Origin of the sequence: Bacillus sp. V26, assembly GCF_034296245.1 — a bacterium.
Lineage (GTDB): Bacteria > Bacillota > Bacilli > Bacillales > Bacillaceae > Bacillus > Bacillus halotolerans.
This window is the reverse complement of sequence record NZ_JAXKQF010000002.1, coordinates 511,013-568,683: the sequence shown is the minus strand read 5'-3', so window position 1 is coordinate 568,683 and position 57,671 is coordinate 511,013. Positions and strand designations below refer to the sequence as shown.

At 40.1% G+C, this 57,671-nt stretch carries 60 protein-coding genes and 2 pseudogenes (2 of these 62 running past the window's edge); 15 read left to right on the top strand and 47 right to left on the bottom strand.

Features of this window, described 5'->3' with window-relative positions; genetic code table 11:
• Window positions 1-1,073, bottom strand: partial view of an EAL-associated domain-containing protein gene (locus UJ203_RS10325; RefSeq protein ID WP_024121218.1) — the 5' portion only. It extends 151 nt beyond the left edge of the window; 1,073 of the gene's 1,224 nt are visible here — the first part of the coding sequence; it begins with the start codon at window positions 1,071-1,073; the stop codon falls past the left edge of the window.
• Window positions 1,074-1,136: 63 nt separating this feature from the next.
• Window positions 1,137-1,901, bottom strand: a complete 765-nt coding sequence (gene fadH / locus UJ203_RS10320; protein ID WP_202853414.1) for a 2,4-dienoyl-CoA reductase — start codon at window positions 1,899-1,901, stop codon at window positions 1,137-1,139.
• 144 nt (window positions 1,902-2,045) lie between these two features.
• Between fadH and UJ203_RS10315 the strand changes: the two genes are divergently transcribed.
• From UJ203_RS10315 to UJ203_RS10300, 4 genes are all read left to right on the top strand, one after another.
• Entirely contained in the window at window positions 2,046-2,906 is an 861-nt protein-coding gene (locus UJ203_RS10315) for a metallophosphoesterase (RefSeq protein WP_268510769.1), read from the top strand.
• Window positions 2,907-2,963: 57 nt separating this feature from the next.
• Window positions 2,964-3,458 (top strand): L,D-transpeptidase family protein, encoded by a 495-nt coding sequence (locus UJ203_RS10310; protein WP_081638296.1) that lies wholly within the window; start codon window positions 2,964-2,966, stop codon window positions 3,456-3,458.
• 75 nt (window positions 3,459-3,533) lie between these two features.
• Window positions 3,534-4,826: an MFS transporter gene (locus UJ203_RS10305; RefSeq protein ID WP_044156081.1), complete on the top strand. Its 1,293-nt coding sequence runs from the start codon at window positions 3,534-3,536 to the stop codon at window positions 4,824-4,826.
• A 125-nt stretch (window positions 4,827-4,951) separates the two neighbouring features.
• Window positions 4,952-5,416, top strand: a complete 465-nt coding sequence (locus UJ203_RS10300; protein WP_044156084.1) for a YkyB family protein — start codon at window positions 4,952-4,954, stop codon at window positions 5,414-5,416.
• Between the two features lie 41 nt (window positions 5,417-5,457).
• Here UJ203_RS10300 and cheV read toward each other — a convergent pair whose 3' ends face one another.
• The gene (gene cheV / locus UJ203_RS10295) at window positions 5,458-6,369 is read right to left on the bottom strand and encodes a chemotaxis protein CheV (protein ID WP_024121210.1); all 912 of its coding nucleotides are present in this window, start codon (window positions 6,367-6,369) and stop codon (window positions 5,458-5,460) included.
• Between the two features lie 207 nt (window positions 6,370-6,576).
• Between cheV and UJ203_RS10290 the strand changes: the two genes are divergently transcribed.
• Both UJ203_RS10290 and UJ203_RS10285 read left to right on the top strand, forming a co-directional pair.
• Window positions 6,577-6,738 (top strand): hypothetical protein, encoded by a 162-nt coding sequence (locus UJ203_RS10290; RefSeq protein WP_003238943.1) that lies wholly within the window; start codon window positions 6,577-6,579, stop codon window positions 6,736-6,738.
• Between the two features lie 201 nt (window positions 6,739-6,939).
• Window positions 6,940-8,123, top strand: a pseudogene (locus UJ203_RS10285) (aminotransferase A).
• A 9-nt stretch (window positions 8,124-8,132) separates the two neighbouring features.
• Here UJ203_RS10285 and kinA read toward each other — a convergent pair.
• Both kinA and UJ203_RS10275 read right to left on the bottom strand, forming a co-directional pair.
• A complete protein-coding gene (gene kinA, locus UJ203_RS10280) occupies window positions 8,133-9,953 on the bottom strand; it encodes a sporulation histidine kinase KinA (RefSeq protein ID WP_202853416.1) in 1,821 nt (606 codons plus the stop codon).
• 162 nt (window positions 9,954-10,115) lie between these two features.
• On the bottom strand, window positions 10,116-12,230 hold the full coding sequence (locus tag UJ203_RS10275) for a penicillin-binding protein 2 (RefSeq protein ID WP_322010458.1): 2,115 nt from the start codon (window positions 12,228-12,230) through the stop codon (window positions 10,116-10,118).
• Between the two features lie 338 nt (window positions 12,231-12,568).
• Between UJ203_RS10275 and UJ203_RS10270 the strand changes: the two genes are divergently transcribed.
• On the top strand, window positions 12,569-13,348 hold the full coding sequence (locus UJ203_RS10270) for a CAP domain-containing protein (protein WP_059292873.1): 780 nt from the start codon (window positions 12,569-12,571) through the stop codon (window positions 13,346-13,348).
• 39 nt (window positions 13,349-13,387) lie between these two features.
• Here UJ203_RS10270 and UJ203_RS10265 read toward each other — a convergent pair whose 3' ends face one another.
• On the bottom strand, window positions 13,388-14,254 hold the full coding sequence (locus UJ203_RS10265; protein WP_127695347.1) for an NAD(P)-dependent oxidoreductase: 867 nt from the start codon (window positions 14,252-14,254) through the stop codon (window positions 13,388-13,390).
• 136 nt (window positions 14,255-14,390) lie between these two features.
• The gene (locus UJ203_RS10260; protein WP_322010454.1) at window positions 14,391-16,358 is read right to left on the bottom strand and encodes a methyl-accepting chemotaxis protein; all 1,968 of its coding nucleotides are present in this window, start codon (window positions 16,356-16,358) and stop codon (window positions 14,391-14,393) included.
• A gap of 157 nt (window positions 16,359-16,515) precedes the next feature.
• Between UJ203_RS10260 and UJ203_RS10255 the strand changes: the two genes are divergently transcribed.
• Window positions 16,516-17,217, top strand: coding sequence for a GNAT family N-acetyltransferase (locus tag UJ203_RS10255; protein ID WP_322010649.1), 702 nt, complete (start codon window positions 16,516-16,518; stop codon window positions 17,215-17,217).
• On the opposite strand, the gene splB is transcribed toward UJ203_RS10255, so the two are convergent.
• The 7 genes from splB to UJ203_RS10220 form a co-directional block, all read right to left on the bottom strand.
• On the bottom strand, window positions 17,210-18,238 hold the full coding sequence (gene splB, locus UJ203_RS10250; RefSeq protein WP_322010452.1) for a spore photoproduct lyase: 1,029 nt from the start codon (window positions 18,236-18,238) through the stop codon (window positions 17,210-17,212). The two genes, UJ203_RS10255 and splB, sit on opposite strands and share 8 nt — an antisense overlap.
• A 77-nt stretch (window positions 18,239-18,315) precedes the next feature.
• Entirely contained in the window at window positions 18,316-18,555 is a 240-nt protein-coding gene (gene splA / locus UJ203_RS10245) for a splAB operon transcriptional regulator SplA (protein WP_044156104.1), read from the bottom strand.
• A 90-nt stretch (window positions 18,556-18,645) separates the two neighbouring features.
• Entirely contained in the window at window positions 18,646-20,358 is a 1,713-nt protein-coding gene (gene ptsP, locus UJ203_RS10240; RefSeq protein WP_059292877.1) for a phosphoenolpyruvate--protein phosphotransferase, read from the bottom strand.
• Window positions 20,358-20,624 (bottom strand): phosphocarrier protein HPr, encoded by a 267-nt coding sequence (locus UJ203_RS10235; protein WP_010334034.1) that lies wholly within the window; start codon window positions 20,622-20,624, stop codon window positions 20,358-20,360. Before UJ203_RS10235 ends, ptsP begins: the two co-directional genes overlap by 1 nt.
• A 98-nt stretch (window positions 20,625-20,722) precedes the next feature.
• Window positions 20,723-22,822: a PTS glucose transporter subunit IIABC gene (gene ptsG / locus UJ203_RS10230; protein ID WP_322010445.1), complete on the bottom strand. Its 2,100-nt coding sequence runs from the start codon at window positions 22,820-22,822 to the stop codon at window positions 20,723-20,725.
• A gap of 231 nt (window positions 22,823-23,053) precedes the next feature.
• On the bottom strand, window positions 23,054-23,920 hold the full coding sequence (glcT, locus tag UJ203_RS10225; protein WP_322010443.1) for a glucose PTS transporter transcription antiterminator GlcT: 867 nt from the start codon (window positions 23,918-23,920) through the stop codon (window positions 23,054-23,056).
• A gap of 61 nt (window positions 23,921-23,981) precedes the next feature.
• Window positions 23,982-24,947 carry a LacI family DNA-binding transcriptional regulator gene (locus UJ203_RS10220; protein ID WP_322010441.1) on the bottom strand — a complete coding sequence of 322 codons (966 nt, stop codon included), beginning with the start codon at window positions 24,945-24,947 and terminating at the stop codon, window positions 23,982-23,984.
• 106 nt (window positions 24,948-25,053) lie between these two features.
• Here UJ203_RS10220 and UJ203_RS10215 point away from each other — a divergent pair, with 106 nt between their 5' ends.
• Entirely contained in the window at window positions 25,054-25,179 is a 126-nt protein-coding gene (locus UJ203_RS10215) for a hypothetical protein (RefSeq protein WP_010334030.1), read from the top strand.
• Between the two features lie 53 nt (window positions 25,180-25,232).
• On the opposite strand, the gene papB is transcribed toward UJ203_RS10215, so the two are convergent.
• On the bottom strand, window positions 25,233-26,327 hold the full coding sequence (papB, locus tag UJ203_RS10210) for a di/tri-peptidase (RefSeq protein ID WP_305933989.1): 1,095 nt from the start codon (window positions 26,325-26,327) through the stop codon (window positions 25,233-25,235).
• Window positions 26,328-26,490: 163 nt separating this feature from the next.
• Here papB and UJ203_RS10205 point away from each other — a divergent pair, with 163 nt between their 5' ends.
• Window positions 26,491-26,706: a hypothetical protein gene (locus UJ203_RS10205; RefSeq protein WP_044156111.1), complete on the top strand. Its 216-nt coding sequence runs from the start codon at window positions 26,491-26,493 to the stop codon at window positions 26,704-26,706.
• 31 nt (window positions 26,707-26,737) lie between these two features.
• On the opposite strand, the gene UJ203_RS10200 is transcribed toward UJ203_RS10205, so the two are convergent.
• The 5 genes from UJ203_RS10200 to UJ203_RS10180 form a co-directional block, all read right to left on the bottom strand.
• A complete protein-coding gene (locus UJ203_RS10200) occupies window positions 26,738-28,651 on the bottom strand; it encodes a heavy metal translocating P-type ATPase (protein ID WP_322010438.1) in 1,914 nt (637 codons plus the stop codon).
• 238 nt (window positions 28,652-28,889) lie between these two features.
• Complete coding sequence (stoA, locus tag UJ203_RS10195) at window positions 28,890-29,390, bottom strand: endospore biogenesis thiol-disulfide oxidoreductase StoA (protein ID WP_277852065.1); 501 nt, start codon at window positions 29,388-29,390, stop codon at window positions 28,890-28,892.
• 49 nt (window positions 29,391-29,439) lie between these two features.
• Window positions 29,440-30,777, bottom strand: a complete 1,338-nt coding sequence (gene ykvU, locus UJ203_RS10190) for a sporulation protein YkvU (RefSeq protein WP_322010433.1) — start codon at window positions 30,775-30,777, stop codon at window positions 29,440-29,442.
• A 117-nt stretch (window positions 30,778-30,894) separates the two neighbouring features.
• Entirely contained in the window at window positions 30,895-31,524 is a 630-nt protein-coding gene (locus tag UJ203_RS10185) for a cell wall hydrolase (protein WP_322010431.1), read from the bottom strand.
• A gap of 297 nt (window positions 31,525-31,821) precedes the next feature.
• Window positions 31,822-32,016, bottom strand: coding sequence for a hypothetical protein (locus tag UJ203_RS10180; protein ID WP_010334023.1), 195 nt, complete (start codon window positions 32,014-32,016; stop codon window positions 31,822-31,824).
• Window positions 32,017-32,180: 164 nt separating this feature from the next.
• Between UJ203_RS10180 and UJ203_RS10175 the strand changes: the two genes are divergently transcribed.
• Complete coding sequence (locus UJ203_RS10175) at window positions 32,181-32,366, top strand: YkvS family protein (RefSeq protein ID WP_003232446.1); 186 nt, start codon at window positions 32,181-32,183, stop codon at window positions 32,364-32,366.
• Between the two features lie 121 nt (window positions 32,367-32,487).
• Here UJ203_RS10175 and UJ203_RS10170 read toward each other — a convergent pair whose 3' ends face one another.
• The 3 genes and pseudogenes from UJ203_RS10170 to UJ203_RS10160 form a co-directional block, all read right to left on the bottom strand.
• Complete coding sequence (locus UJ203_RS10170) at window positions 32,488-32,778, bottom strand: DUF3219 family protein (RefSeq protein ID WP_322010428.1); 291 nt, start codon at window positions 32,776-32,778, stop codon at window positions 32,488-32,490.
• A gap of 637 nt (window positions 32,779-33,415) precedes the next feature.
• Window positions 33,416-33,628: pseudogene (locus UJ203_RS10165) on the bottom strand (NADPH-dependent 7-cyano-7-deazaguanine reductase QueF); the annotation flags it as partial.
• Between the two features lie 69 nt (window positions 33,629-33,697).
• On the bottom strand, window positions 33,698-34,855 hold the full coding sequence (locus tag UJ203_RS10160) for a tyrosine-type recombinase/integrase (protein WP_415859187.1): 1,158 nt from the start codon (window positions 34,853-34,855) through the stop codon (window positions 33,698-33,700).
• Between the two features lie 234 nt (window positions 34,856-35,089).
• On the opposite strand from UJ203_RS10160, the gene UJ203_RS10155 reads away from it, so the two are divergent.
• A complete protein-coding gene (locus UJ203_RS10155) occupies window positions 35,090-35,221 on the top strand; it encodes a putative holin-like toxin (RefSeq protein ID WP_286364563.1) in 132 nt (43 codons plus the stop codon).
• A 1,208-nt stretch (window positions 35,222-36,429) separates the two neighbouring features.
• Here UJ203_RS10155 and UJ203_RS10150 read toward each other — a convergent pair.
• The 3 genes from UJ203_RS10150 to UJ203_RS10140 form a co-directional block, all read right to left on the bottom strand.
• Window positions 36,430-36,675: a hypothetical protein gene (locus tag UJ203_RS10150; protein WP_322010423.1), complete on the bottom strand. Its 246-nt coding sequence runs from the start codon at window positions 36,673-36,675 to the stop codon at window positions 36,430-36,432.
• 198 nt (window positions 36,676-36,873) lie between these two features.
• Window positions 36,874-37,266 (bottom strand): hypothetical protein, encoded by a 393-nt coding sequence (locus UJ203_RS10145; RefSeq protein ID WP_322010421.1) that lies wholly within the window; start codon window positions 37,264-37,266, stop codon window positions 36,874-36,876.
• 14 nt (window positions 37,267-37,280) lie between these two features.
• Window positions 37,281-37,595 (bottom strand): hypothetical protein, encoded by a 315-nt coding sequence (locus tag UJ203_RS10140; RefSeq protein WP_151262131.1) that lies wholly within the window; start codon window positions 37,593-37,595, stop codon window positions 37,281-37,283.
• 135 nt (window positions 37,596-37,730) lie between these two features.
• On the opposite strand from UJ203_RS10140, the gene UJ203_RS10135 reads away from it, so the two are divergent.
• Both UJ203_RS10135 and UJ203_RS10130 read left to right on the top strand, forming a co-directional pair.
• Window positions 37,731-37,970 carry a helix-turn-helix domain-containing protein gene (locus tag UJ203_RS10135; protein ID WP_033881587.1) on the top strand — a complete coding sequence of 80 codons (240 nt, stop codon included), beginning with the start codon at window positions 37,731-37,733 and terminating at the stop codon, window positions 37,968-37,970.
• Window positions 37,971-38,085: 115 nt separating this feature from the next.
• Window positions 38,086-38,325, top strand: a complete 240-nt coding sequence (locus tag UJ203_RS10130; RefSeq protein ID WP_049832642.1) for a hypothetical protein — start codon at window positions 38,086-38,088, stop codon at window positions 38,323-38,325.
• A 215-nt stretch (window positions 38,326-38,540) separates the two neighbouring features.
• Here the strand turns inward: UJ203_RS10130 and UJ203_RS10125 are convergent, their stop codons facing one another.
• Both UJ203_RS10125 and UJ203_RS10120 read right to left on the bottom strand, forming a co-directional pair.
• On the bottom strand, window positions 38,541-38,846 hold the full coding sequence (locus UJ203_RS10125) for a hypothetical protein (protein WP_116316622.1): 306 nt from the start codon (window positions 38,844-38,846) through the stop codon (window positions 38,541-38,543).
• 12 nt (window positions 38,847-38,858) lie between these two features.
• Window positions 38,859-40,274 carry a lipase gene (locus tag UJ203_RS10120; protein WP_322010416.1) on the bottom strand — a complete coding sequence of 472 codons (1,416 nt, stop codon included), beginning with the start codon at window positions 40,272-40,274 and terminating at the stop codon, window positions 38,859-38,861.
• Window positions 40,275-40,324: 50 nt separating this feature from the next.
• Between UJ203_RS10120 and UJ203_RS10115 the strand changes: the two genes are divergently transcribed.
• Window positions 40,325-40,690 (top strand): DUF1433 domain-containing protein, encoded by a 366-nt coding sequence (locus UJ203_RS10115; protein WP_136654548.1) that lies wholly within the window; start codon window positions 40,325-40,327, stop codon window positions 40,688-40,690.
• A gap of 69 nt (window positions 40,691-40,759) precedes the next feature.
• Here the strand turns inward: UJ203_RS10115 and UJ203_RS10110 are convergent, their stop codons facing one another.
• The 19 genes from UJ203_RS10110 to UJ203_RS10020 all read right to left on the bottom strand — a co-directional run.
• Window positions 40,760-41,419 carry a M15 family metallopeptidase gene (locus UJ203_RS10110; RefSeq protein WP_415859186.1) on the bottom strand — a complete coding sequence of 220 codons (660 nt, stop codon included), beginning with the start codon at window positions 41,417-41,419 and terminating at the stop codon, window positions 40,760-40,762.
• Window positions 41,420-41,439: 20 nt separating this feature from the next.
• Window positions 41,440-41,706 carry a phage holin gene (locus UJ203_RS10105; protein WP_322010415.1) on the bottom strand — a complete coding sequence of 89 codons (267 nt, stop codon included), beginning with the start codon at window positions 41,704-41,706 and terminating at the stop codon, window positions 41,440-41,442.
• A gap of 11 nt (window positions 41,707-41,717) precedes the next feature.
• Complete coding sequence (locus tag UJ203_RS10100) at window positions 41,718-41,930, bottom strand: BhlA/UviB family holin-like peptide (RefSeq protein ID WP_268311043.1); 213 nt, start codon at window positions 41,928-41,930, stop codon at window positions 41,718-41,720.
• A gap of 36 nt (window positions 41,931-41,966) precedes the next feature.
• A complete protein-coding gene (locus UJ203_RS10095; protein WP_322010413.1) occupies window positions 41,967-42,206 on the bottom strand; it encodes an XkdX family protein in 240 nt (79 codons plus the stop codon).
• Window positions 42,207-42,208: 2 nt separating this feature from the next.
• Window positions 42,209-42,490 (bottom strand): hypothetical protein, encoded by a 282-nt coding sequence (locus tag UJ203_RS10090; RefSeq protein WP_322010411.1) that lies wholly within the window; start codon window positions 42,488-42,490, stop codon window positions 42,209-42,211.
• On the bottom strand, window positions 42,487-43,953 hold the full coding sequence (locus tag UJ203_RS10085) for a BppU family phage baseplate upper protein (RefSeq protein ID WP_322010645.1): 1,467 nt from the start codon (window positions 43,951-43,953) through the stop codon (window positions 42,487-42,489). Before UJ203_RS10085 ends, UJ203_RS10090 begins: the two co-directional genes overlap by 4 nt.
• A 12-nt stretch (window positions 43,954-43,965) precedes the next feature.
• Window positions 43,966-46,530, bottom strand: a complete 2,565-nt coding sequence (locus UJ203_RS10080) for a peptidase G2 autoproteolytic cleavage domain-containing protein (protein ID WP_322010409.1) — start codon at window positions 46,528-46,530, stop codon at window positions 43,966-43,968.
• Between the two features lie 14 nt (window positions 46,531-46,544).
• Entirely contained in the window at window positions 46,545-48,425 is a 1,881-nt protein-coding gene (locus tag UJ203_RS10075) for a prophage endopeptidase tail family protein (protein ID WP_322010407.1), read from the bottom strand.
• A gap of 5 nt (window positions 48,426-48,430) precedes the next feature.
• Complete coding sequence (locus UJ203_RS10070; RefSeq protein ID WP_322010405.1) at window positions 48,431-49,264, bottom strand: phage tail domain-containing protein; 834 nt, start codon at window positions 49,262-49,264, stop codon at window positions 48,431-48,433.
• Between the two features lie 13 nt (window positions 49,265-49,277).
• Window positions 49,278-53,048, bottom strand: a complete 3,771-nt coding sequence (locus UJ203_RS10065; protein WP_322010404.1) for a phage tail tape measure protein — start codon at window positions 53,046-53,048, stop codon at window positions 49,278-49,280.
• 55 nt (window positions 53,049-53,103) lie between these two features.
• Window positions 53,104-53,286: a hypothetical protein gene (locus tag UJ203_RS10060; protein WP_322010403.1), complete on the bottom strand. Its 183-nt coding sequence runs from the start codon at window positions 53,284-53,286 to the stop codon at window positions 53,104-53,106.
• Window positions 53,287-53,297: 11 nt separating this feature from the next.
• Complete coding sequence (gpG, locus tag UJ203_RS10055) at window positions 53,298-53,651, bottom strand: phage tail assembly chaperone G (RefSeq protein ID WP_268559356.1); 354 nt, start codon at window positions 53,649-53,651, stop codon at window positions 53,298-53,300.
• Window positions 53,652-53,732: 81 nt separating this feature from the next.
• Window positions 53,733-54,314: a major tail protein gene (locus UJ203_RS10050; protein WP_322010399.1), complete on the bottom strand. Its 582-nt coding sequence runs from the start codon at window positions 54,312-54,314 to the stop codon at window positions 53,733-53,735.
• A gap of 27 nt (window positions 54,315-54,341) precedes the next feature.
• Window positions 54,342-54,737, bottom strand: coding sequence for a hypothetical protein (locus UJ203_RS10045; RefSeq protein ID WP_322010643.1), 396 nt, complete (start codon window positions 54,735-54,737; stop codon window positions 54,342-54,344).
• 86 nt (window positions 54,738-54,823) lie between these two features.
• Window positions 54,824-55,207, bottom strand: a complete 384-nt coding sequence (locus tag UJ203_RS10040) for an HK97-gp10 family putative phage morphogenesis protein (RefSeq protein WP_322010397.1) — start codon at window positions 55,205-55,207, stop codon at window positions 54,824-54,826.
• Complete coding sequence (locus UJ203_RS10035) at window positions 55,207-55,530, bottom strand: phage head closure protein (RefSeq protein WP_322010394.1); 324 nt, start codon at window positions 55,528-55,530, stop codon at window positions 55,207-55,209. Before UJ203_RS10035 ends, UJ203_RS10040 begins: the two co-directional genes overlap by 1 nt.
• Window positions 55,511-55,813 (bottom strand): head-tail connector protein, encoded by a 303-nt coding sequence (locus tag UJ203_RS10030; RefSeq protein ID WP_017696957.1) that lies wholly within the window; start codon window positions 55,811-55,813, stop codon window positions 55,511-55,513. Before UJ203_RS10030 ends, UJ203_RS10035 begins: the two co-directional genes overlap by 20 nt.
• Before the next feature lie 56 nt (window positions 55,814-55,869).
• Complete coding sequence (locus tag UJ203_RS10025) at window positions 55,870-57,063, bottom strand: phage major capsid protein (RefSeq protein WP_322010392.1); 1,194 nt, start codon at window positions 57,061-57,063, stop codon at window positions 55,870-55,872.
• 37 nt (window positions 57,064-57,100) lie between these two features.
• Window positions 57,101-57,671, bottom strand: the 3' portion of a protein-coding gene (locus UJ203_RS10020) for an HK97 family phage prohead protease (protein ID WP_106020518.1). It continues 26 nt past the right edge of the window; 571 of the gene's 597 nt are visible here — the last part of the coding sequence; its start codon lies off the right edge, out of view — the gene reads right to left on this strand; the stop codon is at window positions 57,101-57,103.

The window sequence follows — 57,671 nt, the reverse complement described above, 5'->3', positions numbered from 1 at the left end:
CTCATTCTCATGATGTTCTCCAGAAAATAAGGACGCCAGCTCCAGTTCTTCTCCGTATACTCCGGCTGGTAAATCCATTCTCCGTCTTGTTTAAAAACATTTCCAGTCAGCTGATCGCCTTCTCCATCACAGATATAAATTCTAAAGCTGCAATCCGTCAGCTCTTCCGCCAGCTTTTTAATAAAATCATCATCCGGAGACTGGCTGTTTTTTCGCAATGATGTAACAGCTTGGTGCACCCGTTTGTAAAACTGTTCAGAGTGCTCATAGACGGTTTCTAGTTTCTTTTTCTCATGTGTAATAAATTGGTGAAATTCAGTCTTAAGTCTTCGCTTCAATACATCTCTCTCTAAAAACGTTTCTGACGGGGACACCAAATAATAGCCCTGAAAATAGCGGCCGCCGTTTCTCCATGCGTATTGAAGCTGAAAATTCGCCTCAATATCTTCGTAAAGCAGCGCCGCACCGATTTTTCTTGCTAATAATGAAATGCTGTACAGCACATGCTCATAAGACGGAGATGGCTGTGAGATTTTCAGCGCCTGTAAATCGATTTTTAACAAATCTGGCGATAGCAGCGCAATTCTGTCCAGATTGCTGCTTTCTTTTCCGATATTATCAACTGCAATTTTGATTCCGTATGTACGATAGTAGGCAAGCATATGGTAAAGCTGCTCAATGTCCCCTTCAAAATTGTGCTCCGTAATTTCAAGCACGAAACGATGAAGTTCGATCCCTCTCGCTTCATATTCTTTCAGAAGCTCAAGAAAGCTTTCGCCGTGATCAAGCATTAAAAGATTGGCATCCTGATTCATAAAAATCAGCAGATCAGAATCCGCTTCTAAAAAGCGGTCAAGAGCCTGGCGGATAATTCTGTTATCAACCTCTAACTTATATTCTTCGGGTATCCCCGCATCTAAAAAAAAGGGTCCGAGACTTTGAATTTCTGAATCTGCCAATATACGCCCCAGCACCTCATACCCGACGATTTTCTGCTCCTCGGCACTGAAAATCGCCTGGTAATATGGGAGGACATCATCAATGTTCGTTAAAATATCAAGTGGATCCAACATGTTATCACCTGCTTCTCTATCTTTGTCTGATTATACCACATTGAATCCAAATATTAATATGCTTTAAAACGGATAAGGATTCAGCCATTGCCCCCCATCCAGAGTGACACATTCCCCATTCATATAGGACGCTTCATCAGAAAGCATAAACGCGGCCAAAGCGGCGATTTCCTCGGGTGTGCCGAGACGGCCGAGCGGCACACTGTTCAGCGTTCGGGACATCGCTTTTTCTGATTCAAAAAGCTTCTCTGCACCGCCTGTTCGTTCAATTGGACCGGGTGCAATCGCGTTTGTGCGGATTCCGTATTGACTGCCCCACTCTACGGCAAGAGTTCTAGTGAGCGACAATACGCCAGCTTTTGCCGCAGCGGAATGAACAACCCCCGCTCCCGCTCCCCACGCATATGTGGCGGCCATATTTAGAATAACACCCCTCTGCTGATGCTCAATCCAGTGCCTGGCTGCGGCTTGGCTGCAAAAAAACGTACCATTTAATACAATCTCAATTACCGCTTTCCATCCATTGGGCGTGAGCTTTTCTGCCGGGCAAATAAAATTGCCGGCCGCATTATTAATAAGTGCATCAAGACGCCCAAACACATGTAACGCTTCTGCAACCATTTGTGCTGCCCCAGAATCAGAACGGACATCCATTTGAAAACAGGCAACTTGGCCCTCAAAGGTTTCAATTTCTTTTTTTGTTTCTTCAAGTGCTTCATGGTTCCGCCCTGTTATCATGACATTCCAGCCCAATTCGGCCTGTTTTTTTGCCATTGCTTTTCCCATGCCGCTTGATCCGCCGGTAATAATAACAACCTTTTTTTCCATTGTATGATCCCTCCCATTATGAATGAGTATTCATTCAATATCATTCTATCATTATATGCCAGCTGCTGTCAGCACATGCTGAGATGAGATTTTTTCAAGTTACAGGTGATATAATAGAAAAACTCTACTAAAGGTTGGTTTGAAATGAAAAAGATGTCCAGAAGACAATTTTTAAAAGGAACGCTCGGCGTTTTTGCGGCCGGGGTTTTAACGGCCAGCGGGGGATATGGCTATGCCCGCTATCTGGAACCGCATATGATTGAGACTACTAAACACACGATTAAAAGCTCTCTCATTCCCCATGGATTTGACGGTTTTAAAATCGTGCAGTTCAGTGATACACATTTAAGCGATTATTTTACGCTTGAAGACTTTAGAACTGTCATCCTGACGATCAATGAAACTAAGCCTGATTTAATTGTTTTTACCGGTGATATTATCGATAACCCTGATACGTATCAAAATTATCAGGCAGTGATTCCTTTTTTGAGAAAGCTGCAAGCACCCTTCGGCAAGTTTTGTGTTTACGGCAATCATGATCACGGCGGCTATGGAACCGATGCTTATAAAAGCCTGATGTCATCAGGAGGTTTTACGGTATTCCGCAACGCCTATCAAAAATTGACGCTCACAGACGGCAGCGAAATTGAGATCGCTGCGCTCGATGATTTAATGCTCGGCAAGCCCGATTATGAAGGCACCCTATCGAAACTAAGCGAGAGGCTTTTTTCCATTCTGCTCGTCCATGAGCCTGATGCTGCCTTGAATACAAAAACATATCCTGTCAATCTGCAGCTATCCGGACACACACACGGCGGGCAGATCCAGCTGCCCTTCTACGGACCGCTTATTACGCCTCCGTACGGAAAAGTCTATACCGAAGGAATGTACCAAACAGGCGACACTCATATTTATGTGAACCGCGGCCTCGGGATGACGAGACTGCCTTTGCGATTTCTGGCTAAACCTGAAATCACGGTCTTTACATTAAAAAGCACAACTTAATGTAGCAGAATGGGTTCCTCATCAATACTTATAAATAAAAAAGGGAGGATGAGGAAACTGCTTACGTACCAGATTAAACAAGGCGATACACTCACCAGCATCGCGGCCGATTTCAGAATCAGCACTGCTGCTTTAATTCAAGCCAACCCGTCGCTGCAATCAGGAGTTATCGCCGGACAGCGCATTGTCATCCCCGGTCTGCCGGACCCAAATACGATCCCATATCATATTGCAGTCTCTATTGGGGCTAAAACCCTTACTTTGTACCAAAATAATCAGGTTATAAAAACTTATCCGATCGCCGTCGGTAAAATATTGACACAAACACCAACTGGCGAGTTCTACATTATTAACCGCCAACGCAATCCCGGCGGCCCATTTGGCGCTTATTGGCTGAGCCTTTCAAGGCAGCACTATGGAATACACGGAACGAATAATCCCGCTTCGATTGGCAAGGCTGTGTCTAAAGGCTGTATCCGCATGCATAACAAAGATGTTCTAGAACTCGCTTCAATTGTGCCAAACGGAACAAGAGTCATGATTAACCGGTAATGTTTTCTTATTTGTTTCAAAAACAGGCGGTTTATAATATGATAAAGTGGGACCTTTAGGGTAAGGAGCGTTTTTATGGATATATTTAAAAATCGTAATTTTGTTCGTCTATTTTTCGCAGCACTCGCTTCTCAAATGGGCACGACAGTAGGCAACATGGCATTTGCTTTTTTCTTGCTGGACCGCTTCAGCAGCCAGCCTTCTTACACAACCTTGGCTGAACTGATGTATTCCCTTCCTACAGTATTTGTGTTTTTGCTTGTGGGAGTCGTTGCGGACCGGTTTGACAGAAAAAAAGTCGCGGAAAACTGTGATTGGATCAGAGCCGCCCTGACTGTCGTTCTTTTTTTCACTTTATTTACCGGCAATATTCCTCTTGTTTTCTGTATTTTGTTTGTCAGAAGCGCTGTAACCAAGTTTTTCTTTCCTGCAGAAAACAGTTTAGTACAAGCCATCCTGCCGAAGGAGCATTATGCGAAAGCGGCCGGGCTTAATCAGATGCTTTTTAGTATCTTTATGGTATTTGGCGTTGGAATCGGTGCTTTTATGTATAACACAATCGGAATTCATGGAGCGATTATTCTTGATTTTGTCAGCTTTATTATTTCCGGCCTGCTTATCCGCACCTGCCGGATTCCGAAAGAAGCCAGACAGCCGAACGGCACATTTAACTGGAGACAAGCTTCTGTCAAGGATTCGATAAACGATTTTAAGGAAGGCATTGTCTACATTTTAAAAAACAAGCTGCTGGCCTCTCTTATTTTCGGTTTCTTTGTTTTTGGTTTTGTGAACGGAGGATTTGCTGTATTGCCAATGTTTACAATGAAGTATGGACTGGCCCCCGACCGTTATGAATGGCATACATCCGTATTTACGATCGCAATCGGGTTTGGGCTTTTGGCAGGAAGTGTGATCGGCACGTTAATCTCTAAAAAAGTGAAACCTCACTTTTTAATGTCGGTGCCGATTTTAATTGCAGGCTTGCTGATTTTTGTCCTTGGCTACACCAAAGTTTTATGGGTGTACTACGCGACTACTTTTGTACTGGGGATGTGCATCGGTCCGGTAAACATCGCCATAGGGGGATGGATGCCTAAGATTGTCCATCCGAAGCTGATGGGACGTGTAAGCGGCTGGCAAGATCCTTTTATGATGTTTGCGCAGTCTTTGACACTTGGCTTAGTGGCGCTGTTATTCCCTAAGTTCGTATCAAACATCGATTATCTGTATTACGGCATGGGCGTTTTCATCTTAGCTGTTTTCATTTTCTATTTTGTGGCACTGCCAAAATACAGTGCGCAGGCTGTGGAAGTGAATGTACAGGAAACATTTCAGGCTCAGCCGAAAAAGAAAGCAAAATCTGTATAATATAAGTTGAAAATGCGCTTTTTTTCCATAGAAAAAGCGCATTTTTGCATTCAATATTTGCATTTCAACCTTAAAAAAGTATAATCTAATCATAAGAAATTTGATAAGAGCAAAGGAGAGAAATAATGGACGACCATGCATACTCGAAAGATCTGCAGCCAACCGTAGAAAATCTTTCAAAAGCAGTTTACACCGTGAACCGCCATGCAAAAACCGCCCCCAACCCTAAATACCTATATCTGCTGAAAAAACGGGCTTTGCAAAAGCTTGTCAAAGAAGGTAAAGGAAAGAAAATAGGGCTTCATTTTTCAAAAAATCCAAGGTTCAGCCAACAGCAATCGGACGTGCTTATCTCAATCGGAGACTACTATTTTCACATGCCTCCAACTAAAGAAGACTTCGAACATCTTCCGCATTTAGGTACACTTAATCAGTCGTACCGAAATCCAAAAGCTCAAATGTCTTTAACAAAAGCAAAACACCTATTGCAAGAATACGTCGGCATGAAAGAAAAGCCGCTTGTGACGAATCGCCAGCAGCCCGCTTATCATAAGCCTGTCTTTAAGAAACTCGGCGAGAGTTATTTTTAATAAAAAAAGCCGATGCCACTTATGGCATCTGGCTTTTTTTATTAATCGATCACATACGTATCCACTTTTTTAATCAGATCGCTGATTTCCGGCTTGCTGATTTGCTCATCGGCGCCGACCACTTCTCCCCGGTGACGCAAATCATCTGTAATTAATGATGAGAAAATCATAATCGGCACATCAGAACTCTTCGGATTGTCTTTAAGCAGCTTTGTCAGCCTGTGTCCGTCCATTTTCGGCATTTCAATATCACTGATGATCATATCGATTTGTTCTGTTAAATCATTGCCGCTTTCGGTAAGGTTCATGATATAGTCATATGCGTCTTTTCCATTCTCAAACGCTGTAATATTGTTGTATCCGGCTTCGGTTAATTCATCTTTTAAAAGACGCATCAGAAGCGGTGAGTCTTCTACAATAATAAGCTTTTTATCAGTTCTTCTTTCGTCAAAGCCCTCGGTATGCATATTGTACGTATCAACACCTGAGTCTGATTCGATATCATAGATGATTTTTTCATAATCAGGCAAAAAGATCATCGTTTCTTCCAGTTTGATAATCCCTGTGAGGTGCCGCTCCATTCCTTGATTTAAGGAAGTCGGTTTTTCAATCGCTTCCCATGAAACCCTGTGAATTTGAGAAACCGACCCGACATGGAAAACAATTTTTCGCTTATTAAATTCGGTGACGATATACTTCTCGTCTTTTGATCCCTCAGGCTCCACCCCGAAAAAGGAAAACAGGCTGATGACTGGGAGAATTTCTCCTCTTAGTTTAATCATTCCTTCTACATGCTGGTGGGAGTGAGGCACTGATGTGACCTCGACAGGCTGAATAATCTCTCTTACTTTCATGACGTTAATGCCGAAAGCATTGCCACCAACGCCAAACTTCACAATTTCTAATTCATTTGTACCAGAATCCAATAAAATTTCGTATTGTTGTAACGACAATTCAATCCCTCGCTATTCGCATTCAGTATTGTACTGTATATATCGGCGAAAATTATAAAAAATGAATGGTGAGGCTCTTCAAAATCCTATTCTGGCGACAGTTATGCTGATAACCTTAAAAAAAGAAACTTTTTTCCTAATGACCATTGACTTTCCAACTGACAGTGATAAAATAGTCAAGGATTTTTCCAAAGAAGGGTGTAAATAATGGGTACTTTAGTAATATTTAAAGAAAATGAAATGACTGTTTTAGAGGATATCAGTGAAGAGACTTATCTTCATATGAAGAAAGAATCTGCTGATCTTCAAGAAGAGCATCCCCCGTACATGATTTGGCACGAAGACCTTCATTTTGACTATGGTTATTGATGAAATTGGCACATATAAACAATAATAGAACATGATACAATAAAGACAATCAAATCGCTGGTTGTCTTCTTTTTTTCTGAGAAGGAAGGTATGTTTAGTAAATAGGCGCATACAATCGAAATATATCGGTTAAAAAGGTGACAAATGGCCAGCTAGTGGTAAAATAGGAGAAACTCATTATATATATTAAGGTGATGAATTATGGAACATTTGCTGAATCCGAAAGCCAGAGAGATTGAAATTTCAGGAATACGCAAATTCTCAAATCTTGTATCTCAACACGAAAATGTCATTTCACTTACGATCGGCCAGCCTGATTTTTTCACGCCGCATCATGTGAAAGCTGCCGCAAAAAAAGCCATTGATGACAACGTTACGTCATACACTCCAAATGCCGGCTACCTGGAATTGAGACAAGCTGTTCAGCTTTATATGAAGAAAAAAGCAGACTTCAACTATGAAGCTGAAAGTGAAATAATGATCACAACGGGAGCAAGCCAAGCCATTGATGCAGCTTTCCGCACCATTCTGTCTCCCGGCGATGAAGTCATTATGCCAGGTCCGATATACCCGGGTTATGAACCTATTATCAATTTATGCGGTGCCAAGCCTGTCATTGTTGACACAACGTCTCACGGGTTTAAGCTCACAGCCCGGCTGATTGAAGAAGCTCTGACTCCCAATACCAAGTGTGTCGTGCTTCCTTATCCGTCAAACCCTACCGGTGTGACATTATCTGAAGAAGAGCTGAAAAGCATCGCGGCTCTATTAAAAGGCAGAAATGTCTTCGTATTGTCAGACGAAATATACAGCGAATTAACATATGACAGACCGCACCATTCGATTGCAACACATTTGCGGGATCAAACCATTGTCATTAACGGCTTGTCAAAGTCCCACAGCATGACGGGATGGAGAATCGGATTTTTATTCGCTCCGAAAGACATAGCAAAACACATTTTAAAGGTTCATCAATACAATGTGTCATGTGCGTCCTCTATTTCTCAAAAGGCAGCGCTTGAAGCTGTGACTAACGGATTTGACGACGCCCTGATCATGAGAGAGCAGTACAAAAAACGGCTCGATTATGTGTATGACCGCCTCGTGTCGATGGGACTTGATGTCGTAAAACCGTCTGGCGCATTTTATATTTTTCCTTCTATTAAATCCTTTGGGATGTCTTCGTTTGACTTTAGTATGGCTCTTTTGGAGGATGCTGGTGTGGCGCTTGTGCCCGGCAGCTCGTTCTCAGCGTTTGGTGAAGGATATGTAAGGCTGTCTTTTGCATACTCGCTGGACACATTAAGAGAAGGATTAGATCGTTTAGAATTATTTGTACTAAAGAAAAGGGAATCGATGCAGACGATATAAACAACGGCGTTTAAGCCGTTGTTTTATTTTTTTGGAAATGAGATTTTAAACGCTGTGCCTTTATCCGGCTGGCTGTCTACCTGGATAACGCCTTGATGATTCTCAATGATATTAAATGTTACCATCAGCCCGAGTCCCGTTCCCTTTTCTTTTGTCGTTAAAAATGGTTCTCCAATACGGTTGAGCACCTTTTCAGGTATGCCCTCCCCTTCGTCCTTGACGGTAACATGAACAGAATGCTTATCCTCTGTTACGATAATGTCTACAGTGCCTCCGTCAGGCATAGATTCTACTGCATTTTTTATTAAATTAATGAATACCTGCTTCAGCTGATTTTGGTCCCCGTTTATATAAATGCTGTCTTTCTCATAACGGGTTCTGATAAAAATCCCGTTTAAATTCGCCTGGGTTTCCAGCAGCGCAGAGACTTCACCGATTAGTTTTTTCAAGTTCAAATGCTCTTTAACGGCATTCTGCTGGGGCTTTGCCAGCATCAGCAGTTCACTGAGTATTAATTCAATTCGGCTGAGCTCAGAGAATACAATGTCAAAATAATGTTCATTTCCTTCCATCGTCGGTTTCATCAGCTGTAAAAACCCTTTGATCGCGGTCAGCGGATTGCGGATCTCATGCGCGATTCCCGCTGCGAGCTGTCCTGCGATAGATAACTTTTCTGATTTAAGCATGAGTTCCTCTGTTTGTTTTCTCTCAGAAATATCACGCAGAATGACTTGAACAGCCGCTTCACCGAAAAAGGTCGTCGGAATGCAGACCATCTCCGTGTAGATGACCCTGTTCTGAAAGGTAAACCATGATTGCTTAACGATTTCCGATTCTGTTTTTTGCTCGGCAATGTTTTGGATTCTCTCTTTCACGTCCTCATGATCGCATGGGTGGAGCTGATCGTATATATTTTTGCCGATTAAATCCTCATAGGTCGCCGCTTCAAACAGCGAAATTCCCGACTCATTCATAAACACCCATTTCCCATTATGAATCACAGCAATAGTATCGATTGAATTTTGAATCAGCAGCTGATATCGTTCACGGCTTTTTTGCAGGATGGTTTGGAATTTTTTCCTTGAAGAGATATCGATTAGCAGAAGCAGTTCAGCCTGCTGGTTTTTGTAGACGGTCGGGGACGCTTTCACTTCTAAATGAACAGGTGTGCCATCAAGCCTTTTCCACGTCTGTTCAATCATTCCGACTTCCATTCCTTTTTGCATTCGTATAATTCTGTTTTTCACGATATCATGATACTCTTCCTCAATAAATTCATAGGACCATTTACCAATAACAGCATCCTTGCTCTTTGCTCCCAGCATGGAAAGCATTGCGCTGTTCACATAGACGATTTTGCCGCTGACACTGATACATAGCGGGCTTGGAAGATTTTCAACTAGCCGCTCATAATCATCCGTTATATATGTAGTTGATTCCGGGTTCGCAGGCTCAATTTCATGTTTTTCGCAGCTAAGCGGCTGATGCCCGGACTCTTCTTCGAGAATCTTCATTTTCAAAATGATTTCCCGTTCCGTCCGCTCAGCTCTCGTCGTCACAATTTCTACTGCAGCCTCCACCCATACAATCGTATGATCTTTTTTAATGAAACGAAAGGTGCACGGCATCAGATGATGTTCATTATAAAAATAGCTTTCAACTAAAAACTGGTCTTCCTCATGCAGAAATGTCTTGAGGAATGATCCGATCATTTCTCCCTGGAGATAACCCAGATACAGTTTGGAGTTGGCTGATATATAAATGATGCGTCCATTAGAAGCCAAGACTGCATGAATATCGGTTTTCGTTTGAAATGGCTTAACATACTGCGTATCCTGTTCCACAGAATCCCTCCTTTGCATGATCATCATGTTCGACATTTACAGATTGACTTTTACCTAGTATGATTCGCTAGAAAATGAGTATTCTCCTTCTATTCTTATAGTGATCTCTAATTTTTGAGTAAAAGAAAGGGCACACAATCTGTCAGATGTGCACCCTGTTTTTTATTTTTCGCTATTTTTCTTTTCGAGCTCTGCGTAAGCGTGTATGGCTCTTTTGGCGATAATTTTATTGATCTTATCATCATCATCTACTGATGGAACAACAACACTAAAGGCCACTTTTGGATTTTTCGACGGGTAATAGCCGACAAAAGTCAGATTATATGTTTTTTTCCCCCACCAGTTGCGATTCGTGCCGTAGTAAAATGTTTCTGCTGTTCCAGTTTTTCCCGATACATCTTCTGTAAAAGTATTTTTTGCTGTTCCTGAAGAGGTTACTAATTTCATACCTGTTTGCACTTGCTGTAAATCACTTTGGGAATTATTGATCTTATTCAGCACTTTAGGTTTCCTTTGCTCGATTGCATTACCGAGTTCATCTTTTTTGCCTGGCTCATGTATGCTTGTGACGATTCTAGGCTGTACACGGTACCCTCCGTTTGCAATCACAGAAATGTACTGTGCCATCTGAAGCGGTGTATATGTATCATATTGACCAATTGCCAAGTCTAAAATTAAGCCCCCTACTACATCAGGTGTCGTTTGCATTCCTGCAGATTCCTGCGGCAGGTCAACACCAGTCTTGACTCCAAGGCCAAACTGGCTGTAGTAATTTCTCATTTTGAGCAGATCCTTCTGATCAGCAGGAAGCGGTCCATGCGGCTTATACGTTACCCCAGCTATATGCATAGCAACATTAAACATATATACGTTTGAACTTTTTTGCAAAGCCGTTAATTCATTGATGGTTCCCATATTTGTGTAAGATTTTTTTATGAGGTTCGTTCCTAAATACATCGGCGCATCGTGGAAATATTTATAATGCGGAATCCCATCCTGATAGCCCGCGAGAACGGTTGCACCCTTTACTGCTGATCCCATTTCATATTGGGTTGTAAAAGCACCGATCGCATAATCTTGAATCTTATTTGTTTCTAAATCTATCTTTTTTCCTGCCATCGACAAAATATCGCCGTTATTCGGATCCATCATCACAACAAAGGCCCGGTCAAGCATATAGTTTCCGCGCGCGCGGCTATTTCTCACTTCTTCTTCAACAATCTTTTCTACCTTTGCCTGCAGCTCCATGTCAAATGAAAGCCGAAGATCATAGCCCCTGCTGCCTTTGTCGATTGTTTTCTGGCTGACGACATTTCCTTTATTGTCTTCCACGTATTCCACTTTTTCTTTATGAGAATTTAAATAGTCCTCATATTGATACTCCAAATAACTTTTGCCGACTCTGTCATTACTCGCATAGCCTCTCGTAACATAAAAGTCTTTCCGGTCGCTGAGCAGCCCTTGATCAGGTGTTGTGACACCTCCAAAAACAGAATAAAGTGTTTTGTCATAAGGGTATTTTCGTGTCCAATCGTTTACGACATCTATCCCCGGCAGCTCTTCTAAATGCTCAGACACAATGGAAATTTCATCATATGTTAAATCATTTTTCGGTCTTTGCGAGGAGTTTTTCTTTTCATCAAGCAATGATCCGTTTTTGCCGTTGCCGTTGCTGTCATTTGGGTCCATCGCTTTTACAATCTGAGGTTCATACGCATTCCCGCTTGAAAATCTTGTGTATATGGCCGCGGTTTGCATTTCTTCGTCATCCCGCTGGATGGCCTTTAATTCTTCAGCTGGGACGCGTTCAACTTGAAGCTTGTAAGCCTGTGTCCCCTTCAGATTGCTTTCAGATTCCTTTAACAGGCCGAGAGCTTTTTTTGGATGAGAAGCGAGCCAGTAATCACGTAAATCTCTATCCTTTAAAAATTCGGTATCAATATCGATCAAAGCGGCAAGCCGTTTAGCTGTTTTGATTTTGTCCTCTGTTTTTGTGCTTGATGTTGAGACATACACAATTTCCGGCACGCTCTGGTTATCAACAGCCACTTTCTCGTTTCTGTCATACATCTTCCCCCGAGGCGCTGGATAATACGCTGTCTTCGCATTAGCTCTCTTAGCGTTTTCTTCATGCTGTTCGCCTTCGACAATCTGAACAACGCCAAGCTTAAAGATTAATGCAGTAAATAGAACAAAGACCGCCAGGAAATACAGATTCATTCTGATTGCTCTGTTTCCTTTGCGCTTTTTCTTTGGTTCACGTCCTATTTCAGTCACTTCTGGTTACCCCTCTCAAATCATTCAATATATTTACATATACTGTTTTTAATTGTAACACCTTTGTAATAGTTGTTACAGCGAAAAGGGATAAAAAAAGTTGTCAATATTGAAATACATTAAAATATAACTAACGATTCAAAAAATAGGAAGTTATGTAACTGTGAGATAAAGTCACTACATACGCATTACTCGCTTGCCATCAGCGGTTCAGCGCGTTTTGATTACAAAAATGACAATCACCATTTGTCAAAGGAAAGTGATGGTTTCTTTATGACAAAAAAGCTATGTTATGATTTTTTTGTAGAAAACAAACAACTCTAGGAGGTTACGAACTAATGAAAAAAGCATTTATTTTATCTGCTGCCGCTGCGGTTGGATTATTCACATTCGGAGGCGTACAGCAAGCATCAGCGAAAGAACTCTCCTGCCAGCCTGTGGTAACGGTCAAAACGGGGAACACAGTGCAAAACCTTACACTTAAGGATGTAGTGAAAAAGCTACATATTAAAACAAATATAAAAACACTAAACGCGGCTAACGAAAAAGAGCTCGAGAAGCTTCTTCAAAAGCACGCGAAACAATCCAACATGAAGATTCAGGATGTTCAAAAGCCGGAAGCTGCAAAGCCAGCTCAAAAGGCTCCTGAGAAAGCCGCTGCTGATAAAAGCACTGCTGCTAAAGCACCGGCTACTCCTGAAAAAACAAGCAATAATACAACAACAGCTGCACCTTCATCTGTAAGTGCATATGAGAAAAAAGTTGTTGAGCTGACAAATGCAGAAAGACAAAAACAAGGTTTAAAACCGCTTCAAATTGATGAAACATTAAGCAAATCTGCACATGCAAAATCACAGGATATGAAAGACAAGAACTATTTTGATCACCAAAGCCCAACTTACGGCTCACCGTTTGATATGATGAAATCTTTCGGAATCAGCTACAAAACAGCTGGTGAAAACATTGCTAAAGGACAAAAAACACCTGAAGAAGTAGTAAAAGCTTGGATGAACAGTGAGGGCCACAGAAAAAACATTCTTAACCCTAACTTCACACACATCGGTGTCGGTTATGTTGAATCCGGCAGCTACTGGACACAGCAATTCATCGGAAAATAATAAAAAAGAGATTGCCTGTTTTGGACAGGCAATCTCTTTTTATTTTACCCAAAGCTTATATATACTTTGGGTTCCGCTGTTTTCTTCTCCTTGTGCGGCAAGTTGGTCATATAATGATTTCGCAAGCGACAAGCCTGGCATTTCTTCACCCATTAATTCAGCTTCCTCTAAAGCAATTCCCATATCTTTGATAAAATGCTTTACATAAAATCCTGGCTCGAAATCACCTTTCAGCATACGCGGGGCGAGATTTGACAATGACCAGCTTCCTGCCGCTCCAGTTGTAATGCTCTTCAGGACATTTTCCGGCTGAAGGCCTGATTTTTGGGCATAAGCCATCGCTTCGGCTACACCGATCATACCTGCTGCAATCGCGATTTGATTACACATCTTTGTGTGCTGTCCGCTTCCTGCCGGCCCTTGATATTGAATATTCTCTCCCATTAAAGTGAAGATGGGCAGGCAAGCTTCAAACGCTTCTTTTTCTCCTCCGACCATAATCGCCAGTGTTCCGTTTTGCGCGCCAATGTCACCTCCTGAAACAGGTGCGTCTAAGGCAAATAATGATTTTTCTTTGGCTGTCTCCGCAATCTTTTTGGCTAATGACGGTTTGGAAGTCGTCATATCAATGAGATACGCGCCTTTTTTAGCATTTTCAATAATTCCGCTGCTGCCGAAATACACTTCTTCTACATCACTGGGATAGCCTACCATTGTAATAATGATATCCGCTTCTTTCGATAGATCTTTTACAGTGTCTTTCCACACGGCGCCTTTTTCCAGTATGCTGTCCGCTTTTGCTTTTGTCCGGGTATACACCAATACGTGATGTCCATCTTTAAGGATATGTGAAGCCATACTGTTTCCCATTACTCCAAGACCGATAAAACCGACTGTTTTTTTCAAGTAAATTCCCCCAGACGTTAGATTTCATTTAGTTAAAATTTATCATTTTCTAGACTACCATATCTAGTAATCATATAGTAGAGTCTAAAAAATAAAAAACCCAAAACTTGAAAAAGTCCTGGGTATCCAATGTTGATTATAATGTAAATTTAGCAATAGCGTTCATAAGCTCTTGGCTTGCATGTTTTAATGTATCAGTTGAGTGTTTGACTTTCTCAAGCGTGATCAGCTGTTCATCGGTTGAGGCGTTGACTTCCTCCGCTGCAGCAGCCGATTCCTGTGATATAGCTGAGATGCTTTGAATCGCTTCAGAAATGGCAAGCTGTTCTTCACTCATTCTTTGTATTTCTTCGTAAATTTGATCAATCCCTTGAACAAGTGACTGCATTTCCGCGGTGATGGTGTTTAATACTTCGCCAGTCTCATGAATTGCGCTGTTTTGTTCATCATTCATTTTACTTGCTTCAACCATTGCATGAGAAGCCTCTTTTGTTTCAAGCTGAATCAACTTCACTGTCTCACTGATATGCTTGGTGGAAAGCGCTGACTGCTCGGCAAGCTTCCGCACCTCTTCAGCCACGACTGCAAATCCGCGTCCGCTTTCACCGGCTCTGGCTGCTTCAATACTGGCATTTAAGGCAAGTAAATTGGTTTGATCCGAAATATTTGAAATCGCAGTAACCACTTCTTCAATATTCTTCGTTTGATTTTCCAAATCCAGCAGCATCGTTTCGACTTTCTTTGTTTCCGTATTGGCTTCGTTTGATTTCATCAGCAGCTGGCCGAGCGCGTCAAGCCCTTTATAGCTTGCATCCTCTGAGGATTTTGAACGTGCTTTCATGCCGCCTGCCTGATCAGCAATCCGTCTGATTTTAGCAGACAGGTTTTCTGATTTTTCGTTAATGGTCTCAACTTCTGAAGCCTGTTCCGTTGCCCCTGCTGCCACTTCTTCGATCGCTTTCGCAATTTGTCCGCTCGTTTCATTGGTTTCAGCGGAGACAGCTGTTAATTGTTCAGAGGTGTCAGACACTTTTCCTGAAGAATGTCTGACTTGTTGCACCATTTCCTTCATGTTTTCAACCATCTGATTAAAGTCTCTTGTTAACATGCCGACTTCATCCTTGGTCTTTGACTCTGCCTGCACTGTCAAATCGCCTGCAGAGACGGCCTTTGTTTTTGCAATCAGCTGCTGGATCGGCCCGGTTATTGTTTTGGCGAGGAAGTAGCTGAGAATAATCGTCACCGCCAGCGCGATGAGTGAGATGAAAAGGTTCGCCCGATTCATTTTATCTGAAATCCACATTAATTTATTTGTGTCAAATTGTGTTCCGACTTTCCATCCCGTTTCTCCAACCGTTTGATACACAATCATTTTTCCCTTTGCATCTTGTATCCCGTTTTTGTCAGATGCAATGGTTTTTAATGTTTGGTCCTTGGAGATATTTTTTCCTTGGTTTGACGGATGTGCTAAAAGATTGCCGCTTGCATCAGCTAAAAAAGCAAATCCATTGTATGGCACCTTTTGCTTATTTACCATGGTCTGGATGGAAGAAAGTTTCAGATCATAACTGGCAACGCCTATCACCTTCTGCCCGTCAAGAATTGCTTTTGAGGCTGTGACGATCATTTCTCCCGTCACGACATCCTTATAGGGTTCCGTCCAGACGACTTTATCCGGTGTTTCAGCCGCGCGCTTATACCATGGTCTAGAAACCGGATCATAATCTTCTGCAAATTCTGCTTTCGGATATGTAAACATTTCTTTTTTTGCGGTGCCTATATAGGCCATCGCCACATAATCATCGTTTTCTTTAATTTGTTTAATGTCATCATTAAACAGTCTGGCAGCTTCTTTACTTGAATTTGTCACAAACGCACGTGTTAACTCTCCATTTGCCAATCTTAACAGCGAAATGTCATAACTCTTTAATTGCAGTTCGATATTTTGTTCAAGCGAGTTTGTTACGTTTTGTGTCGTGTTTTTCCCATCCTCTGTAATCATCGGTTTTAACGTCAGGTAAGAAGAAAGCATCAAAAGAACAACTGTGACGATTAACATGATAGAAACGAAAACAGCAATCTTCATGTGAAGTTTTTTAAACAAACCAATCCCCTCCTATTTTCTATATCGGCCTTTTCACCCAAAAAATGAATAATCATAAAATAAATTATAATGAAACCACAAAATATTTACTGAAAATTCTAACTTATTGTGTTTCAGCAGTTTGGATTACGATATAATAAACAGCACAAGGAGAGTGATTGTCATTTTTAAACAGATGTATGTCCATAATGGCATTAAATTTGAGCGGCTGACGATCAGAAATTATTTGAGAACAGACATAGAGGGCTTGCTTTCTCTTCAGAAAGAGTGTTTTCCCCCTCCATTTCCGCAGGAATTGCTGTGGTCAGAAGAACAGCTTGCCAGTCATATCAACACCTTTCCGGAAGGCGCCTTATGCGCGCTGGTTAATGGTGAGATCGTCGGTTCGGTGACTTCTCTTATCGTGCATTTTGATCCCGATGTTCCCGAGCATACATGGGCGGAGACCACAGATAACGGCTATATTACATGTCATGATCCGCAGGCAAATACGTTATATGTAGTGGATATTTCGGTTTCACCACATTACCGGAAGCTTGGAATAGGAAAATGGCTGATGAATACGATGTATGAATTAGCCGTTGAAAAGCGAATGGAACGGTTACTCGGCGGCGGACGTATTCCTTTTTATCATAAGTACGCACATGAGATCAGTGCTTCACAATATGTAGAGGATGTTATAGAAGGAAAAAAGAAAGATCCTGTACTGTCATTTCTCCTCCATTGCGGCCGTTCACCGCTCTGCATCGTCAGTAATTATTTGGACGATGAAGAATCCTTGAATTACGGGGTGTTGATGGAGTGGAAAAATCCCTTTTATGAAAAAACGAGCTGTAAAGCTGACAGCCCGTTTACGTGAAATATTCAATTTTTGCATTAGGAAAATACGTATCGATATAAGATTCAAGCGTTTCCCGAAGCACATGCTCTTCATCTTTCTGATAAATATATTTTCCGATCCCGTAGCGTCCCCATTTATAGCGCCGCTTTTCTTCATCTAACTCCAGCTTTGTTTTTGGATAATTCTTCTCAATGACTCGTTTCGCCGGCTTCGTAAATCGATGCTGAATCAATTCAAAGGTAATATCATGTCTGACATCCTGCGGCAAAGCGGCATCAAGTTTTTCAAACAGATGTCTGTATCCTTCCTCCCAGCCTTCATGGATGTAAATCGGCGCAACAATAAAGCCTAACGGGTAGCCTGCTTTCGCTACTTTTACAGCCGCTTCAATCCGTTTATCGAGAGGAGAGGTTCCCGGCTCAAAATTCTTAATCACAAAGTCAGCATTTATGCTGAATCTGAATCTTGTTTTCCCGTTATGTTTCGCATCCAAAAGGTGATCAACATGGTGAAACTTCGTGACAAATCTGAGCTTGCCAAGCTCACTCTGTCCAAAATATTCAATGGCATGCTTGAGCGTATGTGTCAAATGGTCGATGCCCACAATATCTGAGGTACATGAAGCTTCAAACCTTGTAAACTCCGGTGCACGTTCTTTCATATACTGATCCGCCTGGTCCAAGATTTCTTCGACATTTACATAGGTTCTGATATAGGGTTTTGTTCCCATTGTGGTTTGTAAATAGCAGTAATGGCAATGCCCCATACAGCCTGTCGCAAACGGGATCGCATATTCAGCTGACGGTTTTGAAGAATCAAACTTTAATGTTTTTCGGACACCGATTACTAAAGTTGATTTTGCATTACGGTATTGCTGAAGATGGTTTTTACCAGGAATATTGCGCACTTGGTTATGGGACGTCGTTTCTCTGATTTCGATGCCCATTTTTTCAAATTTATCATGTAATTCCTGTGCCAATGGATATTCCATTGCTCTCGGTTCAATATAAACGAGCTGCGGAACAAATGGGTTCTGCATGGTGCCACATCCTTTTCCTTTTCTACCGTTACTTTTCTCATAAGGCGGAAAGGATATGAGTTGTAATGTTTTCCTTGTTACTCGTACGGATCGATATCAAATAATTCTTTGTAAAGCGTTTTTGCTTCTTCATAGCTTGCAAAAACAGCATCATCCTCAGCAAACGGATGGTAGGTTTCAAATATAAACAGGGAAAGCTCACCCTCATGGTATGGGTGATGCACAATTTCAGCTTCCTTTATATGAGCAACATTGGCGGCGTGCGGATTTCTGTAGATGACGTAGACTGTATCTCCTGCGTTAAATTCGTTTGACATTCTATCCCTCCTAGCCATGTTATTGTGCCCCGCTGCATCCCTGATTATGAAAAAAACCAGACAGGCCGGAGGCCGTCTGGTTTTTGTGAATTACTTGAATGTTTCTTTTACGAACGCGACAACTTCTTCTGTCGTGCTCATAGATAAGATTTTCTCTTTGAATGACTCAGCTTCTTGTTTAGACAATTTGCTGATTTGTGTTCTTGCCGGAAGGATAGAAGTTGCGCTCATTGAGAACTCATCTAAGCCTAAGCCAAGAAGAATCGGAATCGCAATTTCATCTCCTGCCATTTCTCCGCACATGCCGACCCATTTTCCTTCTTTATGTGCCGCTTCAATTACAAGTGTAATTAAGCGAAGGATTGCAGGGTTGTATGGCTGATACAGGTAAGATACACGTTCATTCATACGGTCAGCTGCCATTGTGTATTGGATCAAATCATTTGTTCCGATACTGAAGAAGTCAACTTCTTTAGCAAACTGATCAGCGATAACTGCCGTTGACGGAATCTCAACCATCATACCGACTTCGATGTCGTCAGATACAGTTTGTCCCGCTTTGACAAGCTTTTCTTTCTCTTCAAGAAGGATCGCTTTCGCTTCTTTGAATTCGTTAACTGTCGCAATCATAGGGAACATGATTTTCAAGTTTCCGTATGTACTTGCACGAAGCAGCGCGCGAAGCTGTGTTCTGAAGATTTCTTGCTCTTCAAGGCAAAGACGAATCGCTCTGTAGCCCAAGAACGGGTTCATTTCTTTAGGAAGCTGCAGGTAAGGAAGCTCTTTGTCTCCGCCGATATCAAGTGTCCGAACGACAACTGATTTTCCTTCCATACGCTCAAGAACCGTTTTGTAAGCGTCAAACTGCTCATCTTCTGTAGGCAGCTGATCTCTTCCCATGTAAAGGAATTCTGTACGGTAAAGACCAACTGCTTCTCCGCCGTTTTCAAGAACACCCTTCACATCATCAGGAGTACCGATATTCGCTGCAAGCTCTACATGATGACCGTCTTTTGATACAGTCGGTTCATTGACCAGCTTCGCCCACTCGGCTTTTTGAGCTAAATAAGCGTTATGTTTTTCTTCATACTCTTTTACAGTTTCCGCAGAAGGATCGATAATGACATCGCCATTAATACCGTCAACGATAACAGTCACGCCGTTTTGGATCGTGCCTGTAGCCGCTTTCGTTCCGACAACTGCAGGAATCTCAAGAGAACGCGCCATGATGGCAGAGTGAGATGTGCGTCCGCCGATATCAGTTGTGAATCCTTTTACGAACTCACGGTTTAATTGAGCCGTGTCAGACGGTGTTAAGTCTTCAGCTACAATAATAACTTCTTCTGAAATCATGCTTGGGTTTGGAATTTCAACGCCAAGCAGGTGGCCCGTTACGCGTTTTGTTACGTCGCGGATATCTGCCGCACGCTCTTTCATGTATTCATTATCCATAGATTCAAACATGGTAACGAACATAGAAGACGTTTCTTTTAAAGCGAATTCAGCGTTTACAGAATCAGAGCTGATTTTTTCTTTCACAGGATTCAGAAGCTCAGGGTCACTGAGAACTAAAAGGTGAGCAGAAAAAATATCAGCTTTATCCTGACCCAGTTCTTTCAAAGCATGCTCTTTGATTTTTTCGAGCTCTTCTTTAGAACGTGCAATCGCTTCATCAAAACGGCTTACTTCCGCTTCAGAATCAGAGATGTTTTTCTTTTCAACCGTTAAATCTGGCTCTTCAAGCCGATACGCTTTTGCAATCGCGATGCCGGCTGAAGCACCAATCCCTTTTAATTCTTGCATTACTCGCCGAGTCCTTCGCTTTTCATTGTTTCTTCTAGAGCGTTAAGAGCATCGTTTTCGTCAGCGCCAGCAGCAGAAATTGTGATTTCAGCGCCTTTAGCGATTCCAAGAGACATAACACCCATGATTGATTTAAGGTTTACAGTTTTGCCGTTATATTCCAAATTAACGTCAGCGTCGTATTTGCTTGCAGTTTGTACAAGAACTGTTGCAGGACGAGCGTGAATTCCAGAATCTGCAGTTACTTTGAATGTTTTTTGTGCCATTTTTATCATTCTCCTTTTAACTTAAAGCTATATTACTTCACAATATTATATCATACAGCCGTACTTGTCATCTGACAAGCACAGCGTACTATATACCCTTATTTTTCAATCTTCACAATGTCTTCTTGCTCTCTGTTAACTGATCCGCTTGCCTTAATGCTGACTGTTTCTCCTTCAGCAAGGTTCGTAAATACGATCGGTGTCATCAGAGACGGTACATTCGGTTTTACTGCGTCCAAATCAACTTCAAGAAGCTTTTGTCCAAGCTCAACGCGGTCCCCTTCTGATACGAAAGACGTAAACCCTTCGCCCTTGAGGCTGACCGTATCAATGCCGAAGTGGATCAAAATTTCTTTTCCACCGTCGGATTGCAGGCCGATTGCATGTTTTGTCGGGAACACATTTAATATTTTTCCTCGTACAGGAGAAACGACGATGCCTTCAGAAGGAAGGATCGCAAAGCCGTCACCCATCATTTTTCCTGAGAAGACTTGGTCAGGAACATCAGTAATCGGGTGAATTTCTCCAGCAATCGGAGAAACAAAGACTTCCTCGCCAATTTCATTTTGCAGCGGTTCTGCAATGACTTCCTCAACCTGCTGCCCTACTTCTTCCTCAGCGGATGTTTTCGGTTCAGGTCTTGGTTTGCGTCCCGCGATGATGTCCTGCATTTGTGTTTTTAATCCGTCAGAACGCGGTCCGAAAATCGCCTGAATATTGTTGCCCACTTCCAGAACCCCGGAGGCGCCAAGCTGCTTCAGACGGTCTTTATCAACCTTTTTCTGATCGTTTACTGTCACACGCAGACGAGTGATACAAGCATCAAGGTGTTTGATGTTTTCCTGGTCACCCATTGCCTGCAGGATCTCGTAAGGAAGGTCGCCTGCTTCTCCTGTTTTCCCGGATGCTGCTGTTTCAGCTGAAGCATCCTCACGGCCTGGTGTTTTCAGATTAAATTTGCGGATCGCAAATCGGAATCCGAAGTAGTAAATAAGCGCAATCCCTAAGCCAACAGGGATGACAAGCCACCATGCCGTCCGGTTCGGTAAAATGCCGAAAAGGAAGTAGTCAATTAAACCGCCGGAGAATGTCATACCAATCTTAACATTCAACAGCTGCATGACCATAAATGAAAGCCCTGCAAACAAACAGTGAATCGCAAACAGGACAGGGGCAACGAATAGGAATGAGAATTCCAATGGCTCTGTGATCCCTGTCAGGAAGGATGTCAGTGCTGCTGAACCCATAATACCTGCAACAAGTTTTTTGTTTTGCGGTTTTGCTTCATGATAAATCGCAAGTGCCGCTGCAGGAAGACCAAACATCATAAATGGATATTTACCTGTCATGAACGTACCTGCTGTTAATTGTACGCCGTCTTTAATCTGCGCCATAAAGATGCGCTGATCCCCGCGGATGATCTCTCCGGCTGCACTTTTGTAGCTGAAGAATTCATACCAGAACGGCGAGTAGAAAATATGATGCAGACCAAATGGAATAAGCGAACGTTCAATGACCCCGAAGATAAATGCAGCAAGGGTTGGATTCGCTTCCACTAATCCAGTTGAAAAGGCATTCAATCCATGCTGGATCGGAGGCCAGATCACTAACATAATAAGACCCAGAATCAGTGCGGAAATTGACGTAATAATCGGTACGAAACGTTTACCCGCAAAGAAACCAAGATATTGCGGCAATTCAATTGTATAAAATTTGTTAAACAACAATGCCGCCAGCACACCGACGATAATACCGCCGAATACCCCTGTCGCCAAGGTAGGTATGCCGAGCATGTTTACATATGCCGGGTGGTTTTCCGTGAAGAACTTGGCTCTTTCGATTGAATCGGAAGGAATGGTTCCGTTTGCAAGAAGAACCGCACTCATGGATACGTTCATCACCAGATAACCGATAATTGCTGCTATCCCGGCAACTCCATCTCCGTTGGCAAGCCCGATGGCTACACCTACTGCGAAAAGAAGCGGAAGGTTATCGAAAACAATCTGCCCAGCGCTTTCCATCACACCCGCTACGAGCTGAACATTGTCATTGCTTAGGAAATGCAGGACTTGAATCATGTCCTTGTTTTGCATTGCATTCCCGATCGCAAGCAAAATACCCGCCGCAGGAAGAATCGCAACTGGAAGCATAAGCGCACGCCCGATTTTTTGGAGAACGCCGAATAATGCTTTAAACATAAGAATTGACCTCCTCTTTTTACTAGTCTGACCTTACAGCTAAAAATCATGACAACGAATTCACAGGCGTAAGTCTTCCAGTTTAACCGTTTACATTTGCCCTTTTACACAACAAAAAAGGCATGAGCAAAATAGGGTGCGCAAAAGAACGAGAATGACCTTCCCGTTTTTTCCCCTCAATCACTCATGCCTGATCGGATCAGTAACACGTTTTTAAAGGATAAACTGAATTTATGAAATTTTATTGGTTAATCGGTACAGATGAAGCGTGAGATAAACCGCTTCCGCCTCATGAACTGGTTTCTTCAATGTTTGCTGCAAGATTTTAATCAATTTCCAAGCTGTATTGTAGCATAGCGGATATTCATTTTTCAATAACAACATTAATTTTTCTGGTTCTTTAGTCGGTTCCTCTTTTTTAATTCTTTCTATCGTAAATCTGATGTGCCGGATAAGCCGTAAATAGTTGACGCTTTCCTTATTTACTTTCATTTGAAACGAGTCTTCAATCACCTCTACAAGCTGCGCCATCAGCTGAGAGTGCTTATTGACTTCGGACAGCGGGCGATTCGTCAGGGCTGAATGAATATGCAGAGCGATAAAACCGATCTCCCCTTCCGGCAGGCAGATGCCCGCTTTTTCATTGATCATATCAATGACTTCTTCGGCAATCTGATATTCATCCGGATAAAGTGACTGCGTCTCCATTAAAAAAGGATTTTTCATATCAAAGCCCTGCTGCTGCCTTTTGATTGCAAATGCAATATGGTCAGTCAGTGCAATATGAATATGTTCATTTAGTGAGCGGTTTGTCCGATTGCTGATGTGGTATATGACATCGTTTGAAATATCAACGAGCTTTTCATCAACATAGTCGAGGAGCTTTTTAAACTGCTTCTGTTCCTTTTCGTCCTTTAAAATGAACATTTTATCGTACCCTTTATCTTCAATCACATCATCTTGTTTTTTTCCGAAACCAATTCCTTTTCCGATCAAAACTACTTCACTGTATTTATGATGAGAAGCAATTAATACGTTATTATTCAGTACCTTTTTCACTGTAAAGGACCCATTCACGATCCTCAGCTCCTTTGTCATTCAATACCTCATATCGTACATAACGAACGGAATGCGCGTCAAACCTTTTTTCATGCTTTCACTAAACAGTCGATCTTTCAATGAGACGGTAATCAAGAACTCTGCTTTCAATCGGCTGACCTTGAATCCTTTTTTCCAGCATGGCAAACGCCTGCTTGCCCATTTCCTTCGCTTGAATATCAATGGTTGATATCCCAAGCAATTGGCTGATTTCATGGTTATCAAAGCTTAAGATCGCAAGTTCATCCGGAACAGACACTTTCTGAGCTTTCGCTTCGAGTAAAAGCCCTGCCGATACCTGGTCATTCGCGACAAAAATAGCCGTCGGCCTTTCTCTCCAGTTGTTCCATTTATGAAAAAGCGCTTTTCCATCGTTCATTGTAATCGCTTTCTCAATCACCCATTCTTCATTGAATGTTTCTCCGATCTCTTCCAATGCTTCTTTATATGCTTTGATGCGAAAATGACTGTTCATGCCTTTTTTTCTCGCTAAGCAAATCGCTATTTTTTTGTGTCCTTTAGCGATTAAATAGTTGAGTCCGTCCCGGAATGCAGCTTGATGAGGAATGCTGATTGTGGAAAACCCGCCCTTGTTTGAATTCTGACAAAGCAATATCGGCCCTTCCCACTCCTTGAGCTTGTCATCAGACAGCGCCTTCGAGCAAAAAATCAAACCGTCAACCTGGCGCTGTTTTAATTGGGACAGCGCAAAGATTTCTTTCTTCACGTCATAATTTGTCTGGAATAAAGAGAGGTGAATGCCTGATTCTGCGGCAGCGTCTGAGATTCCCGCCATCAGTTCCGTAAAATAAGGAAGGCCGATCGTCGGCATCACAACACCGATCATGTTTGAAAACCCCTTCGACAAATGCACAGCGTGGACATTTCTTGTGTACTCCAACACTTCCATTGCTTCAAGCACTCTTTTTCTTTTCTCTTCACTTACATAAGGATGATTGTTTATGACTCTGGAAACCGTCGTAACGGAGACACCAGCTTTGTCTGCAATGTCTTTAATATTAGCCATAAAATCCCTTCTTTCTGATTTCCCTTGATCTGGAATGCGTTTCATACAATACGATAAGAACGTACCGACAGATTAGATGTTTTTTTGCTGAAAGGAGAAGATATAAATGGGTTTCTTCATTTTAATTGGATTATGTCTGGCCGTTCTGGGCGGAAGCTGCCTGGCCGTAAGACCGCTCAATCAAAAACATGAAGTGAAACCATTTCGGACGTTTGATGATTTTTTTATTTAAAACAGATAAAAAAGGACGATGTCGAGAACAAAGTCCTTTTTTATCTCTGCCTGTTACGGCAATATCGTTAATTCCTTCGGATATTGAGTTAGCGCAACCGCCCCGTCTTTTGTTACGTGAACGTCATCTTCAATGCGTACGCCGCCAACATCCGGCACATAAATGCCCGGTTCGATTGTGTAAACCATTCCTTCCTGCAGCAGCGTGTCATTGGCTTTGCTCATCGACGGGTACTCATGCACTGAAATGCCGAGACCATGGCCCAGCCGGTGAGGGAAATATTCTCCGTATCCGGCTTTTTCAATGATTCCGCGGGCAGTTAAGTCCAGATCTCCGATTCTCACGCCTGGTTTGCTTGCTTCTATCGCGGCTTTTTCCGCTTGGAGCACCGTCTCATAAATTTCTTCCTGCTTCGGATTGATGGTTTTGTAAGCAAAGGTTCGCGTGATATCAGAGCAATAGCCGTCCATAATAACACCCAGGTCAAACAAGACAAAATCGCCTTTCTTTAATGTGGCTGTCCCCGGATTTCCGTGAGGCTGACCTGATTTTTTCCCGAATAGCACCATTGTCGAGAAAGACATGCCCTGAATTCCTTTTTTCTTCAGCTCATACTCAATCTGAGCGAGAACTTCCACCTCACTGATGCCTTCACGCAAAGCAGCTGTCCCGACTTCAACACCAAAATCGGCAAGCTTCGCCGCCTCTTTCAGCAATTTAATTTCATGCTCCTCTTTAATCAGACGAAACTGGTTAAGTGTTTCTTCTGCTGATACAAATTGAGCCCCTCCAGCTGAATGCTTCAGTTGTTCGGCACGCGAAAGCGAGATTGAATCCTTTTCTACGGCAAGCGTATGTATGCTGACATTTCGTTTTTTGAGTGCTTTTTCAATGAGCTCCCATGGATTTTCGTGATCGGCATAGCCAATAATTTCGTGATTCCATCCGGCATTTCGGGCCTGGTCTGCCTCCATTCCCGGACAAACGAAAAATGGCTCCTCCTCTTGAAAGATAAACAAACCCATTACACGTTCATGCGGCTCTGTATAAAAACCGGTTAAGTAAAATACATTTTCTTTCGTATGAATAAATGCGGCAGTATGCCCCGCTTCCTTCAGCCATGAAGAGACGCGTTGTATTCTATTCATTTCTTGTTCCTCCCTGCCTTTTGCCATGCATTGTTCTTTATATATTGTAACAGGTTTTACGGGTGTTTGCCTTTCACGGCGACTTTCCGTTTTCCATCATTTTATTTCCTGCCGGTCATCTTGTATACTGAGAGGAGAGTTAAATCGCAGGGAGTTGTTCCGTTTGCTGATGAATTTTTTCAGACGTAAGGCAGTTGTTCTATTAACAGTTGCGGGAATTTCCGCTCCTTTTGTCGGTATGAAGCTGGTGGATTTTTATTATTACAGCTCTATCATAGGCTGTGCAGCCGGCTTCCTTTGCTGCATCCTGGCTCTCATCATTGTGATGAAAAGGCCCGATCAAGAGAAAAAGCAAAGGAAGGTAAAACTTGATCCATAAAAAAACAGAAGCCCATTTGGACCGCTGTTTTTTATTTTAAAAGCCTTAAACCGTTTAGAATCACCAAGATCGTACTTCCTTCGTGGCCTATAACGCCAAACGGCAATTCCATCACCTGTAAAAAATTTGCGCAAATTAACAGGCAAATGACCGCGAGAGAAAATACGATATTCTGCTTTACAATCCTGTTCATTTTCCGTGATAAACGGCACATTTTTACGAGTTTTTTCAAATCGTTTTGCATGAGCACCATATCAGCAGTTTCAAGGGCCACGTCTGTTCCGCCGCCCATTGCAATGCCGACATCCGCCGCTTTTAGTGCCGGCGCATCGTTGATTCCGTCTCCGACCATTGCAATCGTCCCGAATTCTTCTTTTAATCGTTTCACTTCATTTACTTTTTGGTCAGGCAGACATTCTGCTGCAACTGTTGTCATTCCCGCTTCCTTCGCTATCGCTTGAGCCGTGTCCTCGTGATCTCCCGTCAGCATGGCCGTTTTAATCCCCAGACGGCTCAGTTCATCCATGACTTCTTTTGCTTCAGGTCTGATTTGATCTTTCAAAGCGATACAGCCGGCAATTTGATCGTCCTTTTTCACAAACACTATGGTTTGGCCGTTTTGAATGATATCTGATGCAGATTGTTTCAAAAATTGTGCTGACAATTCTTCCCCAATAAATCCTGCCTTTCCGACTTTCCATTTGGCACCCGCCACTTCAGCCATTACACCAAAGCCTGACGTTTCTTCGATTGATATGTAGCCGGACTTGTTGATGCCGCGGCTTTCAGCGTAGCCGGCAATGGCTTGCGCGAGCGGATGGCTGGACTGCTTCTCAATCGCATAGACAGCTTCAAGCACTTCCGTTTCTTCATACCCTTCCGCCAGTCTGACCGTCTCAACCGCGGGCTGGCCTTTTGTTACAGTCCCTGTTTTGTCAAAAGCGATCATTTGCACAGATCCCAGCTGTTCAAGAAATACACTTCCTTTCACTAGCATGCCGTTGCGGGCGCCATTTGAAATCAAGGACAGCGCTGCCGGCATGATGGACGCGACAAGTGCGCAAGGTGACGCCACCACCATAAATACCATCGCGCGATAAAAGGTTTCACTCCAGCTCCAGCCAAGTGCAAAGTGCGGAACAAACAACAGCAGCCCCACCACGATCAGAACGCCTTTTACATATGCATTTTCAAATCGTTCGATAAAAGCTTGCGCAGGTGACACACTGTTTTGCGCAGATTCCACCAATTTGATAATCTTTCGGAATAAAGAATCTTCGCTTGCTTTTGTGACACGGACGGTCAAGGAGCCGTTTCGATTAACAGTTCCCGTATACACAGCGTCGCCGGTGTTTTTTTCTACGGGCATCGATTCGCCCGTTAACGCTGACTCGTCAAGGCTTGTAGAACCAGATTCAATGATCCCGTCAGCTGCTACCCGTTCTCCAGGTTTGATAACAATCGTATCACCTGCCTTAATATCTGCAACCGATACTCTTTTGGTTTCATTGTTTACAATCAGCGTTGCTTCTTCAGGCTCAAGCTTCATTAAAGAAGTTAAATCCCTGCTGCTTTTATTCATCGTGTATGTTTCTAAAGCTCCGCTTAAGGAAAAAATAAAGATTAAAACGGCACCCTCTGCCCAGTACCCAATCAATGCGGATCCCACGGCAGCGAAAATCATTAAAAGCTCAACATTCAGCGTTTTGGATTCGAGCGTTTCTTCGATTCCTTCTTTCGCTTTAGCAAATCCGCCGATGACAAAGGCCAGCAAATATAGCGTTACCGATAACAACTGATGTGAGGAAAGGAGCCAGCCTGCTAAAATAAGAGCACCTGACACAAGGGCTGCGATAAGCTCCGCATGCTGGGTCCAGCTTTTTTCTGGCTGTTCTGTCTTTAATGGCTGATGCTGATCTTGTTGAAGCATCACTTGTTCATTCATATCGAATCCTCCTCCCTAATTGAGAACGAAAATCATCTTCATTTCTCTTATAAAAAACAAAATCGCCGCCCAGAAGGCAGCTTCATCGTTGATTATCCCATGATGTCTTTCTTAATTATAGCATGCAGAAAAAGAATTTCAATTATAATTATTTTAATTTCTTTTTGATAATAATTATCATTAACATCTGTTCACCTTTCATTATATGACAAAAAAGCTGAAAGGCTACGCTCTCAGCTTATTCTTTCGTCCATTCTTTCAATTGTTCAGCCGTCATCGGCCCCACTTTTGTTTCTTCAATTTCACCCTTTTCATTCAGCAAAAACGAGGTGGGAATCGTTATAATATGATATTCCTTCATTAAATCCCCTTTTGTGTCGAGAACAATCGGAAAGGTCAGATGGTTTGCTTTGATAAAGTCTTCAACGACTTGCTGATTTTGTTCTGAATTCACTAAATTGACCGTTACCAGCTTCACACTGTCAGATCGATGAGCCTCGTAAAATGATTGGAACTGAGGAAGTTCCTTTTTGCAGGGCGGACACCATGAAGTCCAAAAATGCAGGATCGTTTTCTGTCCTTTATTTGGGATGGAGATATCCTCTCCTTCTATCGTTTTCATGAGGAAAACCGCAGGAACAGCAGGCTGTTTAGTGGCAGCCTGTGCCGATAGAGGCAGCCATGAAATCATAGCAAATAAGATCAGGCAAATAGTGAGGGGCAAGCGTTTTGTCAACATGGAATCTTCCTTTCATGCTTTTCAAATAGCTTGCCCCGCTAGAGATTTATCATCCTTCAATCCGCGGCATTCGGTTTCCTCCCGTCAGAAAAACAGATACACGCAGCGCTTTGCAAATCGTTGTATAATGTAGGCTCGTCAGCAAAATCATGCCTGTATTCATCCCAAGGATAATCCCGAGCATTTGCAGGTTTTCCATTGAACCCAGCACATACATCATACTCAGCGCAACGAGATGGCTCCACACGTTGTGATAAAAAGCTTCTTTGACAAAGCCCATCCCGATTAAACATGCCTGAAGGGGCATCACAAATAAATGAAAGAGAAAGTACGGCCACAAAAGCTGCAAATAATACTGTGCTTCAGGAGAGTGAAAAAACAGATGGGTCAGGGGCTCCGCAAACTGGAACATGATCCAGACAGCCGGTATGCCATATCCCAACGTGATAAAGATCGACTGCTTCAGCCTTTTTAATACGATGTCATATTGTGAGAGAGAATAAGCTTCAGAAATACTGGGAATCATGACGACCATTAACGAATGGGCGATAAAAGCAGGAAACGACCCTATTGTCACAGCCACTCCGGCAAGCATGCCGTATTGATCGATGGCAGTTGTCCCGGCAACGCCCGCTGCCAAAAGCGCTCCTTTTACTAAAAAGGGCTCAATGGCGTTGACTACGGCGTGGAAAATGCGCAGTCCGGTTGTCGGAATCGATACGGCAAGCAGTCTTTTTCTAACATCTTTTCCTCGCAAATGGATATGCTGCTGAACCGATACCGCACGTCTTGCCAGGATAAACTGTGAATACAAGTAAACAAGCACGATCACATCGCTCACGACAAGGACAAACAGCGAAATCAGCACAGCCATGTCCAGCTCAAACGAGTACCATTGAAAGAAGATGAACAAGCACAACAGCTGGATGATTTTTTTCAGTACATTAGCGATAGCGATCTTCCCCATTTTTTGCACACCCATAAAGTAGCCTCTGGCAATTGACGTAAAGGCGACAATAGGAATCAAGCCGATGACAATTCCTTTGATAAACGGGTGATATGTATCAAACACCGGAATAAAAGGAAGCGCAATACTGGCGGCGGCGGTGGAAAAGGCCGTGAAAACAGCTGTCATTCGAAAGGCGTGCCTCAGCATGCTTTCATGGAGCTTTGGATTTGATTCAGCAATAAATTTAGAAATTGATATTGGCAGCTCCAAGCTTGCGATGACAATAATTAAAAAGATGGTAGGCAAAATACTCATGTAAAGCCCCATCCCGTGCTCGCCAAGCTCGCGCGCCAAAATCATATTCACGACAAATTCAAGGCATTCGGCGAAAAAGGCGGCAATGGATAAAAGAATAATCCCTTTTACAAATCGATTCATGATGTCTCTCCTTGTCTCTTGTACTACCAACATCATATGAGACAAGTTCAAAAATTATTTTATTTTTACTCTTTCTATAAAAAAAAGCACAGCTGAGACGAAGGGTCTCTTCTATGCTTATATGGCAAAGACATGCCTGCCGATTTTTTCAATGATTTTCCTTGAGCGAATCCAGTCATCTGACGCCGTTTTCGGGTTATAAAAGAAAAGGGCTTCTGTTTCTCTGTCCTTAGATGACATCGCTTCTTCAACAGCCTCAATTGATTCTTTGTCAGGCTCTTGATTAATGCTTCCGTTTGCGACAGGTTCAAAGGCATTTTTCTGATAAATAACCCCTCTGATTGTATCGGGAAAGCCCTTCTTATCCGTCCTGTTCAGCACAACGCTTGCAACAGCGACCTTGCCTTCATAGGATTCGCCCTTCGCCTCTGCGTGAACGAGTCGGGAAAGCAATTCTTTTTCAGACTCAGAATAAGTTTCTTTCTTCTCATTCGTTTTCTCTGATTGTTCTTTTTCTTTCTTTTCAGTGTTCGCTGATAGCTTGATCGGCTTTATTTTTTTCTTGTCCTCATCAGCAGACAGTGAAGAGAAAGATATGTCTGTGTCATGATTTATATGGGTAAGCAGCTTAGCTTCTTCATGTTTTGTCTTCTTTGTGTTCAGTAGTGAAGCTTGTGTATGTTCAATTTTCGAAGCAGGCATGAAACAAAGAAGAAAAACAGCTAGCGCAGTAAATTTTGTCGTCATACAGTTTCCTCCTTAAAGTGCTCAAAAAACACTTCATAACCTTAACAAGAGATCAAATCAATTTCACGGAAAAAGATTTTCCAACTCTCCCAAACAGGTATCAGGATGGAATATACCGGGTGACGCACTGATTAATGGCAAAAAAACAGCCTGATTTTCTATAAATCTTGTCATTTCAAAGCATATTTATCCATTTTTGTAATTTTACATTTTATTTACGTCTGTTACATCATTTGTAATAAAAAGCCGGCGTTCTGTCATATATGATAAAAAGGCTTCTCACTTATGAGAAACCTTTTAGCTTCTTGGCTGTTCTAAATATTGAAACACCACATCTCCGCCTTGCTGGGCAATGCCTCGGAAATGCTTAAAATCGTCCTGTTTCGATAAAACGGCCCTGAAATCAAGAAAGTGTTCTTTTTGGACTCTCAATTCTTTTATTTCACCAGTACGAAGCTGTTCAATCTGTTCTGTTATGTCTTCGGGACGCAATCAAAACTCCCCCTTTTCAATCTTTGAACGAAAATCAATATATCATTTTTCCTGCGCCAGGACAATTCCTTAGGACGATAAAACTCCTTATCGCTTTACTTCTCAATAAAAATACTGTTTAATACTTTCAAAAGGAATTATTATGTTTAAAGGAGAGGAAGCTTGTGAAAATCGCTAAGGTCGGAAACGTCATTGAATTTAAAAACGGATTAACCGGTGTTGTTGAAAAAGTTAATGAGAATTCTGTTATCGTAGATGTTACCATTATGGATAACTATCGGGATCTTGAGCTAGATTCACTGACTGTTGTTAATCATAAAAATTACAAGATCATCAGAGACTCCTATTAAATCCTCCTTCATCCACACGCATTCGCAAAAACTGCAAGACGAACAATTAAACACCTTACATACCAAATTAGCTTTCTCAAAAGCTGCCGGCCGGCAGCTTTTTTACATAAAAAAACACCGATTATGAATCGGCGTTCGTGCCTGTTTCCGTTATTTCGATATAAAATTCACTCACGGCTCCCGCTTCGTACAGGTTGGTCAATGACGTTGAATAATTTGTGATTTCACCGCGGAAGGCAAGATTTCGTTCCGGAACTTCGACGTTAAATGCCTTTTCATATAACAGCACAGCGATATCATGATAAGTCTCACTTGTAACATGTAAGGTAAAGGCAATTTTCCGCTTCGGCTTGCTCTCTTCTTGATATGTTGACATTTCTAACGTGACATCGTTTAAACGCAATGTTTTCACTTTGTATCACTCCTTATCAGTTCATGCATCTTAACATAACGCCGTTAACGTTTACAATGAATCTGTTCTGAGCATTATTTTAACCATTTCTTTAAAAAAGACGTCTTTACAAACATACGTTCGATATTTTATAATAAAACAGACGAGCTGCCATCCAGCATCCCGTCTTTTCATTAGAAGGTGACGAGTGGCATTCCCCCCGGATTCACTCGTCTTTTTTTGTATTAATAAATTCTAGAACACGAGGATTTGCAATGTTGATTGAATTCATTAGCCAATAATGCCGCCCTCTGTACCGTCATATTTTTTCACGTACAAACATATAAGCTCGAACTCTATAGTCAATTCATTTCTCCTTCTATAATGCAACAGATAGCCTACCGTTATTCTGAGTGATTCAATTTTAAATTTTTTCAAACGATAATATGCTTGTCATTTGAATTGGCGCAGTTATTATCCGCCACTTATAACTGCGAATGATTTTTGACAACAGACACTTTTTTGCCGTCCTTATAAGATACATATTTCCTTAAGAAAATGGACAAAAATAACCTCGCCTTAGAAAGACGAGGTTACTTCATTCACGTTCACTTTTATTATCTATAAAGTGAACCCTGCGCATCACACTTTGGAATAATTAACGATTATCAATCGTCTCCGGATACAAGTCATGATTCATCATGCGGTACTCGGCCATTTTCTCATACTTCGTGCCAGGTTTTCCGTAGTTTGTGTACGGATCAATGGAAATTCCGCCTCTTGGCGTGAATTTGCCCCATACTTCAATGTAGCGCGGGTCCATTAATTCAATCAAGTCATTCATGATGATATTCATGCAGTCTTCGTGGAAGAAAAGGCGGGTCAAAGTCTTGTCCCACAAGTGTTTGCTTCAGACATTAATCATGAAGTCACACCAATTTCACACCTTACCAAACGATTGATCAAGTTTTTTAGACACTTCAGCGTCCATTGCAGGAAGAACATGAGTATATGTTTTTAGTGTTGTTGTAATTCGTGCGTGTCCCAATCTTTCCTGAACGATCCTTGGGTTAAATTTTAGAATTCCTATTAAAAAGGTAGCGTGTGTATGTCTTAAATCATGGCAGCGAAGTTTAGGTAAATTCAATGCATCTCTTGTTACATTAAATGCTCTCCTATAATTATTAGGGTGTACCCAGTTGCCTGTTTTAGAACATACAATTAAATCGTAGTTCTTGTAGTCCTTTCCTACAATTCGCTTTTCCTTTTCAATCAGTGACTTGTGATTTTTCAAACTCTCACAAAGCATTTTTGGGATACTTATTGTTCTATAAGATGTAAGTGTTTTTACTTCAGGGACTAATCCGTATGATCCTTTTTCATTTATCTTGGCCAAAGTCTGACGGATTGTTATAGTCTTTGCTTCAAAATTAACATCTCTCCACCTTAACCCTAATACTTCTCCCATTCTAATTCCTGTTTGAATCTGAATTTCTAGTCCAATGTAATGCCTGGTTAGATTCAATAAAACATTTCGGGCATTCAAGAACACTCTAATGTCCTTTTCATCCCAAGATCGAACAATCTTATTGTCTACTGGTCTACTGACATCATTTACAACGTTATAATTGAACGTGCTTTGTTTAGAAACTTTCTTCAAAATCTCTGCTACAATGCCATAAGCTGTACGAATTGTTGCAGCTGAAAGGTTTCTTTCTCTTGCTAGTCTATTCACATATTCTTGTAAAACAGCTTCATTTATTTCTTTAATTTTAAACTTCCCAAGATAAGGGATAATATTGTATTCAAACTGTTCTCGGTAATTTACAATCGTACTAGGACGCAAACGAACTGTTTTGTCTTCAAACCATTTTTCTGCGTACTTTCCAAAATTCATATTGAGGTCAAAAGTGGTTTTCTTTTCTTCTTCAACTTCAATCATTATTTTCTTTAATAATTGTTTTGCTTCTTTTAATGTAGGAATGCCTTTGCGCTTTTTCTGAATCCTCTTTTTAGTAATCGGATGAAACCCACCGGAATGGTTAAAGTAATATGTTTTAGTTTTTTTGTCATATTTGATTTCAGTCAATCTAATCACCATTTCCGATAGTACAGAAGCACTTATGCAGCTATTTCATTATAATCAAGCTGATGTAATTTGAAAAGTCACACAAAAAAGGAAAGAAAACTAAAATTCCTGTTCTCTTTCCTTTTTTCTTCATCAATTGATTCATATTCTATTTTTTCTTATTCTATGTTAAGATAGGATAAGAAAAAGTTTCCTATCAGGTTTGCTCACCTTTGAATTTTAATTATGAGGTGATGCATTATTATGACGATTTACGAATCTATCATGGTTATGATTAATTTCTCTTCGCTCTTATTAAATGCAGTAGGTTTATTTGTTGTTAATCGAAAACGGAAAACAGACCTAACCCTTGAGCCTCAGAAACTGAAAGGTTAGATCTACCATGTTTTCACAACGAGCAAACCTTTGATGGACAACTTTTTCAAAAAGCCAGGGTGCTACCAACACCTTGGTTTTTTTGTGTTCCACCAACTAAAATCCACTAGAATCTAGTGGAGCTTCTTGTCTTGATTATAACATATCTTCAGTGAAATGCATTACAAATATATATTAAATGTATAGTGAAATTAATAATAAATGATGAAATGCATTACAAAAAAATATACTAGAGGGTACCATCATTTACCACAGCTCGTTGTTATTTCACCAACGAGCATGCCGAGGTCGTGGTTGTTTTGTCTACGACCTTCTCGTGGTCGTGGATTAAGTCGTTGCTAATTTGTCCACGAGTGACGACCTCATTAAGTCGTAACTATTTTGGTGACGACCTCTCCATATTTCCGGTTTCTAGGCTGCTCAATAGTTCAGGCTGAACTGTCCTTTCGCTATATCTTGCGAAACATATTTCATTTAAGTATATAGATAATAACCATATATACTTAACCAAAGGGTTTTGCAGGTTTACCGTCAAATTTCTCTGTTATTTGTCTTGACTTTTCTTTTGATCTTTTGCTTGATTGGTTGAGACTGTGGACAACGGCTGGACAAGTTGTCTGCCTGAATTTGCTTGTAAAAAAAATAAACAAACTCAGGCAGGCGACTGAAACTTGATTGTATATCCACTTGTGGTATCCGTGTGTTCACCCTATTTGCCGTTGGTTATTCCCCAAACAAGCCTACTGTGTCAAGTGTCCCTAACAGGTTCTCAAAGCTCAAATCTGAGCCCTGATACTTATGGCTTGTCCTGCATCGTCAGAAACGATACACCCTTCCTTCGTCAGCACTTAATGGCAGCTTTCGCCTTTCAGATGCATGTGTAAATAGGGAAACACAGAAGGCATCCTATCCTCATTTATTGCGTCGGCTGAGTCACTACCCTGTCAAGTTTTACGTGTGTTAGCGCATTCCACGGCAGTCTGATCCTTAAAAAAGGCATCACTAAAGACAACACCTTAATTCAGGAGCATAGACTGACTTTATTTAATTGTATGGAGTCGCATTACACGACCCCATATTTAATTATTCCGATCAATGCAACCTTGAGAAGTGTACAATGAAGAAAGACTCGCCCGCCAAAGTTTCTCTTTCTCCATCCCCAGTATATTTTTTGGTTAGACAATCACCACCTTTAATGGATAGGTATATTAAACTGCTAAAACTTCATCATCTGCTTTCCATAAGGTGAAAATGTCTACATACTCTTTTCTAAAGGAATCTTCATCATTCTTGATTACAGTGCATTCAACTACATCAACATCTGGATATTTCTCTTTAACATGTGCAACAAAGTAAGGTAGAGTTTTTTTATAATCACAAGATAAGCCAGAAATTAAACACTTGTTCTTTCTGTCATAAGACTTCAATAAGTAAGAATAATAAAATGATTCCATTCAATTCATCCCCTTGATTAAATTGTTTTGTTTAAATACAATGGAATGGTAAGTAACCACTTGCAAGCAGATTAGGAGAGTGTGCCAGCACTCCCTAATCATCCAAACCAAGCTACAAACTGGATACATATAGCCGGTACAACTACTAACAATACTCCCAAAGCCACCTTGCAGAACCGATCGTTATTTACCTCAGTTTTATTCATCAGCGTCAGCTTCCTCTACGTCATACTCACCCATCTCACATAAATTGTCGCTAACTCTAGGGATAACCGTTTGTCCTCCAGCCAATTCAAACATCACATGTATATGATTAATTGCCATTTGCAACATTACCTCTAAATTGTCTCTTGCGTCCTCTTCACTTTCACCATCTATATTGAACGAAACGGGAAGAGTGATATCAGTATGTATGTTGAAGCGCTTTGTGGGCGCTCCATTATTACTTGTTTCAATGAAATTAACTTCTTCTGATTTGTTATTCAGGATGAAATGGTGAAAGTGATTAGCTATATCCTCAAAGCGTTCCTCGTTAGTGATTGTCCCTAAGCTCGCTACGTTAGTTCCTACAGTGTGTCGGTTAATTTGCATTGTCAGTATCCCCTTTAGTATGTTTTGTTTTTGTCTAAGATTTGAAACTTGTCATACGTGATAAACAAACTACGATCATCAATAAGAACGTTCCATAAGGTTGTGCGAAGTAACTTCTCAACCACTGCATCAGTCAGACTAACGAGACTTTTGTATTGGATATCTTCACCTAAGAAATCTGAATGAAGGCTATCGTACGTCCCATCTCCTCTTTTTAAGACGTGATACAGATGAACTTGACCCTCTTCAGCACCAATTGCGAACTGCTTATAAAAAAGAATTGCAGGTAAATCTCCTAAGTCATTTCTGCGGATGATTATGTGCTTCATCATTATCACCTCTAGTTAATCACTATTTGTTTAACTCTATGTGTTAATAATATATCACCGTTTGTTTAACGTCAAGCGTTAAATTCATTATTTTTTGCGTCTGTTTGTGATATTATTATTTTGAGGTGAATACTTTTGATCAAATTTAAGCTAGATAAACTATTAGAAAAACACGATAAATCAATGTATTGGCTTTCTAGAAAAACAGAAATAAGACCAAATACTATTAGTAAATGGGTTAATAATGAGCAACTGAGCGAAGAAGAAAAAGTAAAATCTATAAATGTTGAAGCGTTAGACAGAATTTGCAAGGTGTTAAATTGCAAACTGGAAGATGTTATTGAATTTGTCGAGGATGATCCTAAAGATTCTTAAGCAAAAGTATTGCTTTTATTTTTTAATTCGTTAAACAAAACCATTGAAATATTTCACGATTCAATAAACCAAAAGTATTGCAATTGCTGTTATACTGTACGGAGAGGTGAACGGGATGGAGAAACAAATACTAGAAGCTATTCAGCAGTTATCTAAAGATATTGCTGAAGTTAAACAGGATGTAAAGGAAATCAAGAATACAGTTACTCGTATAGAGGAAAATGAACCTGAAGAAGTTATGTCCATGCTTAAATTGATCAACAAGAATATTGAGCGTGATCATAGCTATAACGATAAGAAATTCTCTAGCTTAGAGAGACGTATCCATGAATTAGAAGAGAGATTGAATAACTAAGCGACCTACAAGGGGATGGGATAACATGAGTATCAGTAAGATTAGAAGCTTTCTGTATAAGTCCTCACGTATATTAGGAGACGTTCAAGCAGCTAAGAATGGTACGTTGGGTAAACGTGTAGCAAGACGTGCTGCAGGTAAAGCTACGGGTAAAATTATGAGAAGTATATTCAAATAAAAACACCCCCTCACAATTTGTGAAGGGGTTATTTTAATTATTTAGTCTTAATACTTCTCAAAAAAGCACTTCTGTTCTCTGTAGCATTTGTCAGCATAGTAGCATTTTCATTAAGCCTTTGTACTAATGCTTCTTTAGCTTTCCCTTCAAATGAAGAGAGTAAAGCAACATAAACCTCTGCAATAACCTGTTGTGCTGAAGAAAAATCTGATGCGTTTTTTGTATCTTCTTTTAGATTTTGACAATGGGTTTTTAAAGTTGAACCCACAATTTTTTTTAATTCTTCATTTTGTTGCAACCGTCTGTAAAACTCATCTGCATCCATATTAACTCCATATGGCAATTTAAATCCCCCTTACAACCGTAACCAGCTTGCTAATTCATTATCCTTATCTTTTAAATCCTCAGCCATTTTAACAATAAACTCACTAATATCCTCTAAATCTCTAATCAAATAATGAAGAGAAGCCTCAGTTTGATACTGTTCTTCTGAGTCATAAAATGCTGCCCCGTCTTTCACATAAGGTGCGTGAAACAATACAGCTTTATCAACATCGCTTGGATCTAGATCCTTGAATTCTCCTAACCTCTTACCACAAATAGTTTTTACGTCATAAACCATTTTGCTGTGATCATGAGGGAATCGTTCAATTGCTTGTTTCTTTGTTTTTAAGTCTTCGATAGCTGCCTGTAATCGTTTAGCTAATTCTTTTGCATACTTTGCATCCACTTTAATTGTCTGGCCATTCATACCTGAATAAGCTGAGAACGATTCGATATTCTGGTTATAAACACCGTTGCTGCCATCAACACTATGGATATTACCATTCTTATCAAATTTAAAGTTCGAATCATTTAAACTATGAGTATCAGGATTTTTTGCAAATGCTTGGCCATAGAAGGAAGTAATAAGACTCCCTAAAACACCGGGAATACCTAGAGACGTATTAAGCCGGTTTGCACGATCTTGACGTGCGATGCTTGGATCTTTCGTGTATATAGTAGTTCCATTGTGACGGTCGTATTCTAAAAACCAGCCTGAACCCACCATATCATCAGGATTAATGATTGCTTTGTGATACAGATCAAATTCGCCGTTTCTGATTTTCTTCTGTGTTTCTTCATCATGCAGCTTAACAATGGAAGGGTTGTTAAAAGCGACACTATAAATGTTATTGTTTACTCCAGCGTATTCCGCATCTGCTCCCCCAAGTGAGTGACCTGTTGTCGAAATCACTGTGCTAGTGCCAGCATACTTTTTCACTTCATTGGCAACGAGCTTATCACCTTGATCAAATTGAGATGTCTTAGTGACAATTTTGTATTCTCCACTCTTAATCATCATTGCTTGTTCCATACTACCGTTATACTTAGCAATGGCTTTAGAGTTTTCAGATGCATCTTTTTTCATTATGTATTGGACTTTCTTTTTCGGGTCTTTACCCATTACTACGTTGCCGCCATCTGCACTTATAACGTCAGCTTTAATTTGTTCCTGGTTTGTTCCCTGAAAACCTACGACAACATTCTCAGGCTCTTTTGGTTTTATCCATTTACCTTCTTTTTTCTTAGCTTGAACAAAGACGTATACATCTAGCCCTGTATCTGGATCTTTTTTAATTTTCTCCACGTAAAAAGCCTTGTTTGATCCATTTTCGATTGGGGTCTTATTTTCATAGGCTTTTTTCATTTTCTTTTCACTGTATGTATTTTGACTGAGAAAATAATAGTCTTTATCTGTTAAATTAGGTATGTCAGTCTTTGTATTCATGTACAATACCCCTTCCCTCATGTAAAATGTAAGACAGAAAGGATGGTTTTATGAAAAAATACATAATTATCCTTATAGCTCTGGTTATTATAACACTTGGAGGGATATTTATGAAGGAACAACACGACAAAAAAATGGAAGCCCAAGAAACTCAGCAAAAGGAAGAGTTGTACTCTTTGGCTAAAAAAAGAATGACTGACTTTATTGAAACAAACTATAAAGATATTGAACGAATTGATTACACTGATGATTATGAGATTAATCCAATGGGCGGTATTGAAATCAATGGTTACCTCAATGGAAATAAGAAAAAAGAAATCTGGGGAATCTATGATAAAGGAAATGATGAAGTAGGATCATTCACTATCGATGCTACTCGGAAACCTGAGTGCGAAGATAAATTATGTGAGTATTAAAAAAAGGATAAATCAACAAAATAAACAAAAGTGTCCCCTCGAAGAATTTCAAGGGGACTATTTATTTACTTAAACCATTTTGCCGTACTGACCAGACACATATCGGCGTTTACCGTTGTGAATGATCTCCCAGTATCCTTTAGAGTTATTGGAACCTCTAACAGAACCAGCGATATCAATTGTCTTACCAAGTCCAATTGTACCTACGTTCTTAGCTTTAATCCGATCTGGTTTGTCCATGATAATTGCAGCATTTGATACACCAACAATTTTGATCTTGCCGACTGAATTAGTGGATTTAGAAGGTGTAGAGGATACTTTCTTTCCAAAGGTATCTGTACCATATCCTTTGTAGTTAAATTGAAGATGTGGCTGATCCACAAACCCTTTCCAATCACCACCCCATTCAAAACCAATTGATTTAGCATAAGCAATAAATTTCTTAATATCTGCAGCGCCATACCCATTCCATTTAGTATCAGATTTAGAATAACCACCAGTTGGTACAAAGTCTAAAGCCTGACCTACAAGGTGATATGATTTCATTGTTTGCGAAACACCTTTGTTAACATTCTGGCGTTGTTGTGCTTCAGTACGAATGGTTTCATAAATAAGCACACCAATTTTGTTTTTCTCAGCATAAGCCAACAGTTTCTTAGCAGCTACTTTTGTGTTATCCGCAAGTTTATTGATATTGTTCATGTTTCTTGTGTAATAGTACATTGTCATATTAGATTCCTCCGTTTTGTTTATTTTGTAAGGCTATGTTGCTTCAATACAGTCTTTTGAGCTTTACCTTTGGTAGTCACATAGTTGTTTTTGAACCACGCAACCAACGTCATAACAAGTGTAAATACTGCCGAACCAGCTGTGTATAGAACATCAGCTAAATGGTTCAACTGGGCTTCATCAATTGGAATAACAGTCTTCCCAAACATCACTAACAATTGGTTAGCTAATGCAATAAAAAGAAGCACAGTCCGAATGACTGTACCTCTGTCTAAATTTTTGAACATATGTATTCCTCCTATTGTACTTTGCTTTCAATTTTGTCGAGCTTTTCAATTACGACATCATATTTCTCACTAAATTTACCTAAGACTTCATTTTGGGAATCAATTTGATCATATAGTTTTGCTTCCCTTTCCTTACTCGTTTTCATTACATAGAAAAGGAGCCAACAAAACAGCACAGCAAATGGCCCCTGAGTGAATAAATACTGTGTAATATCCATTTCCATAAAGCCCTCACCTCCTTCAGGGCAAAATAAAAACACCTATTCGCTAACAGGTGCAGTTTCAATATTGGACTCCTGGTTTACTTGGTCAGTCCCAACAGATCCGTCAGATGTCCCAGAAGTCCCTTCTGAGGGAGGAGAGTTTTCAATATAGTCCTCCCCCGTTATTTCCTTGTATTGCTCAGGTGTGATGCGTTTTCCAACCACATCATATACCTGTTTCTTTGTCCATAAATTCTTTTCGTAGAAATACTTAATATCAGAAAACCAATCAACCATGTTTAACCTCCCATTGCCACTAAGTAATACAAATTTGCTACTTTTTCAGCTAATACAACAACCTCACTAGGCTCAGGTGGTGGCGGTTGAAGGCTGTCAATGTACTCCTGAGAAGCTGACTCATACCATTCTTTTTTATTGATATCAAACTTTGCTTTATAGAATGAAACTGGTTCAACATCTGTACAGTTTTCTGGAATAACATAGTTCCCATTGCCATCTTCCTCAACAATAACCGGTTCAATAAAAATGTAATTTTCATCATACCTATAGACTTGAATCATACTGTTACTCCTTCCTGGTATCCAATAACAACGTCTATATAGTAACCTCCACCCAACTTACTTGAATCAGCAGGATCGGGATACTTGATTTTCAAATCACCATTCTCATAAACAATGAGATTTGCTGTTCCACCTGTGCCACTCAAGGGTACTGTAACTACTGCTCCACCTGGTGGAACCATTGAAGATGGAATTGAGCCAAATATGATTTCTGGATCAGTTCTCACATGTCCACGTAACAATAGGCATGCTCCCCATTTTCCATAAATAGGCGTCCGAGTGCCTGCAGTCGCACCATTCTTTAAAGTGATGTTAGCGTATGAATACAATAAGTCATCAGTGTTTAAAGATCGTTTCCATCCCGACCAGCCTAAGTTGAGGTCAACATAGTTTGAATACATATTATTTTTATAATCTATAGCTACGACATATCCGAAAGTACCGTTACCGTTACTATCAATGGATGTGAAGTGAAAAAAACCTCTTGTCGATAAGGTGGAGGGCGCATTTGTCGGCTTCCCTGTTGAGTAAAAAGTTCCGAAGGTCTTGCCCGCTTTCACAATTCTCTCCAGAAAGTCGTCTGAATCAGCTATTGATACCAAGACACCTCCGACATCATTTGTAATTTTAAAAAGCTGAGAACCGTTCCATTTCGTACGCTCAGCAGCAGTAATGTGCTTAACAGTGTCCGCAGCGTGGACATCTGTGTAGGCTTTGGCATTAGCCTCGGCAGTATTCCATTTGTTTCGATCATCTACTGTAACATGAATAGTCTTATCAGAAGCATGATTGTCGAAATTTATTTTACTGGCTTGTTCCACATTTAAAACTTTATCCAGACCCACTTGCCCTTTTGTGACCTTATGGGGGTTTTCAGTATCTGAAATGTGTGTATCTGTATAGGACTTAGCTGCCGATAATGCTTCATTCGCCTTTATTTGGGCGCCTTCTTTTGTTTCAATCTTCTCTAAGTCTTCAAATTTAGCTCGTAATTCTTCGATCGTTTGAACAGATTCATTGTAGAGTTCTTCAATCTTTTCTTTTAAAGATTCAAAGTCATCTATGTAATATTCTGCTACAGGTACTATATCTTGATCCATTAAGCTTTGAGTGACTTCAAAACCAAATTTATGAGCTGACATAGCCTGACCATTTGAATAGACCAATACTAATTCGGCTTTAAATGTTCCATACATCTTGATTTCGTCATTATCCAAGACATATTCCGCAATCCCATTTACCTTATCAACCAAAGTAATATCTCGTATTCGTTTCTTTCCATTCGCAGGAACGAGGACAAGTTTCCCCGTAACTGCTGACAATGGTAAAGGTGCATTATCTTTTCGCAAATTAAAAATCAGCTTTGCTGTTCCAACATCCTGTGTCGAGAACTTGAAAGCTGAATTGTATGTGCCTTGTGAAGTTGTGTTTACATCGAATGTGTATTCAGATTGCTTATAAATTGTAATACCTCCCTATCTCATGAATACGATAGCTACTCCGTATCCTTTTTCTTTAGTGTATGGCTGCTTAATCCTCATAACTTTTAAGCCTGTACCGTCCTCTGATTTTGTACCCTTACCGTACTTGGCTGTAACCTTATCCCCTACTTGTACATTTTCATCAATTCTTACATGAACCTGGCCAATTAAGCCGACTATATGCCACTCAGGACGAATTTCACGTGAAACATATTCAATTTCAGGGTTATAGTCAGGGTTTTCTTTTGGACGTTTTAACTGTCTGCCATTCTCTTCAACTGTTTCGTAAATAAGACCGCCAAATTCGTTTCTTAAATAACGATCATTCCAATAGAAACCAGCTCCACCTAAAACTACACCAGCTGTTTCAGAAATGACTCCCAGTATTTCATCACCCTTAAGCGCTTTACGGATCTTATCTCCTTCTAAGGTTACCAGGTATCCAGAATCAATCTGTTTACCGTCTACGGATTCAAAATACTCCGCATAGTCCTTAAAGTCAGATACACTTTCAACACGACCGGTTCCTAAGATGTTTCCATACATTGAATCTAATTCCCACTTAGTATTGGCTGTAGAAGCTCCACTGTCAGCATATCCACCTCTGACACTATAATTGTTATCATTCACAACACCTTGGGATGCTAAAACAATCCTTGAAGCCCCATCACCTTTGGTATGTGAGTTATTTGAAGCAAAGACTGCTTGCCTTGACGATTCTGTAGAAGATCCACCAGAAGAAGCGATAATTGCATTACGGTCACCTTTTGCAGTTGCTCCTCCAGTTACTGCTAAAATAACACTTGTATCTGTTAAAGGATGTCCTGATGATGATGCAGCCCGGAAGCCGCCTTTAATGTTTGTAGGCACACTTGAATATTTTTGTCCGGCAATAATTGCAGCATTTTCATAGCCCACTGCCCGTACATTAATCATATTCGCTTGCGTATTTGGTGAAGTGATACCAGTTGTACCGCCTCGTGTATGGAGGAATCCATTTGTTAAATTGACATAATAAACTCCTCCACCAAGAGCTATACCAACCGGAGCAGAGTCATGAACATGGAAGTTTGAAATAATTACATCATCTGTTCGTTGATCACCACCAGTTACATAGATATCAGTTGATGCTTTCGCAAATCCAGACATTAACAAACCATCTAATGTGATTTTTCTGCTCTTGTATTGGAATACAATCATTGGGCTGTCTTTGTAATCATAAGAAGGATCACCGATTGCAGTAAAACCAAGGACTTGAACACGTTGATATGCGGAAATCACGAGGGCTCTCGGAGATAAATCTTTATAAACATTGTTATTGTATACAGGCTCAATAGATGTACAATTCACCAATGTTACGTCTCTAGCTGTATCACTCCACGGTTCATTTGCCAAATGATGACCAATGTGTCTTAAATCGTATGAACGTGTGTCACGATATGAAACATGGTTAGTAATATGAACATTACGTGATGCTGGCCATAGTTTATGTGCTTTTACCTCAACACCTCTACTATTACCGGATGTAAAGTTATTGAATAACCATATATTCTTAGAACCATCATCAACCTCTATTCCGTTGGAGTTTGAAACACCCTCTGCATGGGCTTCACCAGACGGGTTAATACAATGACAGTTATTAATGAACACATATTCGCTATAGTGAGTTGTAATCCCATCATCACCATAGTTGGATGCTGTACAATTATCAATCCAAACATATTTACAACCTTGCGCTGTGTAATTTGGGTATACTTCAGCTGACCTGTCATATGAAGGAGCAGTAATATCAAAACCATGCAAACCAGCATTAATTGCATTACAGTCTTTTACCCAAAGGTATTTAACATTAGCAAACGTTGCACAGCTAGATTTTATTCCCCCAGCTGCCCTCAATCCTCCTTGACGGTCTTTGTTCCAGTCCAATGAGATCCCTTCAACATATATCCCTTCATTACCAAGTTCATGTGTAGTATTTGTGAGCACCCATTCCTCAGCAGGTGTCTCTTCAGGTAATTTAATAATAGTAATGCCCTGACCTTCTCCAATAAGACGGCAATTTGAAGGAACCTTAATTAAACCCACATATGTACCTGCTGAAAAGTGTACTTCTACGTTTCCTTCACCAATTGCATCTTTGAATGCTTGAGTACAATCTGTTACACCATCAGCTACAGCACCAAAGTCATCTACATGGACAACTCTGTCAATTTTCTTTTTAAAATAATTGTAATCATAAATCATTCGTCCCTGAGCAGTAGCAAATGTCTTGCCATCAATTGGTGATACACGTAAATCTATAAGCTCTTTAACATCTTCCCCATCTTTCGCTGCAATCATATTTTGATAGCTTGCATGAAAGAAATCAAGGAAACCCTGCACAGTAAATCCACCATACGTGACTTGATCAGCTGTATGTGCTACTTTTGCTTTTTTATGAAAGTTCAGAGCGTTTACTGTGTCATTAAGACCTTTTTCAGTTAGTCTTGCGTTATTGTCTAATATATCGAATAGGTTACTGTTTGGCGTAACCTCATGCCTTTTATTTAAATAAATCAATAACTAATTCACCTCTATTTTGTCCCTATAATAAGGATTTTTACTTTTGATCCTGATGGAACTGTTGTAGGGTCTATGACTTTTCCATCTTTATAAATAGTAAGATTAAATCTGTTTGTATCTACATCTTCAATGTAGGAAGTGTAACCATTGTCTTTCAATGTGGTGTTTGGGTCACAAGCTACATAATCAACTGTGTAATCGTCATCAGTATTTAATGTCAAAACATTTGCAGTTTTGGATGTAAAACCCTCACCATAGCTTACAGCCCATGAACCATCTACAAATTGCAAAGAGAAAGTGAATGTTGTTTGTTGTGTGGTTGAAGATGTAGCTATACTTTGTTTAATTTGAGTAATTTCAGTAAGACCTGCTGCTAATTGGTTTTGATAATTCTTAATTGCTTGTTCCTGATTCTTAATACGTTTCTTTTCTTCAAGTTCTGCATCTACACGTGTTTTTCTATTCCCATTAATAGTTAGATCGGGAGCTTGGTTCAAGTTTAGAGGATTATAAGATACACCTGTCGCTCTTAACTTCCCGTCTATCGTAATGCCATTTAAAGGTGTATCAGCGTAAACTCTGACTGTGTCTCCAGCCATTATCGGTTCTTCAATATCCTTCAATGCTTCGTCCAGTAATTCAACGTAATCAGCATCATAACTGACTTCCGAATAAGGATTTACCTTAGTTTTAAGGAGTTCCATCATGGCTTCTTTAGTTGTAATTGAATCATCTGTAACAGTATCAGCCCATGATGGTTGATCATTAATTAGGAATTTCTTTTCATCTGGATGAACGTATGTAACTGGAGGAAAAACATATTTCTCATCTTCATTCTTAAATGATCTAAAGACGGTAATAATATTACCTCTTAGAAGATACATAACAGGATCAACTTTCTTAGTCCCTTTCGTATTCGGGTTATTACTATCTCTGCCTTTGAATGTAGCCACTACTTTGTATGTCTTACTGTCTAATCCCCGAATGATATCAAACTCTTTTTCTGTAGGATTAGAATCCTTATAGACCGATATAGATTTTGTTTGGTCACCTATTTTAAACTCCCATTTCCCTCCCAGCTTAGAAATCAAAGTTTTAAATTTAAAGCCTGTACCTGTAAATGAAAACGTGAATGTAGCACCAATTTTCTTTGTGTAATCTGATTTCAACGTGGAATCATAAGACCATTCACCTGTTTTAGATTCATAGGGCATGGATTGATCACTAATTATGTCTTTATCTTCTTTAAGCTTCCCATATCCTTTTACACGTGTAGTGGTATTATCTTCAGTCGTGGTTATCTGTAGTGATGTTAAATTAGAAATGTTATCAAGCCGTTTTGTGATTTCTTTGCCGGCTTTTTTGTAAACATATATGTGGGTATTGTCAGGGATAATTTCAACTCCATATGTTGATATGATTTCCTCAATAAGCTCAGATGACTTTTTATTTCCAAAGCCTTCAAGCTTCTTTGAACCGATATCTTTAGCATCACTCATTATTGTGTAAGTAAATTCACTGTCTTTTAGAGCATGTTTCATGGCTTCATCAAGTGTTTTTGTTCCTTGAATAGTGTCATGAACGATATGCTTAGTAGTTCTAAATGAGAAAATATGGGTTGCAGTAATATCCTTTGAAAGCAAGTTCCCTTCTTGTTTTAACACTGGTGTATTGATGAAATATTGTTGCTGTTTATAACGAACTTCATCAATAATAATGAAGTTTCTTCCTGCCAGTGCGTTAAATGCAATTTGATTATAGTCTGTTAAGGGGATGGAGAAAGATAAGTCTTTTTTTCCACTCACGTCATCATTTACTTTTGGATCAATATACATTAATTCATGTTTTTGTTTTGTGTTTACATCGTAAACGAACATTTGATTCACAGGCATCACCTCTACTTATAATAAAAATGTGTAATGAACTTGATATTACTAGATGTTGCACCAGTAATTCTAAATTTGTTTTCACCTGGTTCTAGTGTTGGGAACCTTCCTGTCCTATCTGATATTGGTGTAGAGTTTTTTAGTATATGGTGACTTAAAAGCGTAATCTTATCTTTATTAGAATACTTACCATTCAAAGTTAGAGTTTCGTTGGTTCGTGTGTTTGTAATTGAGATATCTGTTCCTTGTAAAAACATTTCAACATTGTATTTATAGTTAACTGGGTCAAGCCTTTCATCACCAATGTTGTCTACAATGAATGAGTTCTTGTTTTTAAATTGATACACAGGAGTGGAACCCCTTCTTATGTTCATACCAAGGTGAAAATTTTCATCTATAAGCTCCATAGATGCTGTACTGTCGTGTAGTGACTCAGCAAGACCTTGAATGGCCGTTAACGTGATATCAACTTCCTGATATGGTTTACCGTTTTCCAAATAAATTGAATAAGAAGAATCATCACTAATTACAAGCCACCTTTTGTAGGGTTGCCTTGTATCAATGACATAATAAGGTGATCTGCTGGTAAAGAAGGCATATACTGCATCTCTTTTTACGTCAAATTGGGATGCATTATGTGCGATTACATTGATTTTTACTGTGATTTTTCTTGATGCATATTTGCCAGCTGTACTTTTCTCATACATGCTCACACCATTCCATAATGGGTGGCTAGATATTGATTCCCTTTCAAATGATGGTGATTCAGGTCGAAAAGAAGCGAGCGAGACACCTTTTATGTACTCGCTCAAATACTTCCCATCTACAATTAAATCTCTTTTCAATCAATCACTCTCCTTATGTAAAGCTAACATTGTTCAATAAAGCTTTTTGGTTTTTCTCAGCATAGTAAGCCTTGTCTTGAAACTTGTTTAAGTCTTGGATATTCAGATTCACCTGTGGATCTTTGACAACAAGTTTCATTAACAATCCAATTACTTGATTTTGTTGATCAATCTGCGTTTGCTGATTGTTTACAAGCTGTTGAATTTGTGACAATGTCTCACTGTCATTCCCTGTATAAGATTGCTGAGCTTCTGGTTTATAACCAACCATATTAGCAGCTTGACTAAGCACTTTATGGGCTTGTGTTCTTCTAAATTTACGTAAAGGTAGTATGAGCTCACCTCTGTGAACCTCTGCCATATGGTCACTAGTAATTAGACCACCTTTATCGTAACCAACATACTTCCCACCTTTGGCCATTGAACGTAAGCCAGGATGATTTAGAATACCACCATAACGACTATTCAGATAGTTAATAGAAGCTAGAATCTGATGCACAGGGTTTTTGATATTCCCATAGCCTTTTTCTTTATGGGCTTCAAACGTACTAGGAATGAACTGCATTAACCCCTGTGATGGGTGACCTGCTTTCCAGTTTGAATCCCATCTGTTTACCACATTCGGATTTCCACCTGATTCCATCATTGCAATTGTTTCTAGAGCTGATGAAAATTCATTACCAAGCCCTTTGATTTTTAATGCTTGAGCAACCCACTTCTTAACGGCTTCAGTTCCACCCTTGCCAAAGTTAGATGATTCACCAAACTTACCTTTGATGAAACCGACAAATTTATCTTTAATAACTGAGAATGATCCTTTTAGGACTTCTCCTGTTACTCCTTTAACATCAGGTAGTTTAATACCGAGCTTTTCAATTACCTTACTAATTAGCTTAGATGGGTTGGTCATGTAGTCAAACACATCTAACGCAAGATCTTTAACCTTGCCAACTGCAGCCTTCGCCCCATTCCACATCTTTGAAATAAAGCCTTCTTTCTTTTTGGTTCCATTTGCGTAAGCTGGAATACCTGAAAGAAACGCTTTAGTCTCTAGAGCTGACAATACTTGTGTTCCTTTTGGAAGGTTCATAAGTGTATCGGTTGCTGGACTCAAACCAACATGACCTGAAGGTGTTATGTAGGCTTCTGAACCTGCATTAGCACCTCTACCATCCCCAAGGATCGCTAAACCACCTTGGTGTGAACCAGTACCATGTGCATATTGTGGAACTTCCCATTTAGGGACTTTAAAATCAACACCGATTTTACCTAGAATCCAGTTAATACCTTGCTGAGTAAAGCCGTTGATGATTTTACCAAATCCACGAAGAGTTCTATTACCGAATTCTTTGATTCCAGACCAAGCTTTACCGCCCATTTCCTTGATACCATCACCCATTTTCTTAGGTAATGCCTTGGCAGCATCGACAATATCCCAGAATTTCTTAACAATGCCGTCTTTCATATCACCGACAATCTTAAATGCTTTGTCTTTTAAATAACCGAACATTTTTCCTGCATTTGTAGCGCCGTCTTTAAATAAACTCTTAATCCAACCCCACATCTTAGGAAAAATCCCCTTTAAACCAGCACCGAGAGCCTTTGCTCCGCCGAGAATTTTGCCGAAAAATGAAAGTTGAATTGCATTCCATACAACCTTAATAGCGCCGGAAAAAATCTGTTTAATTCCTTCCCACATTTTTGAAAAATTTCCAGTCAATAACCCAGAAAAAACGAGAATAACGCCCTGGATAATTGAAATAGCGCCAGTGATAACGCCCTTTATGTTCCCCCACACCGAACTTATGATCGCAAGTACAGCAGGCATTACAAATTGGACAACAGACCAAACATTTTGAAGAGCTTGAGAAATGACAGAGCCGTTTTGTTGCCAAAAATTCTTCCATTGACCAGTGATTTGACCAATGAAAGACACCACGCCACCCAGTGCCTGTTTGACCAAAGGGCCAAGGGTTCCAAAAACTTGGAATGCAATAGTGCCGAGAGTTGAAAAGGTTGGTTTCATGGCATCGAAGCTAGATTTCATATTAGATACGATAGGCTGTGCCTGTTGCTTAAATCCTGAAAAAGCCGTCTTAATGCTGTTTATCCCATCAATAATTTTTTGAACTGTTAAGACTGGGAAGAAATCCATTAACTTATCTGCGCCTTTTGATGTATCACCATTGAAGATGTCAAAAATACCTGAGAAGACCTTTTTAACATTACTTCCAGCGTCAGATATTTTCTTGAAGGTTGGTTCAAGACCTTTCATACCTGTCTCTAAGCCCTTAACTGCAGGTTCTAATACATTAAGTAAGCCATTACCTATAGGAGCTAATGACACCAATGCAGTACGTCCCATCTTTTTAAGCCTATCGCCAAAGTTATCCCTTAAAGCTGCGCCGGCTTTCTGTGTGGCTCCATCAACATTAGTAAAGCTATTTTTAACATTTGCTAATGCTGAGACTCCTTTTTTACCTAGATCCTCAAATTGAGTACCCATGATGGCCTGACCAGCTGTATAAGCTTTTGTGTGATTCTTCATCCCATCAATATCTTTCATGACAGATGTGAAGATTTCACTACCGCCTTTACCAGTCTTCTTAAAATTGGTATATAGCTCTTGTGTGTGCTTGGACAATGATGAAATTGCCTCACCTGCTGAACCGTCTGATAAACGAATATTAAACTCTTTTACCAAGTCACCCACTTTATCTAATTGGAAAGCCCCTGAATCTGCACCAGCTTTAAAGAAAGAGAACATCTTTTGAGCTGAAAATCCTGCTGCTTGAAATTGGGGAGAGTATTCGTTTATTGAGTCAAGGAATTCTCCAGAATAATCGAGCCCATTTTGAAAGCCAGATGTAATTAAATCCATCGATGCCTTATTTGAAAGACCATCAAATGAACTTTGCATAGCATTAATTGACTTGGTAATTTCATTACCTTCTTGATCAAACGCCTCAGAAATAGTCATTGTTCCTTTGGCTACTTCTTTTACCGTTTCATCAGTGGCATCTTTTAATGACTTGATATTCTGTTTTACATTAACTATTGCACTTTTGGCTTCTCCTACGTTTTCTCCAAACCCGTCAGCCCATAAGCTTTTAGCTGAGTTTGTTACCTTCATGGCTTCCTTTTCAGTTAGGCCTAATTGAGCACGTACTTGCCCCTGAGTTTTCTGTGTATCAAGCGCCATTTTAGCACCTAATCCACCCACAGCAAGAGTCAATGCAGCTACACCGGCTACACCAGCAGCTAAAGCGCCCACCATTCCTTTTTTAATAAAAGAGGAGAAGTTTGATGTCTTATCATGAGCCTCCTCTGTTGCATCACCTGTTCCCCTGAGCCGATTTGATAATTGTTCAGTCGAGTCACTAGCGCTATTTTCAGCTTGCTCAAGTCGTAGAATCGCTGTTTCAGTTCTTCTAATTGAACCTTGTAAGGATTGATAAGTTTGTATCTGAGAGTTTAAACGTTGAGCATATTTTTGCGCCTGGTCAGAACCTTCACCGTATTGTTCGACTTGTTGTTGATATGCTTTGTTGTATTCTTCAACTATTCTTTCTTGAATTTTTAACTGATTAGAATAGCCTTCAAGTTGCTTTTTGTTAGCACCAAGCTCATCTCCAACAGATTTAAGCTCTTGAACCATTGCGTTTGTTGCTGATTTAGCAGTTTTAAGATTGTTCTTTAACCCTGTAATGCCACGATTTACACCAGCATCATTCATGGTGGCATTAATGACTAAGTTGCCTATCGGTCTTCCCTCAGTTGCCAAATGGTTTACCTCCTTTCCTCAAGAATTAAATAAAACAGAGAGCCTAAAAGACTCTCTAAATTTTCACTCCGAAGATTTGATATGCTGGGACTATCTTGTTTTCTTCCCTATGCTCAAAATCTAATAATGAAAAGAATCCGTTAATGTCCATCTCATCAACTTCACCGAACTTGTATCCTTCTTTCATTAGATTTTTGTAAAGCATCATAAGTTTTTCAAGATAATCTGCATATGTCATATATTCGCCTTCTAGTTCTGAGCTTTCAGCGCCTTTTCCTTCAGCTGTTGCTTTTTTCTCTCTGCTCCAGTAATTTGATCCATGACATTTCGAATGACTTCATCGAGTTTATCAGAAGCTACACCATCTAAAACATCATCTGCTGTAAACTGATTTTCGAAAACATCAACAATATAGTCGATCATTTCATCATTAGCTTCTAAATCAGTCATTTCTTCAACTTGAGAAGAGATTTCAAGAGCTCTCCGAAGCTTTCTTGCTGTAACTACTCCAACAACATAAGTTTTTTCAGGCACTTCGTTAACAATTTCGCCTAAATTATTAAATTTTGCTTTTGAGTAGTCCTTTAATGTAATACGTACCATGTTTAAAATTCCACCTTTTCATTTTTAGTTTATTTTTTATTCGAATAAAAAATAGACAGCTGCAAAGAGCTGTCTAAATGGTTAAGCCATTACTGTGTCTTCAGTTGTTTGTGTTTCTGTAACTGTAATTCCATAAGCTTTTTGATAAAATTTCTCTACTGTAAAATCAGGGTGCTGATCATGAGCGACTAGGAAAACCAGATCGTCTTTTTGACGAGGCATGAATTGACCTTCGATTGAATCTGTTTGAGCACTAATTTTGTCTTCTTTGGATTTACCTTCAGAAGAAGGGATTGCAAATTTCCCTTTCAAAAGAGCATAGTAAACATACCCTTTATCGTGATGTTTCTCTTTCCAAGTTACACAAACGTAAGGAGGGTTAGTGTCTTTGTGATACTCTTCAATACCATCGACAACATTTACCCCCAAAATTTTTGTTCTGTCTTCTGTTTTCAAATCCGCCATACCTAACTCAAGTTTAGCTTCACTAATACCTGAACCAATTACAGCGAATACACCGTCATCTGCGTAAATTTTTTCTGTTTCAGAGGTTACATCTAACTTTGAACTTTGAACACCTCTAATTCTTTTTACTGTTTCTACTTTCTCCGTCTCACCGTCTACTACAGCATAACGGAGATCAGTCATACCAATACGAGCCATATATTTATCATTCCATTCTTATAATTTTTATAGTTCAAGATTTATGTATTTTGTTGCTCTATAACGTCTTGCATAGCGATACAACGCAATATCAGGATCACGATCAAACGCTGATGCATATTGCTGGTAATCATTGTTCGCCATAATGTCATCTATAATTGATTGAATAACCCTTGCTTCCTCAACTTTCTTAGTCCACAAATCAATTTGAATATCTACACCGATTGTTTGTACTTCATCATCAGCATAATCCTTACGATAGCTTTCTAACTCGTTTATGCGTATCATAGGTGCATTCTCGACAACTTGATTCTCTTCAGGTACATAAACCATGTAGATACGTTCATTAGGCACATGGGAGGTAAGCTCAGGATTACTGCTCAATGCTTGTTCTACTTCTTGAATAGGAAGACGTGAAAGTATGAAGGCACCTCCATTACCTGTTTTGGAACCTTCAGGAGAACTATCGCTCCCGCCTAACATATTCAAATAAACATTTGTTGCAAGTGTCACAGTCCCATCTCCCTAGAATAAATTTGTGCAATTACATTCATGACTTCTTGTGCATATTGATTTTCAGTTCTTTCCATGTAATGCTGTGGAGGTTGTTTAATCGTTCCAAAGTTTGAAAAGTGCATACGTGATGCTGTTTCTTTTGAGTAACCAACACTTACATATACCTCTCCATCTTCTCTGGGCTTTGAGTAAACAACGTTCTCTTTCATATGTGGATTATGTTTACTGTTCCTACCTGGGGGAGTATTTCTTTCTAATCCTTCTGCAAAGATTTTTCCACCCTCTAAAACAGCTATCTTTTTTGCTTTTGTTGATCTCCTAGCTAATTTATCTAAAGCTTTTTCTGTCTCGGCTAATCCCTGCAAATCTTCAGCCATCAACTCACCTTCTTAACAACTATGTCTTTCATGTCTTTTTTTCGTGAGTTAGGTAATACATCTTCTATGTCATAAAGCTCTTCATCATAAAGAACTTTCATGTCATTCGTTATTTTCATTGGCTGATCATACCGCACAATAAAAGTAATTGTGTCTTCAAAGACTGTTCCAAGAGTGGCAACCTTATCACGCAACTTTTGATTCTTAATCTCAGCAAAGCACCAGAAAAGAGTTTCCTTTACTTCTGAGTTCTCACCGTTCTCATCCTTACCATTCTTGATCCTGATAAATGAAATCGGTGTATCAAGTCTGCTGAAGTCCATCAACATACGCTCCTCTCATTTGTTGAATGAGATTAATCACACCAAATGGAACTTCATTTACTTGCTTTTCTGCTGTTGCGCTGCCATTTTCGTACCAATGGCCAATTAACATTGAAGTTGCTAATTCAAATTTGGGATTGTCGGTAAAGTAGGATTCACGATTTTCAGAAAGGGTTACAGCGTCCTTAACGTAGCTTTCCGCCGCAGCTTGGAGGAGCTTAATTTGGGTATCGTGGAAATTGTGGTTTACCCTAAGATAGAGTTTTAAATCCTCAAGTGTCATTGCATCACTCCTTTTCAAAATAGAAAAGAGAGCCGTATAAACGACTCTCTAATTAATTAGGCTGTAGCTGGTTCAGTTGTTTCAACTTGTGGTGTAACTGTTACAAAGTAGCCAGCTTTAGGATCGGCTTGTCGAACATCAAAGCGCACTGCAATTTGAAGCAGCTGACCATAAATGTCATTATCCACCCATTTAGCAGTTGCATCGATACGGTTTACAAACAACCCAGCTCTTTTAAGATCACCAATAAACATAACTGCGTCTCCTGCTTTTGCACCTAAAACTTTGTCATCTACTACACTTACTTTGCTGCTAAGAAGGGATTTGCCAGAAGATGCGGAGATGTTTTGTTGAAGAAGGTACTGACCATTTTTATCTTTAAGAGTATCAAGCCATTGGAAAGCAGAAGCAGAGGATACCACGTCACGGTTGTAAGCTTGTTTTAAATCAACGTTAAAGATTTGTTTGATATCGTCAGTGCTAGATACAGTTTTCTTAGCAAATGATCTTAAAACATTAGCTACTCTGGCATTCTTTGTGTTCCGTTTAATTTGTTGTAGGTAGTTTGCTACAATTGCACTCAAATCTACTCCAGCATCATCAAGAGCTTCTTGAGAAATAGGCAAATATCCACGGTATGTTTCTACTTCCCAAGAAACCTTAGTGAATTTTGGTTTAGCTAATTGAGGGTTTTTCTCAAGTTCTGCAACAGGAATCAACTCAGTGTCAGCATTTGCAAGGACAGGATATGTACCAGAACCAGTTTTTACATCAATGTTGTTAATCATAGCTGCCAAGTCAACGACATCTTCCGGTTCTTGTTGAGGTTTAGTAATAACATCAATTGGGATTACTGCCTCTGCATCAACCATTGCAACTCCATCACGATACTGACCTTTAGAACGGAGGTACTTCTCAAAATTTCTTACTTCTTCACTTCTTTTATCTTCACCAAGTAGATCACGTGTTTCTTGTTTCATTGAGCGCTTTTCCTCATTTCCTTCGTTAGATTTTTGTTCTTCTTTTACTGGTTCTGCTTTTGCTAGACCAGCAATTTCTTCTAAATCGGCTAACTTTGCAGTAAGATCAGTAAGTTCTTTTTGTAATGCTTGAACCTGGTCTTTGATATTTTTAGCTTCATCCAGATTCCCTTCATCAGCTTTAGCCTGCGCTTCATCAATCTTCGCATTTACTTCATCACGCTTTGTAGCAATAAGAGATCTAGTTTCAATCAATTTTTCTTTTAACATATGTAATTAGCTCCTTTTTTCCAAATAAAATAAGCCTTTAAAGGCTTTGGTTTCTTAGTTTCAATAATTCAAGTTGAAATTTTAGTTCTTCAGTTTCCTTCTGATTAGATTCTTTAATAGCCTCATTCAGATTGCGTGCAAACACATCTGTATCGTTGTAGGCTGGGTATGTAACCACTGATATGTCAGTTAGTTTCGATATCTTTCTAATCCGCTGAAAATCTACACCGGTTGTTGGATTCTTTTGTCTAACTGCCCCTTGTGGAGCTAAATGAAATCCAAATGAACAATTCGTAATATTACCCAAACGAATATTCTCATATAGATCATTAGCGTATTGTGTACTTGGTAACGTAACTTCAAAACGCAAACCAACATCGTCAACGTTTAATTTCAGTGTTCCTGATGTTGTTCTTCCAATGATCTGACTAGGTACATGGTCAACAAGTGCTCTTACGTCACTCATATCCGTACCATCTAACGCCCCAGGTTCAATTGTTTCAATAAAATTACCTAACACATTTGATTTCGTATTAAACTTCAAGGCGTATCCAGTAATAACCTTGGCTTTCTCCCCTTCTGAACGGGTTTCCAGACCATCTTCATTA

What these genes read in the sequence shown, in the direction of transcription:
- splB (WP_322010452.1), bottom strand. Translation starts at nt 18,238, where the DNA reads ATGCAGAACCCATTTGTTCCGCAGCTCGTTTATATTGAACCGAGAGCA.
- UJ203_RS10105 (WP_322010415.1), bottom strand. Translation starts at nt 41,706, where the DNA reads ATGTTCAAAAATTTAGACAGAGGTACAGTCATTCGGACTGTGCTTCTT.
- UJ203_RS10235 (WP_010334034.1), bottom strand. Translation starts at nt 20,624, where the DNA reads ATGGCACAAAAAACATTCAAAGTAACTGCAGATTCTGGAATTCACGCT.
- ykvU (WP_322010433.1), bottom strand. Translation starts at nt 30,777, where the DNA reads ATGAATCGATTTGTAAAAGGGATTATTCTTTTATCCATTGCCGCCTTT.
- fadH (WP_202853414.1), bottom strand. Translation starts at nt 1,901, where the DNA reads ATGGAAAAAAAGGTTGTTATTATTACCGGCGGATCAAGCGGCATGGGA.
- UJ203_RS10130 (WP_049832642.1), top strand. Translation starts at nt 38,086, where the DNA reads ATGGAGAAACAAATACTAGAAGCTATTCAGCAGTTATCTAAAGATATT.
- UJ203_RS10155 (WP_286364563.1), top strand. Translation starts at nt 35,090, where the DNA reads ATGACGATTTACGAATCTATCATGGTTATGATTAATTTCTCTTCGCTC.
- UJ203_RS10075 (WP_322010407.1), bottom strand. Translation starts at nt 48,425, where the DNA reads ATGCCTGTGAATCAAATGTTCGTTTACGATGTAAACACAAAACAAAAA.
- UJ203_RS10090 (WP_322010411.1), bottom strand. Translation starts at nt 42,490, where the DNA reads ATGATTCAAGTCTATAGGTATGATGAAAATTACATTTTTATTGAACCG.
- glcT (WP_322010443.1), bottom strand. Translation starts at nt 23,920, where the DNA reads ATGACAAAGGAGCTGAGGATCGTGAATGGGTCCTTTACAGTGAAAAAG.
- UJ203_RS10030 (WP_017696957.1), bottom strand. Translation starts at nt 55,813, where the DNA reads ATGACACTTGAGGATTTAAAACTCTATCTTAGGGTAAACCACAATTTC.
- splA (WP_044156104.1), bottom strand. Translation starts at nt 18,555, where the DNA reads ATGTCAAACGAATTTAACGCAGGAGATACAGTCTACGTCATCTACAGA.
- ptsG (WP_322010445.1), bottom strand. Translation starts at nt 22,822, where the DNA reads ATGTTTAAAGCATTATTCGGCGTTCTCCAAAAAATCGGGCGTGCGCTT.
- UJ203_RS10270 (WP_059292873.1), top strand. Translation starts at nt 12,569, where the DNA reads ATGAAAAAAGCATTTATTTTATCTGCTGCCGCTGCGGTTGGATTATTC.
- UJ203_RS10060 (WP_322010403.1), bottom strand. Translation starts at nt 53,286, where the DNA reads ATGACATATGCAGATTATCTTGAAAAACTTATGATGCTTTACAAAAAT.
- UJ203_RS10305 (WP_044156081.1), top strand. Translation starts at nt 3,534, where the DNA reads ATGGATATATTTAAAAATCGTAATTTTGTTCGTCTATTTTTCGCAGCA.
- UJ203_RS10145 (WP_322010421.1), bottom strand. Translation starts at nt 37,266, where the DNA reads ATGCAAATTAACCGACACACTGTAGGAACTAACGTAGCGAGCTTAGGG.
- papB (WP_305933989.1), bottom strand. Translation starts at nt 26,327, where the DNA reads ATGAATAGAATACAACGCGTCTCTTCATGGCTGAAGGAAGCGGGGCAT.
- UJ203_RS10025 (WP_322010392.1), bottom strand. Translation starts at nt 57,063, where the DNA reads ATGTTAAAAGAAAAATTGATTGAAACTAGATCTCTTATTGCTACAAAG.
- UJ203_RS10200 (WP_322010438.1), bottom strand. Translation starts at nt 28,651, where the DNA reads ATGAATGAACAAGTGATGCTTCAACAAGATCAGCATCAGCCATTAAAG.
- UJ203_RS10215 (WP_010334030.1), top strand. Translation starts at nt 25,054, where the DNA reads ATGGGTTTCTTCATTTTAATTGGATTATGTCTGGCCGTTCTGGGCGGA.
- UJ203_RS10315 (WP_268510769.1), top strand. Translation starts at nt 2,046, where the DNA reads ATGAAAAAGATGTCCAGAAGACAATTTTTAAAAGGAACGCTCGGCGTT.
- UJ203_RS10035 (WP_322010394.1), bottom strand. Translation starts at nt 55,530, where the DNA reads ATGGACTTCAGCAGACTTGATACACCGATTTCATTTATCAGGATCAAG.
- UJ203_RS10150 (WP_322010423.1), bottom strand. Translation starts at nt 36,675, where the DNA reads ATGGAATCATTTTATTATTCTTACTTATTGAAGTCTTATGACAGAAAG.
- UJ203_RS10120 (WP_322010416.1), bottom strand. Translation starts at nt 40,274, where the DNA reads ATGAATACAAAGACTGACATACCTAATTTAACAGATAAAGACTATTAT.
- gpG (WP_268559356.1), bottom strand. Translation starts at nt 53,651, where the DNA reads ATGGTACGTATTACATTAAAGGACTACTCAAAAGCAAAATTTAATAAT.
- UJ203_RS10110 (WP_415859186.1), bottom strand. Translation starts at nt 41,419, where the DNA reads ATGACAATGTACTATTACACAAGAAACATGAACAATATCAATAAACTT.
- ptsP (WP_059292877.1), bottom strand. Translation starts at nt 20,358, where the DNA reads ATGCAAGAATTAAAAGGGATTGGTGCTTCAGCCGGCATCGCGATTGCA.
- UJ203_RS10100 (WP_268311043.1), bottom strand. Translation starts at nt 41,930, where the DNA reads ATGGAAATGGATATTACACAGTATTTATTCACTCAGGGGCCATTTGCT.
- UJ203_RS10095 (WP_322010413.1), bottom strand. Translation starts at nt 42,206, where the DNA reads ATGGTTGATTGGTTTTCTGATATTAAGTATTTCTACGAAAAGAATTTA.
- UJ203_RS10140 (WP_151262131.1), bottom strand. Translation starts at nt 37,595, where the DNA reads ATGAAGCACATAATCATCCGCAGAAATGACTTAGGAGATTTACCTGCA.
- UJ203_RS10050 (WP_322010399.1), bottom strand. Translation starts at nt 54,314, where the DNA reads ATGGCTCGTATTGGTATGACTGATCTCCGTTATGCTGTAGTAGACGGT.
- UJ203_RS10115 (WP_136654548.1), top strand. Translation starts at nt 40,325, where the DNA reads ATGAAAAAATACATAATTATCCTTATAGCTCTGGTTATTATAACACTT.
- UJ203_RS10290 (WP_003238943.1), top strand. Translation starts at nt 6,577, where the DNA reads ATGGGTACTTTAGTAATATTTAAAGAAAATGAAATGACTGTTTTAGAG.
- UJ203_RS10185 (WP_322010431.1), bottom strand. Translation starts at nt 31,524, where the DNA reads ATGACGACAAAATTTACTGCGCTAGCTGTTTTTCTTCTTTGTTTCATG.
- stoA (WP_277852065.1), bottom strand. Translation starts at nt 29,390, where the DNA reads ATGTTGACAAAACGCTTGCCCCTCACTATTTGCCTGATCTTATTTGCT.
- UJ203_RS10300 (WP_044156084.1), top strand. Translation starts at nt 4,952, where the DNA reads ATGGACGACCATGCATACTCGAAAGATCTGCAGCCAACCGTAGAAAAT.
- UJ203_RS10040 (WP_322010397.1), bottom strand. Translation starts at nt 55,207, where the DNA reads ATGGCTGAAGATTTGCAGGGATTAGCCGAGACAGAAAAAGCTTTAGAT.
- UJ203_RS10220 (WP_322010441.1), bottom strand. Translation starts at nt 24,947, where the DNA reads ATGGCTAATATTAAAGACATTGCAGACAAAGCTGGTGTCTCCGTTACG.